Origin of the sequence: Stenotrophomonas sp. SMYL41 (assembly GCF_036319965.1) — a bacterium.
Taxonomy (GTDB): domain Bacteria; phylum Pseudomonadota; class Gammaproteobacteria; order Xanthomonadales; family Xanthomonadaceae; genus Stenotrophomonas; species Stenotrophomonas maltophilia_R.
The window spans coordinates 27651-83898 of record NZ_JAWIRX010000022.1 but is presented as its reverse complement, the minus strand read 5'-3'; the positions used below and the strand labels follow the sequence as shown (position 1 = coordinate 83898).

Annotated in this window: 48 protein-coding genes (1 of these 48 running past the window's edge); 21 read left to right on the top strand and 27 right to left on the bottom strand. The window is 66.0% G+C overall.

What is annotated here, in order from left to right:
• Positions 1–970 carry the 5' portion of a fatty acid desaturase gene (locus V3B30_RS20120; protein ID WP_100475077.1) on the bottom strand. The gene continues 233 nt to the left of window position 1, outside the view, so only the first 970 of its 1203 coding nucleotides appear in the window; it begins with the start codon at positions 968–970; its stop codon lies beyond the left edge, outside the window.
• Between the two features lie 151 nt (positions 971–1121).
• On the opposite strand from V3B30_RS20120, the gene V3B30_RS20115 reads away from it, so the two are divergent.
• Positions 1122–1943 carry an ATP-binding cassette domain-containing protein gene (locus V3B30_RS20115; protein WP_262084100.1) on the top strand — a complete coding sequence of 274 codons (822 nt, stop codon included), beginning with the start codon at positions 1122–1124 and terminating at the stop codon, positions 1941–1943.
• A 51-nt stretch (positions 1944–1994) separates the two neighbouring features.
• On the opposite strand, the gene V3B30_RS20110 is transcribed toward V3B30_RS20115, so the two are convergent.
• Both V3B30_RS20110 and V3B30_RS20105 read right to left on the bottom strand, forming a co-directional pair.
• Positions 1995–3197 carry a DUF4785 family protein gene (locus V3B30_RS20110; protein WP_262084101.1) on the bottom strand — a complete coding sequence of 401 codons (1203 nt, stop codon included), beginning with the start codon at positions 3195–3197 and terminating at the stop codon, positions 1995–1997.
• 11 nt (positions 3198–3208) lie between these two features.
• A complete protein-coding gene (locus tag V3B30_RS20105; RefSeq protein WP_262084102.1) occupies positions 3209–4087 on the bottom strand; it encodes a hypothetical protein in 879 nt (292 codons plus the stop codon).
• A gap of 259 nt (positions 4088–4346) precedes the next feature.
• Between V3B30_RS20105 and V3B30_RS20100 the strand changes: the two genes are divergently transcribed.
• The gene (locus V3B30_RS20100) at positions 4347–5186 is read left to right on the top strand and encodes a phosphatase PAP2 family protein (RefSeq protein ID WP_262084103.1); all 840 of its coding nucleotides are present in this window, start codon (positions 4347–4349) and stop codon (positions 5184–5186) included.
• A gap of 189 nt (positions 5187–5375) precedes the next feature.
• Here V3B30_RS20100 and V3B30_RS20095 read toward each other — a convergent pair whose 3' ends face one another.
• Entirely contained in the window at positions 5376–7646 is a 2271-nt protein-coding gene (locus tag V3B30_RS20095; protein WP_100475082.1) for a TonB-dependent receptor, read from the bottom strand.
• 159 nt (positions 7647–7805) lie between these two features.
• Here V3B30_RS20095 and V3B30_RS20090 point away from each other — a divergent pair, with 159 nt between their 5' ends.
• Positions 7806–8819 (top strand): TIGR00266 family protein, encoded by a 1014-nt coding sequence (locus tag V3B30_RS20090; protein WP_100475083.1) that lies wholly within the window; start codon positions 7806–7808, stop codon positions 8817–8819.
• A 279-nt stretch (positions 8820–9098) separates the two neighbouring features.
• Complete coding sequence (locus V3B30_RS20085; protein WP_262084104.1) at positions 9099–10091, top strand: patatin-like phospholipase family protein; 993 nt, start codon at positions 9099–9101, stop codon at positions 10089–10091.
• A gap of 39 nt (positions 10092–10130) precedes the next feature.
• Here V3B30_RS20085 and V3B30_RS20080 read toward each other — a convergent pair whose 3' ends face one another.
• Complete coding sequence (locus V3B30_RS20080) at positions 10131–10616, bottom strand: Lrp/AsnC family transcriptional regulator (RefSeq protein ID WP_053448379.1); 486 nt, start codon at positions 10614–10616, stop codon at positions 10131–10133.
• A gap of 125 nt (positions 10617–10741) precedes the next feature.
• Between V3B30_RS20080 and phhA the strand changes: the two genes are divergently transcribed.
• Positions 10742–11635: a phenylalanine 4-monooxygenase gene (gene phhA, locus V3B30_RS20075; protein ID WP_262084105.1), complete on the top strand. Its 894-nt coding sequence runs from the start codon at positions 10742–10744 to the stop codon at positions 11633–11635.
• A 106-nt stretch (positions 11636–11741) separates the two neighbouring features.
• Here the strand turns inward: phhA and V3B30_RS20070 are convergent, their stop codons facing one another.
• Positions 11742–12797, bottom strand: a complete 1056-nt coding sequence (locus V3B30_RS20070; RefSeq protein WP_262084106.1) for a LacI family DNA-binding transcriptional regulator — start codon at positions 12795–12797, stop codon at positions 11742–11744.
• A 240-nt stretch (positions 12798–13037) separates the two neighbouring features.
• Between V3B30_RS20070 and V3B30_RS20065 the strand changes: the two genes are divergently transcribed.
• From V3B30_RS20065 to V3B30_RS20050, 4 genes are all read left to right on the top strand, one after another.
• Positions 13038–13628 carry a cysteine dioxygenase family protein gene (locus tag V3B30_RS20065; protein WP_262084107.1) on the top strand — a complete coding sequence of 197 codons (591 nt, stop codon included), beginning with the start codon at positions 13038–13040 and terminating at the stop codon, positions 13626–13628.
• A gap of 120 nt (positions 13629–13748) precedes the next feature.
• The gene (gene eda / locus V3B30_RS20060; RefSeq protein WP_262084108.1) at positions 13749–14387 is read left to right on the top strand and encodes a bifunctional 4-hydroxy-2-oxoglutarate aldolase/2-dehydro-3-deoxy-phosphogluconate aldolase; all 639 of its coding nucleotides are present in this window, start codon (positions 13749–13751) and stop codon (positions 14385–14387) included.
• Between the two features lie 96 nt (positions 14388–14483).
• Positions 14484–15512, top strand: a complete 1029-nt coding sequence (adhP, locus tag V3B30_RS20055) for an alcohol dehydrogenase AdhP (protein WP_262084109.1) — start codon at positions 14484–14486, stop codon at positions 15510–15512.
• Between the two features lie 127 nt (positions 15513–15639).
• A complete protein-coding gene (locus V3B30_RS20050) occupies positions 15640–16032 on the top strand; it encodes a hypothetical protein (protein ID WP_049422362.1) in 393 nt (130 codons plus the stop codon).
• 33 nt (positions 16033–16065) lie between these two features.
• On the opposite strand, the gene ligD is transcribed toward V3B30_RS20050, so the two are convergent.
• The 3 genes from ligD to V3B30_RS20035 all read right to left on the bottom strand — a co-directional run bounded on the left by ligD (position 16066) and on the right by V3B30_RS20035 (position 20001).
• Complete coding sequence (gene ligD, locus V3B30_RS20045) at positions 16066–18552, bottom strand: DNA ligase D (RefSeq protein ID WP_262084110.1); 2487 nt, start codon at positions 18550–18552, stop codon at positions 16066–16068.
• Positions 18553–18555: 3 nt separating this feature from the next.
• Positions 18556–19461 (bottom strand): Ku protein, encoded by a 906-nt coding sequence (locus tag V3B30_RS20040; protein WP_262084111.1) that lies wholly within the window; start codon positions 19459–19461, stop codon positions 18556–18558.
• 141 nt (positions 19462–19602) lie between these two features.
• Positions 19603–20001 carry a hypothetical protein gene (locus V3B30_RS20035; protein WP_100475093.1) on the bottom strand — a complete coding sequence of 133 codons (399 nt, stop codon included), beginning with the start codon at positions 19999–20001 and terminating at the stop codon, positions 19603–19605.
• 147 nt (positions 20002–20148) lie between these two features.
• Here V3B30_RS20035 and V3B30_RS20030 point away from each other — a divergent pair, with 147 nt between their 5' ends.
• Positions 20149–20493 (top strand): hypothetical protein, encoded by a 345-nt coding sequence (locus tag V3B30_RS20030; protein WP_100475094.1) that lies wholly within the window; start codon positions 20149–20151, stop codon positions 20491–20493.
• A gap of 42 nt (positions 20494–20535) precedes the next feature.
• On the opposite strand, the gene V3B30_RS20025 is transcribed toward V3B30_RS20030, so the two are convergent.
• A complete protein-coding gene (locus tag V3B30_RS20025; protein ID WP_262084112.1) occupies positions 20536–22626 on the bottom strand; it encodes a TonB-dependent receptor in 2091 nt (696 codons plus the stop codon).
• A 171-nt stretch (positions 22627–22797) separates the two neighbouring features.
• Here V3B30_RS20025 and V3B30_RS20020 point away from each other — a divergent pair, with 171 nt between their 5' ends.
• The 3 genes from V3B30_RS20020 (at position 22798) to V3B30_RS20010 (ending at position 26263) form a co-directional block, all read left to right on the top strand.
• Positions 22798–24000 (top strand): amino acid aminotransferase, encoded by a 1203-nt coding sequence (locus tag V3B30_RS20020; RefSeq protein WP_100475096.1) that lies wholly within the window; start codon positions 22798–22800, stop codon positions 23998–24000.
• A 430-nt stretch (positions 24001–24430) separates the two neighbouring features.
• Entirely contained in the window at positions 24431–25447 is a 1017-nt protein-coding gene (locus tag V3B30_RS20015) for a class 1 fructose-bisphosphatase (RefSeq protein ID WP_100475097.1), read from the top strand.
• A 108-nt stretch (positions 25448–25555) separates the two neighbouring features.
• Positions 25556–26263: a 2OG-Fe(II) oxygenase gene (locus tag V3B30_RS20010; protein ID WP_100475098.1), complete on the top strand. Its 708-nt coding sequence runs from the start codon at positions 25556–25558 to the stop codon at positions 26261–26263.
• Between the two features lie 54 nt (positions 26264–26317).
• Here the strand turns inward: V3B30_RS20010 and V3B30_RS20005 are convergent, their stop codons facing one another.
• The 15 genes from V3B30_RS20005 to dnaA all read right to left on the bottom strand — a co-directional run bounded on the left by V3B30_RS20005 (position 26318) and on the right by dnaA (position 43248).
• Positions 26318–27409 (bottom strand): PA0069 family radical SAM protein, encoded by a 1092-nt coding sequence (locus V3B30_RS20005; RefSeq protein ID WP_262084113.1) that lies wholly within the window; start codon positions 27407–27409, stop codon positions 26318–26320.
• Between the two features lie 101 nt (positions 27410–27510).
• A complete protein-coding gene (locus V3B30_RS20000) occupies positions 27511–28254 on the bottom strand; it encodes a pyridoxine 5'-phosphate synthase (protein ID WP_262084114.1) in 744 nt (247 codons plus the stop codon).
• Between the two features lie 9 nt (positions 28255–28263).
• On the bottom strand, positions 28264–28533 hold the full coding sequence (locus V3B30_RS19995; RefSeq protein WP_100475101.1) for a hypothetical protein: 270 nt from the start codon (positions 28531–28533) through the stop codon (positions 28264–28266).
• 40 nt (positions 28534–28573) lie between these two features.
• On the bottom strand, positions 28574–30034 hold the full coding sequence (cls, locus tag V3B30_RS19990; RefSeq protein ID WP_100475102.1) for a cardiolipin synthase: 1461 nt from the start codon (positions 30032–30034) through the stop codon (positions 28574–28576).
• A 158-nt stretch (positions 30035–30192) separates the two neighbouring features.
• Positions 30193–30606, bottom strand: a complete 414-nt coding sequence (locus V3B30_RS19985) for a biopolymer transporter ExbD (RefSeq protein ID WP_005411740.1) — start codon at positions 30604–30606, stop codon at positions 30193–30195.
• Between the two features lie 3 nt (positions 30607–30609).
• On the bottom strand, positions 30610–31035 hold the full coding sequence (locus V3B30_RS19980) for a biopolymer transporter ExbD (protein ID WP_005411739.1): 426 nt from the start codon (positions 31033–31035) through the stop codon (positions 30610–30612).
• A 61-nt stretch (positions 31036–31096) separates the two neighbouring features.
• Positions 31097–31858, bottom strand: a complete 762-nt coding sequence (exbB, locus tag V3B30_RS19975) for a TonB-system energizer ExbB (RefSeq protein ID WP_100475103.1) — start codon at positions 31856–31858, stop codon at positions 31097–31099.
• A 93-nt stretch (positions 31859–31951) separates the two neighbouring features.
• Positions 31952–32509: an energy transducer TonB gene (locus tag V3B30_RS19970; RefSeq protein ID WP_202908166.1), complete on the bottom strand. Its 558-nt coding sequence runs from the start codon at positions 32507–32509 to the stop codon at positions 31952–31954.
• Positions 32510–32763: 254 nt separating this feature from the next.
• The gene (locus V3B30_RS19965; protein ID WP_087921034.1) at positions 32764–33957 is read right to left on the bottom strand and encodes a tetratricopeptide repeat protein; all 1194 of its coding nucleotides are present in this window, start codon (positions 33955–33957) and stop codon (positions 32764–32766) included.
• A 132-nt stretch (positions 33958–34089) separates the two neighbouring features.
• A complete protein-coding gene (locus V3B30_RS19960) occupies positions 34090–34896 on the bottom strand; it encodes a M48 family metallopeptidase (protein WP_100475106.1) in 807 nt (268 codons plus the stop codon).
• A gap of 71 nt (positions 34897–34967) precedes the next feature.
• The gene (locus V3B30_RS19955; protein WP_262084115.1) at positions 34968–35813 is read right to left on the bottom strand and encodes a CPBP family intramembrane glutamic endopeptidase; all 846 of its coding nucleotides are present in this window, start codon (positions 35811–35813) and stop codon (positions 34968–34970) included.
• Between the two features lie 67 nt (positions 35814–35880).
• Positions 35881–38340 (bottom strand): DNA topoisomerase (ATP-hydrolyzing) subunit B, encoded by a 2460-nt coding sequence (gene gyrB, locus V3B30_RS19950; RefSeq protein ID WP_100475108.1) that lies wholly within the window; start codon positions 38338–38340, stop codon positions 35881–35883.
• Positions 38341–38452: 112 nt separating this feature from the next.
• Positions 38453–39547: a DNA replication/repair protein RecF gene (recF, locus tag V3B30_RS19945; protein WP_262084116.1), complete on the bottom strand. Its 1095-nt coding sequence runs from the start codon at positions 39545–39547 to the stop codon at positions 38453–38455.
• Positions 39548–40539: 992 nt separating this feature from the next.
• Positions 40540–41640 (bottom strand): DNA polymerase III subunit beta, encoded by a 1101-nt coding sequence (gene dnaN, locus V3B30_RS19940; RefSeq protein WP_005411731.1) that lies wholly within the window; start codon positions 41638–41640, stop codon positions 40540–40542.
• Positions 41641–41916: 276 nt separating this feature from the next.
• A complete protein-coding gene (gene dnaA, locus V3B30_RS19935) occupies positions 41917–43248 on the bottom strand; it encodes a chromosomal replication initiator protein DnaA (RefSeq protein WP_100475110.1) in 1332 nt (443 codons plus the stop codon).
• Positions 43249–43503: 255 nt separating this feature from the next.
• On the opposite strand from dnaA, the gene rpmH reads away from it, so the two are divergent.
• The 6 genes from rpmH to V3B30_RS19905 all read left to right on the top strand — a co-directional run bounded on the left by rpmH (position 43504) and on the right by V3B30_RS19905 (position 51217).
• Positions 43504–43644: a 50S ribosomal protein L34 gene (rpmH, locus tag V3B30_RS19930; RefSeq protein WP_005411729.1), complete on the top strand. Its 141-nt coding sequence runs from the start codon at positions 43504–43506 to the stop codon at positions 43642–43644.
• 5 nt (positions 43645–43649) lie between these two features.
• A complete protein-coding gene (rnpA, locus tag V3B30_RS19925) occupies positions 43650–44144 on the top strand; it encodes a ribonuclease P protein component (RefSeq protein WP_074725861.1) in 495 nt (164 codons plus the stop codon).
• Entirely contained in the window at positions 44144–45859 is a 1716-nt protein-coding gene (gene yidC, locus V3B30_RS19920) for a membrane protein insertase YidC (RefSeq protein ID WP_262084117.1), read from the top strand. Before rnpA ends, yidC begins: the two co-directional genes overlap by 1 nt.
• 115 nt (positions 45860–45974) lie before the next feature.
• Positions 45975–48647, top strand: a complete 2673-nt coding sequence (locus V3B30_RS19915) for a polysaccharide deacetylase family protein (protein WP_262084118.1) — start codon at positions 45975–45977, stop codon at positions 48645–48647.
• A gap of 3 nt (positions 48648–48650) precedes the next feature.
• Positions 48651–50000 (top strand): tRNA uridine-5-carboxymethylaminomethyl(34) synthesis GTPase MnmE, encoded by a 1350-nt coding sequence (gene mnmE / locus V3B30_RS19910; RefSeq protein WP_262084119.1) that lies wholly within the window; start codon positions 48651–48653, stop codon positions 49998–50000.
• 101 nt (positions 50001–50101) lie between these two features.
• Positions 50102–51217: a glycerophosphodiester phosphodiesterase gene (locus tag V3B30_RS19905; protein ID WP_262084120.1), complete on the top strand. Its 1116-nt coding sequence runs from the start codon at positions 50102–50104 to the stop codon at positions 51215–51217.
• 91 nt (positions 51218–51308) lie between these two features.
• Here V3B30_RS19905 and V3B30_RS19900 read toward each other — a convergent pair whose 3' ends face one another.
• Together V3B30_RS19900 and V3B30_RS19895 are read right to left on the bottom strand one after the other, a co-directional pair.
• Positions 51309–52079 (bottom strand): rhomboid family intramembrane serine protease, encoded by a 771-nt coding sequence (locus tag V3B30_RS19900; RefSeq protein WP_100475115.1) that lies wholly within the window; start codon positions 52077–52079, stop codon positions 51309–51311.
• A gap of 107 nt (positions 52080–52186) precedes the next feature.
• Positions 52187–53149, bottom strand: coding sequence for a TerC family protein (locus V3B30_RS19895; protein WP_005421228.1), 963 nt, complete (start codon positions 53147–53149; stop codon positions 52187–52189).
• A 384-nt stretch (positions 53150–53533) separates the two neighbouring features.
• Between V3B30_RS19895 and V3B30_RS19890 the strand changes: the two genes are divergently transcribed.
• Together V3B30_RS19890 and V3B30_RS19885 are read left to right on the top strand one after the other, a co-directional pair.
• Positions 53534–54703, top strand: coding sequence for a class I SAM-dependent rRNA methyltransferase (locus V3B30_RS19890; RefSeq protein WP_100475116.1), 1170 nt, complete (start codon positions 53534–53536; stop codon positions 54701–54703).
• A gap of 218 nt (positions 54704–54921) precedes the next feature.
• A complete protein-coding gene (locus tag V3B30_RS19885; protein ID WP_262084121.1) occupies positions 54922–56163 on the top strand; it encodes a dipeptidase in 1242 nt (413 codons plus the stop codon).
• Positions 56164–56248: the final 85 nt, after the last annotated feature.

Here is a 56248-nt window from a genome sequence, read left to right as displayed (position 1 = left end):
GCCAGCGGCCATCGTTGACCAGGCCACGGCGCAGCCGGCGCGGCAGCAGGCGGCGCAGCTTGGCCCCGGCCTGTACGGCTTCCTCGCGCAGGGCCGGCATGAACACATTGCGCTGGTAGTCGGTCATCGCCTGGAAGCGGTGCGACAGCAGCGCCTTCAGGGTTTCAGCATCGGGCACGGCGATGTTCGGGCGCACGTCCATGGCCGGCGCCACCCGCAGCACCTTGGCCAGGCGCAGCGCCTGCAGCAGGCGGATCGCACTCCAGCCGATGTCGAATTCCCAGCGCCGCATCGCAAAGCGCGCCGAGCTGGGGAAGGCATGGTGGTTGTTGTGCAGCTCCTCGCCACCGATCCAGACCCCCCACGGCGTGAGGTTGGTGGAAGTATCGGCCGACTCGTAGTTGCGGTAGCCCCACCAGTGGCCCAGGCCGTTGACCACGCCCGCGGCCCAGAACGGAATCCACGCCATCTGGATCGCCCACAGGGCCACGCCGGGCAGGCCGAACAGCACGCTGTTGATCGCCAGCAGCAACACCGGGCCCAGCGTGGCGTGCGGGGTATACAGGTGGCGCTCGATCGCATCGTCCGGGGTACCGCGGCCGTACTGCTCGATGTCCGCGCGCATGCCGCGCGCTTCCCGGTACAGCTCCACGCCATGCCAGAACACCTTGCCGATGCCGCGGGTGACCGGGCTGTGCGGATCGTCCTCGGTCTCCACCTTGGCGTGGTGCTTGCGGTGGATGGCCACCCACTCGCGGGTGATCATCGAGGTGGTCAGCCACAGCCAGAAACGGAACACGTGGGCCAGCGCCGGGTGGAAATCGACCCCGCGATGGGCCTGGCTGCGATGCAGGTACAGGGTCACCGAGAAGATGGTGATCTGGGTGAAGACCAGCAGTACCCCCAGCATGGCCCACCAGCCCAGGCCAAGCACACCACCGGTCAACAGGGACATCAGGGCATCAGGCATGGCAGCTCTCCGGATCGCCGCGGGGATGGCAGACATCATGGGCGCTTGCGTTGCAAACTGCACCCCTGCGGCGGCGTATCACATCGCCATCCGTGGCACCGTTCACAGTTGGGGACCTGAGTTGTCGAGCCTTGATCCACGCACCAGCGCCATGATCGCCGCCCCGCCCGATGCGGAGCTGCCCCCGTTGATCGAACTGGAGCGCGCCACCGTGGTGCGCGGCCAGGTGAAGGTGCTGCACGGGCTCAGCCTGCGCATCGCGCAGGGCCAGCACACCGCCCTGCTCGGCCCGAACGGCTGCGGCAAGTCCACCTTCATCAAGCTGATCACCCGCGAACTGTACCCGCTGGCCCAGGGCGACGGCACGGTGGCGGTGAAGGTGCTGGGCCAGAACCGCTGGCAGGTGGACCGGCTGCGCTCGCAGCTGGGCATCGTCACCGGCGACCTCAGCAGCAACCTGGCCGACATGCCCGGGCTGACCGTGGAGCAGGCGGTGCTGTCCGGCTTCTTCGCCAGCTACGTGGTGCCGGCCTTCCGCGAAGTGACCGCCGACATGCGCGTGCGCGTCGGCGAGACACTGGCGATGACCGGCGCGCTGTCCCTGCGCGAACGCGCCTATGCCGAGCTGTCGGCCGGCGAGACTCGCCGCGTGCTGATCGCCCGCGCACTGGTCAACCGGCCGCAGGCACTGCTGCTGGACGAACCCTCCACCGGGCTGGACCTGGTCGCCCGCGAGCAGCTGATAGCGACCATGCGGGTTCTGGCGCAGCAGGGCATCACCCTGGTGCTGGTAACCCACCACATCGAAGAGATCATTCCCGAGATCGAGCGGGTGGTACTGCTGCGCGATGGGCACGTACTGGCCGACGGCACCCGTGCCGAGCTGCTGCGCAGCGAGCCGCTGTCGGCGGTGTTCGGCGGCGCGATCACCGTATGCGAGCAGGAAGGCCGGCTGACCGCCTACGCGGGGTAATCGAAATGCGCGATGCAGCGGGCCGGATCTTCCGGCCCGCCACCGCTGTCCTCAGAACCTCAACGCCAGCGCGCGCGACTCGATCGGTGCCATGCGGCTCTGGTCCTGCAATTGCAGGTCGCGCAATTCGTACGGCGCACCGAAACCCGCCGGCAACGCGGCCTGGTCGAACGGCAGCACCAGCTGGCCCGCGCCCGGGCCATCGAACCACGCGGCCGCGTGTGCCTGCGCGACCGGCTTCAGCTGGCCATCGCGGGCAGTGGCATACAGCGTGCCCCGCGCCTCATAGCGGCCGGCGGCGGCGACCTGCAGCGGCAGTGCCACCTGGCGGCTGGACGGGTCCGGCGCCGCCTGGCCACTGAAGCGCGCGGTCGGCCGTGCCACTGCGAAGGCCACCTTGCCATCGCGCAGTACGCCATCGGCCTGGGCGAACACCTGAAGCTCCCACAGCCCCTGCACGCTGCCGACATCGGCCGGGATCCGCACCTGCGCGCGCAGGCTGCCATCGGTGGTGCGCAGCAGGCGCTGCGGCCAGCTGCGGCCATCCGGTGCGACCAGCAGGGCTTCACCGCCCAGGCCACCACGACGCGATGCAAGCTGCGCAGAGGTGGCGCCGTCTTCCAGCAGGCGTGCCTGCAGCTGCACATTGCCACCGGCCAGCACCTGCGCCTGGTTGGCCTGCACTTCCAGCCGCAGCGGGCTGTTCGGCTCCAGCACCTGTACCACATAGCGGCCCTGCGCCTGTGCGCCCTGCAGCGTATATGCACCTGCCACACTGGTCGCGCCGGTGCGCAGCATGCTGCTGCCATCACCCACCGGCATGCCGGCATCCTGCAAGGCGCGCGCATCGACACTGCGGGCAACGCTGCTGCGGCCAGCCGGGTCGCGCACCTGCAGGGTGTTGGCCGGCAGTGCGCGGGCACCATCGGCCGGGCTCAGCTGGATCACCGCATCCGGCGCTGTCAGCGGCAGGTCCAGGCCGCGCTGCAGCTGCGTGCCATCGACCTGCTGCCAGTAGCTGCGGCTGACCGAGGCATACGGCGTGGTCGCCTGCAGCGGTTGCATCGGGTCCAGCGCCCAGGCAAAGGCCAGTGGCGCGTGTTCGCTTTCATCCGCGGGCAGCGGCGCGGCCACCAATGCGGCGGGCACCTGATCGCCTGCGCGGGCGGCCTGCAGCGGCTGCGCGGCCTGCGCGGCGGAAAGGGACAGCACGGCAAGCACCGCACTGGCCAGCAGGGTGGAATGGATCGTCATGGTCGTCTCCCTCACTGGGTCAGGTCGTTGCGCAGGATCGTGCCGAGGCCGAAGCACTCGCGGCGGCTCTGGTTGTGGCTCAGCGGTTCTGCACCCTGGGTACGCGCCTTGTCGGTGAACCAGGTGGTGCCGGCGGCCTTCTGGCTGCTGCACTCCAGGAAGCCATCGGAGCAGGACGACAGCCAGTTCTGGGTGAACTCCAGGCCGACATTGGCGGCATAGCCACCGCAGTAGCTGTTGCTGTCCCACACCGCCGATTCCACGTCGCTGCCGACCACCGCACGGAATGGTTTGGGCAGCGCCGGGCGACCGGCGGTGCCGTACAGGTTCTGCGCGTTGTAGGTGGCCATGCTCGCCACCTGCTGCTGGCGCACCGCGTCATTCTTGTAGCCCAGCAGCCAGCCCAGCGAGGTTTCGAAGGTATTGCCGTTTAGCACCGCATCGGCCAGCGGCGTGCCCGCCGAAGACGGTGCCAGTGCGTTGACCTTGCGCACCGTGCGGATGATCTTCGGATAGCGGCTGTCGTAGGTCGGGTTGGACAGGATCCAGCGCATCACGTTTCCACCGTTGGAGTGGGTGATCACCACCAGCTGGGTGATGCCACGGCTGTCGATGAAGCTGGTCAACTGGTTGGCCAGGCAGCCGGCGGCTTCCGGCTTCCACATGTACTGGGTGAAGTCGCAGTTGATGACGACGTAGTTGCTGCTGTTCGGCAGGCCTTGGCGCACGGTGTCGATGATCGCCGGCTGCCAGTAGTCCTGGGTGGCATTGGTCTGCGCGCCGGTGCCATGCACGAAGGCCACGCCAACCACGTCGGCGGCCTGCGCCGGTGCGGATGCCAGCCCGAGGAGCAGGGCCAGGACGGTACTTCCTGTTGCGGTGCTGCGCATCGCTTCTCTCCCTCTGTCAGCGGATCCCCCCGACCCGGCTGGAACTGGACGGCCTCTCGATCACCGTTGTGCCGATGCTCATGGCGCAGCCGCGTGAAAGTCCGTGCGCTGCGACCGGATTCAGCAGACTGGCAACAATCGATGACGTTTTTCATCTCGTGTGGTGACCATGCCGGGTCTGGCCGTATGACCGATGGCCACTGCGGTGTCGTATGGGGGCTGCGATCATGGCGCGATGTTTTCTGCCCGGAGCCTGTCCATGTCGTTGATTTCCCGCCCTGCCCGCCCGCTGCTCGGCCTTGCCGTCATTGCGGTCCTGGCCGGTTGTGCCGCCACCGCCGCCAAGCCGACCGCCGTCGAAGCCAACATCACCACCAAAGCGGTGGGCTATCTGGACAAGAGCGTGGTTCCGGCCAGCCTCGACCTGGTGCCGGCGCCACCTGTCGCCGGTTCGGCCGCCCTCGCCCTGGACGAACAGGTCAGCCGTGAATCCCGCGCGCTGCGTGGCAGCCCGCGCTTCGCCCAGGCCGGCGTCGATGCGGAACTCGGTTTCCCCGAAGGCGCCAATCACTTCTCCTGTGCCGCCGACATCGACGTCGATGCGGTGAGAACCCCGGCGCTGTACCGCCTGCTGGAGCGCAGCAGGATCGACGCCAGCGCCGCCACCAAGGCGGCCAAGAACCACTACCAGCGCCCGCGCCCGTTCATGGTCAACGGTGAGCCGACCTGCTCGCCGAAGGACGAGGAAGGCCTGCGCAAGAATGGTTCCTACCCGTCCGGCCACACCTCGATCGGCTGGGCCTGGGCACTTATCCTGTCCGAGATCGCGCCGGACCGTGCCGATGCGATCCAGGCCCGTGGCCGCAACTACGGCGAGAGCCGCCTGGTCTGCAACGTGCACTGGCAGAGCGACATCCTCGAAGGCCGCTTCATGGGCGCCGCCGCCGTGGCCCGCCTGCACGACAACGCTGCCTTCAACAAGGACCTGCTGGCCGCACGCAAGGAGATCGCCGCCGCACGCAAGGCCGGCCTGCACTCCAGCCGCGACTGCGCCACCGAGAATGCGGTGCTGAAGGTACGCCCGCAGAGCGCGCTGTAAGCGGCGATCCGGGGTCAGAGCCCTTCCCTTCGGAAAGGGATCTGACCCCAGCGCGGAATGCCGATGCCATCGGGGTCGGATCCCTTTCCGCTGGAAAGGGCTCTGACCCCATTCGGCAACCGATGGACGTAAAGCAGAAGGGCCGGCATTGCGCCGGCCCTTCTTCTTTGCATTGCCGCAGCCACCGCATCAGAACTTCGCGGTGAACTCCACGCCCCAGGTACGCGGCTCGTTGAGGAAGCCGGTCAGGTTGTTGAAGTCGATCGCGCCGACCACGCGGGTCTGGTTGGTCAGGTTGCGGCCGAACACCGCCACATCGTACTGGCCGTAATCCCAGTTGTAGCCCAGGCGCAGGCCGCCTTCCAGCGAACTACGGCCGCGGAATTCCGGCGACTCGTAGATGAAGAAGTTCACCGCGCTGCGGTAGGCCCAATCGGTGTAGGCATACAGCTCGCTGCCATCGCTGAGCGGGAAGCCGACGCGCAGGGTCGCGTTGTGGATCCACTTCGGCGCCTGCGGCAGCGGGTTGCCGTTGACCAGCGCATAGGTGCCACCGTTGATGACGGTGGTCGGGTCGTTGATGGTGCAGCCACCGCCGCAGATCGCCACCGCCAGGTCCTTGTCCTTGATCTCGGTGTCGTTGTAGCTGCTGCCGAAGGTCAGCAGCACGTTGTCGGCCAGGTAGGCTTCCAGGTCCAGCTCCACGCCCTGCCCGATGGTCTTGTCGGCGTTGAGCAGGGTGGCGGTGTTGTTGGTGCCACCCACCGCGATCAACTGCTGGCCATCCACGTCGTAGCGGAACACGCTCAGGCCCAGGCGTGCGCGGCGTTCGAACAGGTCAGCCTTGATGCCCGCTTCGTACGAGATCACCTTCTCCGAATCGGCCTGCGACAGGCCCGGCGCGAAGGCCAGCCGTCCCTGGATCGACGGTGCGCGGAAACCCTTGGCTACGCGGGCGTAGGCGTTGATGTCGTCGGTCAGCTTGTAGACGCCGCTGAGATCCCAGCTGACGTCGTTGACGTCGGTATTGGCCAGGTACGGGCCGCTGACCGGGGTACCAAACGGAACAGCCTGCAGCACGCTGGCACTGAAGTCCTTCTTGTCCTGCGTGTAGCGCACGCCGGCACGCAGCTTGAAGCGGTCGGTGACATCGAAGTCACCCGAGGCGAACACCGCCCAGGCCTTGTTGCGCTGGTTCTGCACCACGTGGCCGGTCTGCGGGTTCCCCGGAGCCAGCGAGTCGTAGTTGAAGTTGTTGATGGTCACGTCCTCATCGAAATAGAAGACGCCGGCCTGCCAGTCGAAGCGGCCCCATTCGTTGGACTCGATGCGGACTTCCTGCGTCCACTGGCGGTGGTGCGGCAGGCCATCGGCCGACTCGGACGAGAACGGAATCAGGCCCGGGCCCGAATTGCCCGCACCCAGGAACGCGGCGCCGTAGCCACCGTCGATGTCGCCGCGGTTGAGCGATTCAGCGGTTTCATAGCCGGTGATCGAGTGCAGGGTCACCGAGCCGAGATTCCACTGCAGGCGTGCGCTGCCACCCCAGGTCTCCAGATCGGAGAAGTTGACGCCATCGTTGGCCACCTTGTCGCGGTCGAAGTTCTCGACCAGCGAATTGCCACCCTTCTGGATGATGTTGGCGCGGAACAGGCGGGCGGTCCCGTTGAGCTTGCGCTTGTGCAGATTGAACAGCGCTTCGAAATCATCGCCTTCGTACAGGAACTGCACGCGGCCGGCGGCCTCGTCGTAGCCTTCGAAGCCGCTGTTGGGAGCGCCGACACGAGTGTTGTCGACCCAGTCATCGCGGCGCTGGTAGATCGCCGAGACGCGTGCCGACCAACGGTCGGTCAGCGGGCCGCCGTAGGCACCCTGCACGTTCCAGCTGTTGTAGCTGCCATAGCCCACGCGCACGTAGCCGTCGGCATCCTGCGACGGACGCGCCGAATCGAACTTGACCACACCGGCCGGTGTGTTGCGGCCGAACAGCGTGCCCTGCGGGCCACGCAGCACTTCCACGTTGGCCAGGTCGAACAGCGGGAAGCCCTTCAGCAGCGGGCTTTCCTGCACCACGTCGTCGTACACCAGCGACACCGGTTGCGATGCGTTGAGATCGAAGTCGGTGTTGCCCAGGCCGCGGATGTAGAAGCGCGGGAAGGCACGACCGTAGGACGACTCGATGTTGAGGCTGGGCACGCGTGCGGCCAGGAAACGGATGTCATCGCCGGCCGAGCCGAGCACATCCAGCTTCTCGCCCTGGATCGCGCTGACCGCGACCGGTACGTCCTTGGCGTTCTCGACGCGGCGCTGCGCGGTCACCTGCAGGGTGTCGAGGGCAACCGGATCCTTGGCAGCGGGAGTTTCCTGGGCGGCTGCTACCAGCGGCAACAGGGCGGAAAGGGCGGCAACGAGGGGGCGCGCGACCGGAAGGCGGCCACGGGAAGTGCGGGTCGGGGACATGGCGGTAGGCTGTGTTTGGAGGGGTGGTAAAACGGCGCTACCAGATAATTGTTGCAATACAGCACCTGCCCCGCAAATGCCGGCCGTTCATGGCCCCGTCGCCCCGGCCCCCACGCGCTCGCTAGACTCGGGGTTTTCCAGCCCTGTGGAGCCGCCGCAATGACCCAGTGGTACTTCCATGCCTCCCCCCAGGCCGAGCGTATCGGCCCGCTTGATGACGAGGCCGCGCGCCGCTACGCGCAGGCCAATCCACGCGCCCTGGCCTGGTGCCAGGGCATGAGCGGGTGGACGTCGATTGCCGAGGTGCCCGAACTTCAGTCCGCGGCCCCGGGCATGCCCAACACCCCGCCGCCGGTCCCCGCCGCCAGCGGCCGCGCCGACGACATCGAATTCCGCATCGTCGGCCATGAGATGCAGTTCGTCGAGATCGAGCTCGACCCCGGTGAGAGCGCCATTGCCGAGGCCGGCGCACTGATGTTCAAGGACGCCACCGTGCAGATGGATACGGTGTTCGGCGCCGCCAACGGCGACCAGGGCGGCGGCTTGATGGGCAAGGTGATGGCCGCCGGCAAGCGGGTGCTGACCGGCGAGAGCCTGTTCGCCACCGTCTACACCCAGAGCGGCCACGGCAAGGGCAAGGTCGCCTTCGCCGCGCCCTACCCCGGCACCGTACTGGCAATGAAGCTGGACCAGCATGGCGGCCGACTGATCTGCCAGAAGGACAGTTTCCTGGCCGGCGCGCGCGGCGTGCAGATCGGCGTCCAGTTCCAGCGCAAGATCATGACCGGGCTGTTCGGTGGCGAAGGCTTCATCATGCAGAAGCTGGAGGGCGACGGCTGGGTGTTCATCCACGCCGGTGGCTGCGTGGTCGAGCGCGAGCTGGCTGCGGGTGAGCGCCTGGACGTGGATACCGGCTGCGTGGTGGCCTACCACCCCAGCGTGGACATGGACGTGCGCCGGGTCGCCGGCATCAAGAGCATGCTGTTCGGCGGCGAAGGCGTTTTCCTGGCTACGCTGACCGGTCCGGGAAAGGTCTGGCTGCAGTCGCTGCCGTTCTCGCGCCTGGCCGGCCGCATGTGGATGGCCGCACCGCAGGGCGGTGCCCAGAACCGTGGCGAAGGCTCGGTGCTGGGCGGCCTGGGCCGGATGCTGGACGGCGACAACCGGTTCTGACCACAGGATCCCGGTGGGTGCCGACCTTGGTCGGCACCTACCGGGGTTCCTTTTTGCTGAATAGGGAGGTTCTCGGCGGCCGCCTGGACCTGCCGTTGGTGGGTGCCAACCTTGGTTGGCACATTCCTTCAGCGCGCGACCAGGCATTTGCGCGGACCGAGGTCCGCACCCACCAGAAGCGATTCACAGCTATCAGAGGCTCCCCCACCCTGCCCGCCCCGTCGAGGCTTCGGTATGCTGGCGCCCTTTCCTGAATCCGGCGCCGCGAGCGCACTGCCGATGAGCCTGTTCCGCCCCCGCCTGCTGCTGTCCGTCGCCCTGATCGGCCTGCTGGCCGGCTGCGGTGGCGACCCGGTCCGCCCCTCCCCGCCGCCGGCGCCGACCGTGGTGCCGCAGGCCAAGCCGATCAAGATCGGCATCGCCCTTGGCGGCGGCGCGGCCAAGGGCTTCGCCCACATCGGCGTGATCAAGATGCTGGAAGCCAACGGCTTCGAGCCGGCCGTGGTTTCCGGCACCAGCGCCGGCAGCGTGGTCGGTGCGCTGTATGCCAGCGGCATGGACGCCTTCCAGATGCAGAGCAAGGCGGTCGCGCTGGACGAAGCCAGCATCCGCGACGTGCGCCTGTTCTCCGGTGGCCTGGTGCAGGGCCAGAAACTGCAGGACTACGTCAACGAGCAGGTCGCCAACCGTCCCGCCGAGCGCCTGAAGAAGCCGTTCGCAGCTGTCGCCACCCAGCTGGAAACCGGCGAGCGCGCGATCTTCGTGCGCGGCAACGTCGGCCAGGCGGTGCGCGCGTCAAGCAGCATCCCCGGCGTGTTCGAACCGGTGAAGATCGGTGGCCGCAACTACATCGACGGTGGCGTGGTCAGTCCGGTGCCGGTGGACGCTGCGCGCCAGCTCGGCGCCGACTTCGTGATTGCCGTCGACATCTCCAGCAAGGCCAGCGGCAAGGCGCCGACGGACATGCTGGGCATCGTCAACCAGTCCATCTCGATCATGGGCCAGCGCCTGGGCGAGCAGGAACTGGCGCGCGCCGACATCGTCATCCGCCCGAAGGTGCTGGACATCGGCGCTGCCGATTTCAGCCAGCGCGGCACCGCGATCCTGGAAGGCGAAAAGGCCGCGATGGCGGCCATGCCGCAGATCCGCGCGAAGATCCAGCAGCTGCAGCGTGCACGCGCCGCCGCAGCAGCACCGGCGCCGGTGGCCGCACCCAAGTGCGAAGAACCCTCGCGCCTGGGCAAGCTGATGGGCCGCAAGGACAAGTGCTGATCCGTTGATGCCTGGCCACCGGGCACGCCCGGTGGTCGCTCAGGACTCCAGCTGCGACAGTGGCAACGCCTGGAAGCCCTTCACCGTGCGCAGCACGAAGCTGGAATTGGCGTCGGCCACGCCACCGGCGTTGAGCAGCCGGTCCAGCAGGAAGTGCGAAAAGTGCTCCAGGTCGCGCACGTAGACGTGCAGCAGGTAGTCCATGTCGCCGGTCAGTGCATGGCAGGCCACCACTTCATCCCAGCCCTGCACGCTGTCCACGAAGTGGCCGATGGCGGCCTGATCGTGCTTTTCCAGCTGCACGCGCACGAAGGCCTGCAGGCCCAGCCGGAGCTGCCGTGGCTCCAGCCGCGCGCCGTAGCCGACGATCACGCCCTCGCTTTCCAGCCGCTGCAGGCGGCGCAGGCAGGCCGAGGGTGAGAGATTCACCCGCGTCGCCAGCTCGGCGTTGGTGGCGCGCCCATCCCGCTGGATTTCAGCCAGCAGGCGTATATCCGTGCGATCGAACTGGACTTCTCCGGCCATTGTTGCCCCGCAACATGGTGAGTACGCAAGGATATTGCGCCAACAATGCCAATCGACGCAACTTTTGCAACCCTGTTGCGCGCGCCCTGCCCTAGCATCGTGGGTATCCCATCCAGGAGTGCCCCATGGACCTCGCCCAGCCCCGCCGCGTCGAACACCAGCAGACCGACAAGGGCTACGTGCCGGTGTACACCACCGCGCTCGTCGAGCAGCCGTGGGACACCTACAGCGCCGACGACCACGCCACCTGGAGCACGCTGTACCAGCGCCAGCGCGAACTGCTGGTCGGCCGCGCCTGCCAGGAGTTCCTGGATGCACAGGACGAGATGGGCATGAGCGCGCACATGATTCCGCGCTTCGACCAGCTCAACGAAGTACTGGGCGCGGCCACCGGCTGGACCCTGGTCGGCGTCGAAGGCCTGCTGCCGGAACTGGATTTCTTCGACCACCTGGCCAACCGCCGTTTCCCGGTGACCTGGTGGATCCGCCGCCCGGACCAGATCGATTACATCGCCGAACCGGACCTGTTCCACGATCTGTTCGGCCACGTGCCGCTGCTGATGAACCCGGTGTTCGCCGACTACATGGAGGCGTACGGACGTGGCGGCGTCAAAGCCCACGCGATCGGCCCGGATGCGCTGCAGAACCTGACCCGCCTGTACTGGTACACGGTGGAGTTCGGCCTGATCGATACGCCCGAAGGCCTGCGCATCTACGGTGCCGGCATCGTGTCGTCGAAGGGCGAATCGCTGTACTCGCTGGAATCGGCCGCGCCCAACCGCATCGGTTTCGACCTGCAGCGGATCATGCGCACCAAGTACCGCATCGACACGTTCCAGAAGACCTACTTCGTCATCGACAGCTTCGAACAGCTGATGCAGGCGACGTCACCGGACTTCACCCCGATCTACGCAGCACTGGCTGATCAGGCGCATCTGCCGGCGGGCGATGTGCAGGGCGATGACCGCGTGTTCCAGGCCGGCACCGGCGAAGGCTGGGCTGACGGCGGCGACGTGTAAGCGCTCAGCGCACACGGTTTCGTACTGAAAACGGCGCGCCTTGGTGCGCCGTTTTCAGTGCTGCCTGCACCATCCTGTCGCAACGGTGCAGGCAAGGGCAGGGCAGTCAACCGTCAATGGCCCTGCAGGAACCGCGCACCATCAGTTGCGGATGCACGCTGGCCGCGGTCGGTGCATCCGGCACATCGGTCTGCACCAGCATCGCGGCAGCCATCCGGCCAATGTCGGAGACGTGGCGGCGTACCGACGTCAGCGGCGGCCACAGCCGCGATGCCAGCGGGCTGTCGTCGTAACTGACGATCGACAACTGCTGCGGCACTGCGATGCCTGCGCGCAATGCCACCTGGTACACGCCTGCGGCCATTTCATCGTTGCCGGCGAAGATCGCACTGGGGCGTTGGTCGCCCATCAGCAGGCGTTCGGCGGCATGCACGCCGGACTCGAACGTGTCGCCCGCCTCCAGCACGCGTTCTCCCGGCAGGGTCAAGCCGACCTGGGCCAGCCTATCAAGGAAGCCATGGGTCCGCTCGCGGGCAGTACGCCGGTCACCGGGGCCGGCAATCACTGCGATATCGCGATGGCCCAGCGAGAGCAGGTAGCCCGCAGCCGCGGCGGCACCATCGCGATCGTGGGTGACCACTGCCTGTGCTTCGTCGTCCGAGGCATGCGCGCTGATGCGGATGTAGCGGCAGTCGATCGCGTCCAGCATCTGCGACAGCGCCACCGACTCGGAGGCGCGCGGGCCGAGGATCACGCCATGCAGCTTCTGCTGCTGCACGAAGCGGCGCACGCCGTCGGCGCAGTCCGGATCCTCGCTGTCGCACGGGTGCACCACCAGTTCATAACCAGTGCCGCGAAGCGCTTCCAGCGCGCCGTGCTGCAGGTCGACAATGCATTGGGCGCCCGGGTCGTCATACACCAGGCCGATCAGGAAGGAGCGGCGGAACGCGAGTCCGCGCGCCAGCGGGTCGGGCACGTAACCGACCTCGCGCATCAACGCCTCGACCTTGTCGCGGGTGTCTTTACGCACCAGCGGCGAGTTGTTGATGATTCTTGAAACCGTTTTCTTGGAAACTCCCGACAGTCGTGCGATGTCGTTGATCGTGGCAGCCTTGCCCTTCGATGCCGGCAACGCGGCATCGCTGATATTTCGCACTGACATGTATAGAACCAGGTAAGTCGGAGAATTCTAGCCTTGCGCCCGTCGGGCGCGAAGTTGCGGAATGTCGCAGCGGATCTCAATCGTGTCGTGTTCGACCCGTTTTGTTGCGCGAGGTTCCATTGTGATCGCTCTACTGCCTCTGCATCTGAACCATTCTTCCGCGCATGTTCACCCTGAATGCAGACGCGACGCGCGCGAACGCCAACATTCCCTTAACCATGCTCCGCTACAGTCAGGTGCATGGACCTGCAGACTTCTCCGTATCCGCCGTTCCGTGGCCGCGACCGGTTGATCGCCGCGGTCGACGCGGCGGTAACCTCCGGTGATACCGGTCGGATCACCGCCGACCTGCAGCTGGCGCTGCAGGAAGCCATAACCGACAGCCGCATCGAGTTGCCCGAATGCGTGCATCGGCCGGTCAGCGATCATTACGCGCGGCGCCCGCTGTACCACAGCCGCGAACACGGCTACAGCGTGATTGCCATGAGCTGGGGCCCAGGGCAGGGCACGCCGCTGCACGACCACGATGCCATGTGGTGTGTGGAGGGAGTGTGGTTGGGCGAGCTGGAGATCACCCGTTACGAGCTGCTGGAGCGCGCCGGCGAGCGCTGGCGTTTCCACCGCCACGCCGCGCTGCGCGGGGGCTGCGGCAGTGCTGGCAGCCTGATCCCGCCGCACGAATACCACACCCTGCGCAACGCCAGCGATGACGCACTGGCGATCTCGGTGCACGTGTACGAGGCGCAGATGGAACGGTCGGCGGTGTTCGATCCGCTCGGCGGTGGCTGGTATCAGCGTCGCATCCAGGCATTGCAGGCCGACCCGGCCTGAGCCGAGGGCCTGCGGGGCAGGGCTCCGCCAGCACCTTCCGGAGCCACGTGGCATCATGCGCCGCTGCGCTGCCGGACCCGGCGGCGATCCGCGATGCCCCGTCGGGCAAGGAGCAAGACCATGTCCAGCGCTGATCCGCGCCTGCGCGCGCTGTTGAAGCTGGCACCGGTGATCCCGGTGTACACCCCCGAAGATGTGAATGAAGCGGTCGAAGTGGCCCAGGCGCTGTTCCGCGGTGGCCTGCCGGTGATCGAGGTGACGCTGCGCACGCCGCAGGCGCTGGATGCGATCAAGGCGATGGTCGAGGCTGTGCCGGATGCGGTGATCGGTGCCGGCACCGTACTCGACGCCGCGCAGATGCAGGCGGCGAAGCAGGCCGGTGCGCGTTTCGCGGTGTCCCCCGGTGCCACGCCGGCGCTGTATGCCGCTGCACGCGACGCCGACCTGCCGTACCTGCCCGGTGCCGCCACCGCCTCGGACCTGATCCAGGGCCTCGAGCACGGCTTGGATACCTTCAAGTTCTTCCCGGCGGTGCAGGCCGGTGGCGCTGCGCTGCTGGCGGCCTTGCACGGTCCGTTCGCCGATGTGCGCTTCTGCCCGACCGGCGGCATCAGCGCGCAGACCGCGCCGCAGTTCCTGCACCTGCCCAACGTGCTGTGCGTGGGCGGTTCGTGGCTGACCACGCCGGCGCTGCTGCAGACCCGCGACTGGGATGCGATCGAGCGCCTGGCCCGCGAAGCGTCCGTGCTGGCCAGCTGAACCCGCTCCGCGAATCTTCAAAGGTTTGATCGTGATCAAAGCGCCGGCCTCGAGCCGGCGTCATTCTGTGGGCAAGCGCACTACGGAGATCCGAACATGCATTCGACCATGAAGGCCGCTGTCGTGCGCGAGTTCGGCAAGCCACTGGTGATCGAGGAAGTCTCGGTACCGCGCCCGGGGGCGGGCGAGGTACTGGTCAAGATCGAGGCCTGTGGCGTCTGCCACACCGACCTGCACGCCGCCGAGGGCGACTGGCCGGTGAAACCGAACCCGCCGTTCATCCCCGGCCACGAGGGCGTGGGGCACGTCGTGGCCGTGGGAGGCGGGGTAGGGCACGTCAAGGAAGGCGACAGGGTCGGCATCCCCTGGTTGTACTCGGCGTGTGGCCATTGCGAACACTGCCTGGGTGGCTGGGAAACGCTGTGCGAAACGCAGCGCAATACCGGCTACTCGGTCAACGGCGGCTTCGCCGAGTACGCACTGGCCGATGCCAACTATGTCGGCCTGCTTCCGAAGGACGTGGGCTTCGTCGAGATCGCGCCGGTGCTGTGCGCCGGCGTGACCGTCTACAAGGGTCTGAAGGTTACCGACACCAAGCCGGGGGACTGGGTGGCGATTTCCGGCATCGGTGGCCTGGGCCACATGGCGGTGCAGTACGCCCGTGCGATGGGCCTGAACGTGGCTGCGGTGGACGTGGACGACAACAAGCTGGCATTGGCCCGGCAGCTCGGCGCGCAGGTTACCGTGAACGCGCGCACCACCGACCCCGCCGCCTTCCTGAAGAAGGACATCGGCGGCGCACACGGTGCGCTGGTCACTGCGGTGTCGCCCAAGGCGTTCGAGCAGGCGCTGGGCATGGTCCGCCGTGGCGGCACCGTCTCGCTCAATGGCCTGCCACCCGGCAATTTCCCGCTGGACATCTTCGGCATGGTGCTCAACGGCATCACCGTGCGCGGCTCGATCGTCGGCACCCGGCTGGACCTGCAGGAGTCGCTGCAGTTCGCTGCCGAAGGCAAGGTTGCCGCCACGGTCAGCACCGATCGCCTGGAAAACATCAACGAGGTGTTCGCACGCATGCACGCGGGCACCATCGAAGGCCGCGTGGTGCTCGACTTCGCCGCCTGACCGCCTGTGCATGGCCGTCGTCGCTCCGTCCCCCTCTCCCACGGACGCGGCGGCCATGCCGATTCATCGGCAGTGCTGGCCGCTGGCCGGCAACCCGGGCACTCCGCAGCAACCGTACAATGCGCGCATGCCCGGCCTGCTCAAGACCCTGTTCCTGTCCCTCGTTGCCCTGATCGGCGGCGTGCTGTCGCTTGCGCTGGTCAGCAGCGTCGCCAGCTGGCTGCCCCCGTTGCTGGGCCTGTCGCCGAGCGGCAACAGCGTGCAGCTGGGGTGGGATCTCACCTTCAGCGTGCTCGGTGGCATCGCCGGCATTTCCTTCGCCACCTATTACGCGCCCTGCTGGCCGCGTTCGCACGGCTTCTCGATCTGGTCGCTGATCGCGCTGGGCTGTGGCTACGCAATGTGGACGGCCGGTGCGGATTTCCCGTTCTGGTTCGTCATTTCGCTGCTGGCGTCACTGCCGCTGCAGCTGCTGGCGGGCTGGTGGTTCGGCCGTCGCGCCTCGCGCGATCCGCGCTGAGCGCATACAGGTAGTGCCCGCCAGCGGCCGGCACTACCGCTTCAGCGACGGCAGCACCTGCTTCAACCGCTCGATACCCTGCCAAGGGTCACCCTTCAGCCGCTTCACCCTGGCCAGCGCCTTGGCCATCGGAAACGCGTCGGCCGCGCTCACCCGGGCCAGTTCTTCCCAGCGCAGCGGCACTGCCACACCGGCGGAATCGCGCGCACGCAGCGACCACGAACACACGCTGGTAGCCCCTCGGGTATTGCGCAGCCAGTCGATGAAGATCACCCCATCACGCTTGGCCTTGCTCATCGTCGCCACGTAGCGATCAGGCTGCTCCAGCGCCATTGCCTGCGCAAAAGCCTCGCAGAACGCCTTGGCCTGTTCCCAGTCGGCCTTGGGTTGCAGCGGCACCACCACGTGCACGCCCTTGCCACCGGACAAGCGCACGAAGCTCTCCAGGCCTACCTGCTGCAGGCGGTCACGCACATCACGTGCAGCTGATTTCACCTGTGCCCAGCTGACGCCTTCGCCGGGGTCGAGATCGAACACCAGGCGATCCGGATGCTCGGGGTCGGCCACGGTCGCGCCCCAGGGATGCAGCTCCAGCGTGTTCATCTGCACCAGCTGCAGCAGGCCCCGCGCATCGTCGATATAGACGTAGTCCTCGCGGCCGCTCTTCTGCTGCAGCGGCACCGCATGCACCGCATCACCCAGGCCCGGGCCATGGTGCTTCTGGAAGAAACAGGCCTTGCCCACGCCATCAGGGCAACGCAGCAGCGACAGCGGCCGTCCAGCAATTTCGGGCAGGATCCAGCGCGCCATCTGCCGGTAGTAGTCGGCCACATCGCCTTTGCTGAGCTTCTGCCTTGGAAACACCACACGTTCCGGATGAGTGATCTGGACCTCGCCCCCGGTTCCAACACTCGATGTGGCCACTTCCAGATCCTCCTTCTGCTTGTCGCTTCGCAGCCGCTTGAAACTGGCCTGGCGCAGCAGGCCTTCCTTGCCCCAGCCACGGAATGCCACTTCCGCCACCGTCACCGGCTTCACCCAGCGCACGCTGGCGGCGCGGAACGGCACATGCGCCGGAAGCTGCAGCACGGGCGTCTTTACTGCCAGTGGCTGCAATGCCTTGAGCAGCGCGCGCAGGTTCTCGTCGTCGAAGCCGGTACCGACGCGGCCCACATAGCGCAGGCCCTCCTTGTCCGGCGTTGCCAGCAACAATGATCCGAAACCCACCCGTGAGCCCTTGGGGGCCGTGTAGCCGACAATCACGAACTCGTCGGTGTCTTCGTGCTTCACCTTCACCCAGCTGCGTGCGCGGGTGTTCACATACGGTGCATCCACCTGCTTGCTGACGATCCCTTCGAATCCCGCCTCGCCACTGGCGTCGAACACCTGCGGGCCATGGCCGATCACATGTTCGCTGAAGGCCAGGGTACCGGGCACGGGCCCGATGAGATCCTTCAGCAGTGCTTTGCGTTCCAGCAATGGCGCACGACTGATGTCCGCGTTGGCCACGCCCGGAAGATCGAACACGATGTAGCGCAGCGGTTGCTTCGAGCTTCCATCGATCACGCGCTGCAGCGCTGCGAAATTGCTGCGTCCTTCCGGGTCCAGCACCACCAGCTCACCGTCCAGGCGCGCATCACGCACCGGCAGCGCCCGCACGGCCTGTACCACCTCGGGAAAATCATCGGTCCAATCCAGGCCATTGCGGGAGCGCAGCTTCACCTCGCCGTCGTGCAGATCGGCCAGCAGGCGATAGCCGTCCCACTTGATCTCGTGCAGCCAACGTTCGCCGTCCGGCGCGTCGTCGCGATGATCGGTCAGCTGTGGCTTGAAGTCACGCGGGTAGGGCGTGTCACGTGCGCCGTCCAGTTTCAGCGCGCGCGCATGCCAGCGTGCATCGGCCTTGCGGGTAGCGGCGCGTGCAGCCGGTGCGGCGGGTACCCTCTTCTTCGCACTACGCTTCTTCACTGCGGATGAGCGTTCCGGCACGGGTGCTTCCAGCAGATCGTCTGCTTCGGCGTCGCGCGCCTGCTCGTCATCGCGTTTGATCAACAGCCACTGCACCTGACGTCCTTTCATTGCCGTGCGCACCAGCTTCCAGCCACCGGCCAGGCGTTGCCCGTGCAGCACGAAGTCGAGCTTTCCAGCGGCCAGCGCCTGCAATGGATCGCCTTCGCAGGCCCAGATGCCGTGATCAAAGACATCCACGTGGCCAGCACCATAGTGGCCTTCAGGAATGTCGCCTTCGAAACCGGCGTAGGACAGCGGATGGTCCTCCACCTCCACGGCCAGTCGCTTCTCGCCGACGCGCAGCGAAGGCCCCTTCGGCACCGCCCAGCTCTTCAGTACACCGTCCATCTCCAAACGGAAATCGTAGTGACGCGAGCTTGCGTGATGCAGCTGGATGACAAAGATCGGCCGCCGCTGCGGATCACCGCGTGCGGGCGTGTCGTCAGGCTCCGGCGTCTGCCCGGCGCCCCCGCCAAGCTGGCGCTTGCGCCGGTACTGATGCAGCGACATGGTTCAACCTGCCTTGCGCCGGGTGGTCTTTTTCACCGCCTTCTTGGCCGTCTTCTTCGCAGCCTTCTTCGCCGGTGCCTTGCGCGTCGCCGTCTTCTTCGCCGGCGTACGCTTGTTCGCATCCAGGCTCTTCTGCAGCAGCGCCATGAAGTCGACCACGTTGGTGCTGGCATCCTCACGCGGCGCCGGCTCATCCTCCACCCTTGTGGTGCCGCCCTTGGACTTGATGCGCTTGTTCAACACCTGCTGCAGCCGCTCGCGGAATTCATCGTGGTACTGCGACGGATCCCAGTCGCCGGCCATCGACTCGATCAACTGTTCGGCCATCGCCGTCTCCTTGCTGGTGATGCGGTAGTCGGACAGTTTGCCGGTGGGCAGCTTGTAGTCCTCAGGATCCACCAGTTCCTGCGGATAGCGCAGGATCATCAGCACCAGTGCGTCCTGCTGTGGCATCACCGCGCACAGGTACTCGCGCGTGCGCACCACCACCCGTGCGATACCCACCCTGCCGGTGCTGCGCAGCGTTTCGCGCAACAGCACATAGCCTTTTTCGGCTTTCTTGCCGGGCACCAGAAGATACGGTTTCTCGTAGTAGCGGGGGTCGATCTGCGCCGCATCCACGAATGATTCCACCTCCACCGTTTCGTGGCTTTCCGGCGCGGCCGAGCGGATATCGCCTTCCTCCAGCACGACATAGCTGCCCTTGTCGTACTCATAGGCTTTGACGATGTCCTTCCAGGGCACTTCCTCACCGGTGTCGGCGTTCACCCGTTCGAAACGGATCGGCTTGCGGTCGCGGGAGTCGAGCATGCGGAACTGCAGATCCACCTTGCGTTCGCCTGACATCAGCGACACCGGCACATTGAGCAGGCCGAAGGAGAGCGTGCCGGTCCAGATCGGGCGGGCCATGGGCGCACCTCTTGCGCGGGGCAGGGTGCCCAGCTTGGGATTGGCGGTGTAAACCACTCGTGTCCGTGCCGTGCACGCCAGGTGGCGCCGCCGCTTTGCTGTAGAGCCGAACCCACGCTCGGCTGCTTCAGGTGCCCGGTGTTATTGCAGCAGCGGCCTCACTGCCGCCGCCGGAATATGATCCAGCGCCCGCCAGGCGTCTTCCACTACCGGCCGTGCCTGCGACCAGCCCAGCCGCGACTGCCCGCGCATCTGTTCCCAGTGCTCGGCCAGTTCCTCGCAGGTATCGGCGGCATCACCGCGCGGCCAGTCCGCAGCGTGGGTAGTCAGCGCGAAGGCATAGACCGGGCACAGATCGCGCCAGTTGCGGTGGCTCTGGTCACGCCTCTCCTCGTAGTCACTGAGCATGTACTGCAGGTAGTCCTGCGCCACCGCCTGCGGATCCTCATGGCGACGCGTGCGGCGCTGCGCGGTGCGCTGGCCGAGCGGATCGAGCAGGGCGTTGAACACGGACGGTGCGGGTCGTTCAAGACGGGGCATGGCCGGCTCCTGCAGCGGGGGCGGGTGGGCAGGAATACGCGCGGTGCCGTTACCGGGGGGTGAGCGAGATGTTCATGACGCCAGGTTCGCGGCGGCTTTACCTTGCTGGCGGTGTAGTGGGGCTCCCAGAGCGAAGGTAATCAGACCATGAGCCGAGAGACCTCCCGCGACCCGCTGCGCGCGAACCATCCGCCTATTCCCGGCGAGCAACGTGGCAAGCGCGATGCCGACAATGCCGACTACCGCGGCACCGGCGCGCCGTTCTTCGATGCCGAGCACGGTGGTGACCATCTACCCGTGAAACACGAGGCTGAACAGGCGGCGCAGGACCGCAAGGATGGCGGAGACCGCCATCGCGGCGGCCAGGAAAGCCCGCTCAAGCGCCGCGAGCGCAAGCAGCGCGCCAGTGACAACCAGGACGAGGCGCTGGAGGAAACCTTCCCCGCCAGCGATCCGACTTCGCCCTTTGTGCCGGCCAAGGCCCCCGATTGACGGTAGCGCCGGGCCATGCCCGGCGGGCGCAGCGGTCCCATGCTAGCGCCACGACCACTGCACACCGACGTTGGCCCGCCGTCCTGGTCCCGGCTCGTAGAAGCGCCCATTGCCATCGTTGACGATCACCGAGCCGATGTAGGCCTGGTCCAGCACGTTCTCCAGCCGGGCGAAGGCGCGCAGCTCACCACCCGGCACGGTCCAGCGACGTCCTGCTTCCAGATGCAGCAGGGCGAAGCCGGGCGCGCGTTCGGTCGCCACGTCGTTGACCACCGTATCGCTGCTGGCGGAGGCCTCCAGCGCCCACTGCCACTGGCCGGGTGACCATTGCAGCCGAGCGAAGGCCTGTTGGCGCGGTACCCCGGGTAGGCGGCTGCCTGCAGCGACCAAAGCGTTCGAAGTCAGGTACGGCGAGCGCACCTGCGCCTGCAGCCAGGTCCAGGCCAGCTGCAGTTCCAGCTGCTCGGCCAGCGGCTGCCGGTACTGCAGTTCCACGCCCTGGCGGCGGGTGTGGCCGATGTTGCGATAGGTGCTGCGCCCGCCGCTGTTGCTGGCAACTGCCAGCTCATCGTCGGTATCTGCACGGAAAAGGCTGATATCGAGCTGGGTTCCGTCCTGCGCGTGCCACTTGCTGCCAATCTCCAGATTGCGGCTGCGAGCGGCCGCCAGGTCCAGTGCCAATCCCGCCTGACCGTCGGCGCGATAGCCCAGTTCGTTGAAGGTGGGGGTCTCGAAACCACGCCCTACGGCCGCGTGCAGTCGCCACTGCGGGCTGGCCTCGAAGCTGATCCCGGCCACCGGCGTAGTCGCCTGGTAGCGGCGGCGACCACTGTCATCTGGGTTGGCGCCGACGATGTAGCGGTCATCGGACGCGAAGCGCACCGTGCTGTGGCGCAGCCCGGCCAGCAGCGACCAGCGCTGGCTCCATTGCCACCAGGCCTGGGCGAACTGGTCCACATTCTGCACGACGTCGATCTGGTCACGGCGCAGGCGCCCGCGCACGCCCAGCGTGCTGCCGATGAAGTTCTCGTAGCCGGTGCGATGCTGGCGCTGGCGGTCGGCGCTGAGCCCGGCCACCAGATCCAGCGGTCGGCCGGCGAGGTCGCCGTGCCAGCCCCAGCGCGCGTCCAGGCCGCCGTAGCCGCCATCCAGATCGATCACCCCGCCGGCATGCAGCGGATTCACCTGGGCAGTCGGCGGAATCGGCAGGTATTGGGTCACCGCGCGCTGGCCGGCATAGCCCATCAGCTGCCAGCGCTGCGCCCCGGTCTCCCGGGTCCAGCGCAGCCCGGCCTGCTGCTGGCGCACCGATTTGCGGGTGTTGTACTGGTGCGCCACGGCGGTGGCCTGGCGCGGATCGGCCGCCCCCTGGGCACGGGTCAGGCCCAGCGGGTCCTGCGCATCGGGCGCATCCAGCACGTTGAGCAGCAACTCCAGCCGCCCACCGCCCAGCTCACCACCGATGCGCGCGTTGAGCGACTCGCGGCGCGCACGGCTGTGATCGCGCCAGCCATCGGTGCTGAAGTGGTTGGCGGCGATGTTGTAATCCAGAACACGGCCGGCACCCTTCAGCTGTGCGCCGACACTGAGCGTGTTGTCGGCGCCGGCGTTCACGCGCAACCGCCACGGGTCGCCGGCCTGGCCCTGCGCGCTCCAGACCTGCAGCACGCCGCCGGAGGAATTGCCGTACAGCGCCGAGAACGGCCCGCGCAGCACCTCGATGCGTTCGGCGCCCAACAGGCTGGCGTGCGACAGCTGGCCCTGGCCGTCCGGCATGGTCGCCGGTACCCCGTCGATCAACACCCGCACCCCGCGCACACCGAAGGTCGAGCGCGCACCAAAGCCACGGATCGACAGCTGGGTGTCCTGCGCGAAGTTCTGCCGGTCGCGGGCGACCAGGCCCGGGACCCCGGCCAACGCCTCGGACAGCTGTGCGCCGGCGCCAGCGCGGCCGGCGTCGATCCAGACCGTATCCTGGCTGGCCGGCAGCGCGAACGGGTCGATGCCCGGCACCCGCGCGGCCTGCACCTGCACGCTGGGCAGGGCGGTCAGTGCGGGCTCGGCCGCCGCCGCCCAGGGCGACAGCAGCAGGGCGGACAGGGGCAGGCAATGGCGTCGTGCGGCAGGATTCATGATTCAGGTTGATGGATCGGGCGGCAACGCACGCCATGGTACGGGGCGGCGGATGACGATGGCGGCGGCCAGCCCCGGCAGGCTTTGTTACGATGGGCTGTTTCCGGCCGAAAAGCCGCAGACCGCGCAGCGCACTTCCTCCCCCTTTCCGTCTACCGAACGAGTACCGCCGTGTCCTTCTTTGCAAACGTGGAACTGGTCCCAGGCGACCCGATCCTGGGCCTGACCGAGGCGTACAACGCCGACAGCCGCCCGACCAAGGTCAACCTGGGTGTGGGCATCTACTACGACGAGAGCGGCCGCATTCCGCTGCTGCGCGCCGTCAAGCAGATCGAGCAGCAGCTCGCCGCTGAAGCCAAACCACGCGGCTACCTGCCGATCGATGGCCTGCCGGCATACACGCAGGCGACGCGTGAGCTGGTGTTCGGCAAGGACTCGCCGCTGCTGGCCGCCGGCCGCGTCACCACCGCACAGACCGTCGGTGGCAGCGGTGCGCTGCGCGTCGGCGCCGACGTGCTGAAGAAGCTGCTGCCGCACGCCACCGTTGCGCTGAGCAACCCGAGCTGGGAAAACCACCGCGCCGTGTTCAGCGCGGCCGGCTTCGAGGTGGTGGAGTATTCCTACTTCGACCCGGCCACCCATGGGGTCAACTTCGACGCCCTGCTGGCCGACCTGGGCAAGCTGGACGCCGGCACCGTGGTGCTGCTGCACGCCTGCTGCCACAACCCCACCGGTGCCGACCTCACGGTCACCCAGTGGAAGCAGGTCGCACAGCTGCTGAAGGACCGCCAGCTGTTCCCCTTCATCGACATGGCCTACCAGGGCTTCGACAAGGGCATCGAGCAGGACGGCGCCGCCGTGCGCATCATCGCCGAAGCCGGCATCGACAGCTTCATCGTCGCCAACTCGTACTCCAAGTCGTTCTCGCTGTATGGCGAGCGCGTGGGTGCGCTGTCGATGGTGGCACCGACCGCCGCGGACGCCAAGGCCGTGCAGTCGCAGGTCAAGCGCGTGATCCGCACGATCTACTCCAGCCCGTCCACCCATGGTGCTGCGCTGGTGGCCGGCGTGCTGACCAACCCGGAACTGCGCGCGATGTGGGAGCAGGAGCTGACCGAGATGCGCGAGCGCATCCACGCCCTGCGCCAGGGCCTGGTCGAGAAGCTGGCCGCTGCAGGTGCGCCGCAGTTCGGTTTCATCAACGAGCAGGCCGGCATGTTCTCCTACTCCGGCCTGAGCCGCGAGCAGGTCGAGCGCCTGCGCGACGAGTTCGGCATCTACGCCGTCGGCACCGGCCGCATCTGCGTGGCCGCGCTGAACCAGAACAACCTGGAATACGTCGCCAAGGCCGTGGCCACCGTCGCCAAGGGCTGAAGCAACGCTCCAGTAGCTTGAAGACAAGGCGCCGAAAGGCGCCTTTGTTTTTGTTTTTGCTTCTGCTTTGCCTCTGCCTTTGCCACACCCTCCGCGCTCGCGGCGAACCCTGAAGCGCAGGGCGAGGTACACCGTGGACAGGACCGTGAGGCGCATGGATGCGCCGACCGAGCCCCCATGGGTGAGGGCGCTTTGCCTGCGAAGCACTGCTTCGCAAGCGCCCGAACGCCCTGCCGTCAGCGGCTGGGCCGGACCCCGGAGGGGGGTTTACGGCGTGTCCTGGCCACGGTGTACCTCGCCCTGTGCCTCCATGAAGGAAGGCGCCACGAGCGCAACGCATCTGGAAACGATTACGCCTTCCCGCGCTCACGCACGCCTCGGCCAGACGGGCGACAATAGGCGTTTTCCCGCTGCCGAGACCTGCCCGACCATGTCCCGTACTTCGTTGACCCGCTTCCTGATCCAGGAACAGCACGCCGGCCGCATCAATGCCGACCTGCGCCAGCTGATCGCCGTGGTCGCCCGCGCCTGCACCAGCATCTCCATCGCCGTCAGCAAGGGCGCCCTTGGTGGCGTGCTCGGCGACGCCGGTACCGGCAACGTGCAGGGTGAAGCGCAGAAGAAGCTGGACGTCATCAGCAACGAGATCCTGCTCGAAGCCAATGCCTGGGGTGGCCACCTGGCCGCCTGCGCCTCGGAGGAAATGGACCACAGCCAGCCGGTGCCGGATATCTACCCGCGCGGCGATTTCCTGCTGCTGTTCGATCCCCTCGATGGCAGCTCCAACATCGACGTCAACGTCTCCGTCGGCACCATCTTCTCGGTGCTGCGCTGCCCGACCAACGTCGAACTGCCGGGCGATGACGCGTTCCTGCAGCCGGGCAGCAAGCAGATCGCCGCCGGTTATTGCATCTACGGGCCCAGCACCCAGCTGGTGCTGACCGTTGGCCATGGCACCCACGCCTTCACCCTGGACCGCGAGAAGGGCGAATTCGTGCTGACCACCGAGAACATGCAGATTCCGGCGGCCACCCAGGAATTCGCCATCAACATGTCCAATCAGCGCCACTGGGAAGCACCGATGCAGGCGTACGTCGGCGACCTGCTGGCGGGCAAGGAAGGCGCGCGCGGCAAGAACTTCAACATGCGCTGGATCGCCAGCATGGTGGCCGACGTGCATCGCATCCTGACCCGCGGCGGCATCTTCATCTACCCGTGGGACAAGAAGGATCCGTCCAAGGCCGGCAAGCTGCGCCTGATGTACGAAGCCAACCCGATGGGCCTGCTGGTCGAGCAGGCCGGTGGCGCCGCCTGGACCGGCCGCGAGCGCATCCTCGACATCCAGCCCGACCAGCTGCACCAGCGCGTGCCGGTGTTCCTGGGTTCGCGCGAGGAAGTGGCTGAAGCCGTGCGCTACCACCACGCGCACGACGACGCGAAGGTCTGATTGGCGGTTGCCTGACGGCGGTCATGGCAGATCGATGACATGACCGTGGGGTGACACCGAGGGCGGCAAACGGCACCATCAAGCCGTTGCCGCCTAAGGAATGCACGCATGCACGAGCAGGGCCCGGTCGATTTCATCGAAGTCATCCACAACGCCGTCCCCAGCGAGGTCTGCGCGGCCATCGTCGAGCGCATGCGTGCCACGCGTGGCCTGCTGCCCGGTGCGGTAGGCAGTGGTGTGTTCCCCGAACTCAAGCACAGCAAGGATCTGCGCATCAGTGGACTGGACGGCTGGCAGGATGTCGACCAGCAGCTGCAGATTGCGGTGTTCAACGGCCTGCTGAGTTATCTACGCCGTTATCCACAGGCGTTGATCGCTCCGCTGATGTTGCAGATCCAGGACAGCAACGGCCAACCGCGACGCCTGTCTGCCGAGGACTTCCCCGATATGCCGCAGCAGCAGCTGGCCGACCTGGCCCGCACCTGCCTGCGTCCGGGTGCGATCAACCTGCAATGGTATGCGGCAGGCGAGGGCGGCTACCCGTACTGGCACTGCGAGCTGTACCCGAAGGATGCGCAGGCCGAGACCCTGCACCGGCACGTACTGTGGACGCTGTACCTCAACGATGACTTCGACGAAGGCGAGACCGAATTCCTGTTCCAGGGGCGGAAGATCGCGCCGCGCACCGGCAGCCTGCTGATCGCCCCGACGGCATTCACCCACACCCATCGTGGCAACCGGCCACAGGGTGGCGACAAGTTCATCGCGACCAGCTGGATCCTGTTCCAGAGTGCGCAGAAGTTGTTTGGGGGGTAGCGTCGAGCTTGCTCGACTGCTTTTCCGTCGCCAGTCGAGCAAGCTCGACTTTTCTCAGAACAAGGAGCCCTGCGGCGTATCCTTCTTCGGCGGCAGCGGCTTCTGGAACCGGCTGCAATCCAGCTTCGGCCAGTGGCTGTTCTGTGCGTTGAACCCGAGGCGCTTGCGCGCCAGCTTGAAGCGATTGTTCAACAGATCGGCATATACGCCCTGGCCGCGCATGCGCGTGCCGAACCGGCTGTCGTAGTCCTTGCCGCCGCGCAGCTGCTGGATGGTGCTCATCACATGCGCGGCGCGATCGGGAAGGTGCGTATCCAGCCAGTCGCGGAACAGCGGTGCCACTTCCAGTGGCAGGCGTAGCAGCACGTAGCCGGCGGTGCTGGCACCGGCATCGTGTGCGGCCTCCAGCACGGCTTCCAGCTCGCTGTCGTTGATCCACGGAATCACCGGCGCCACCATCACACCAACCGGAATGCCGGCGTCATGCAGCCGCTTCATCGCACGCAGCCGTGCATGGGGTGCTGATGCACGCGGTTCCAGCTTTGCGGAGAGATGCGGGTCCAGGGAGGTCACCGAGAAGTGCACGCTGACCAGGTTTTCCGAGGCCAGCGGCGCAAGGAGATCGATATCGCGCTCGACCAGTGCGTTCTTGGTGATCAGCGAGAACGGATGCTTGGTTTCCAGCATCACTTCGATCAGCTGGCGGGTCAGCTTGAACTTGCGCTCGATCGGCTGGTACGCATCGGTGTTGATGCCCAGCGCGATCGGCTGCGGCACGTAACCCGGCTTCGACAATTCCTTGCGCAGCAGCTGCGGCGCATTGGTCTTGGCGAACAGCTTGGTCTCGAAATCCAGGCCCGGCGACAGATTCAGATAGGCATGCGAGGGGCGCGCGAAGCAGTAGGAGCAGCCATGCTCGCAGCCGCGATACGGATTCACCGACTGGCTGAAGCCGACGTCCGGCGAAGTGTTGCGGGTGATGATGCTGCGCGCGGTTTCCGCACGTACCTCGGTGCGCAGGCGCGGGGCGAGGAACTCCTCGCTCTCGTCGACCGCCCAGCCGTCGTCCACCGCCTCGCTGACGGTGCTTTCAAAGCGCCCGGCAAGGTGGGACGTGGAACCTCGGCCCTTGATCGCAATACCCATGACGGCAGAGTACGTCGCGACCGTCTCAATGGCTGCGACGGCCGTCTGAAGGGTTCAGGGCGGTGCTGAGTCGAGCACGGCTCGACTCTACCGGGGAGGTGTCAGAGCAGCGCCAGGTACCCGCGCACGGTGGCATCCAGCCCGTCATACAACGCCTCGCCGATCAATGCGTGGCCGATCGAGACCTCCAGCACCTCCGGCACGTGGGCCAGGAAGTCGCGCAGGTTGTCCTGCGACAGGTCATGACCGGCATTCACGCCCAGGCCGACGGCCTGCGCGCGGCGGGCGGCAGTGGCGAACAGCGCCAGCATCGCGTCGGCATCGCCAGCCGCATGCGCCTCTGCGTAAGGGCCGGTGTACAGCTCGATGCGGTCGGCACCGACCTCGGCCGCCTGCTCCAGCAGCGGGTTGCCGGCATCGACGAACAGGCTGACCCGGCAGCCCATCGTCTTCAGTTCGGCGATCAGCGGGCGCAGCCGCTCTGCGTCACGCGCGAAGTCGAAGCCATGGTCGGAGGTGATCTGGCCATCACCATCGGGGACCAGGGTGGCCTGCGCCGGACGGGTCTGTTCGCACAGCGGCAGCAGCCCCGGGTAGCCCTCGCGCGGCGGCGCGAACGGATTGCCTTCGATGTTGAATTCAACGCCACGCGCGCGGGTCAGGGTGGACAGGGCCAGCACGTCCTCGGCGGTGATGTGACGGCGGTCCGGCCGCGGATGCACGGTGATGCCGTGGGCGCCGGCATCCAGGCAGGCCTGGGCGGCGCGCACCACGTCCGGTTCGGCGCCGCCGCGCGAATTGCGCAGGACGGCGATCTTGTTGACGTTGACGCTGAGCTGGGTCATGGAACGGGACTACTTGGAAAGAGGAGACGGGTCGTGGTCGTTGTGGTCGTCGTTGCGGCGGGCCTGGGCCTGTTCGCGCAGGCGTCGCAGTTCTTCGGCGTCAATGAGGGTGGCCGGGTCGCGCTGCAGGTCGCCGAAACGGGCCACGTAGCGGCCGCGTACCCAGGCCAGCAGGAAGGCGAGGGCAGCCAGCAGGCACAGGGTCATCAACCCCGCGCTCGGGGTCTTCAGCGCGAAGGCAAAGCAGCCCAGCGCCAGCAGCAGGTACAACCAGTACATAGTCGGGCTCCCCGGATGATCGCCGCAGTGTAGCGCTGCGTCAGAGCAGCGGCGAGGCCAGCCGGGCGAAGGCCTCGGGCAGGCGGTGCAGCCACAGCGAGCGGCCGGCCTGGTCATGCACCCGCGTGGCGCGGTCGAATTCGCCCTGCAGCAGCTCGGCCAGGGCCGCCACACGGTCGCGGTCGCTGATCATCATCGACAGCTCGAAGTTCAGCCGGAAGCTGCGGTGGTCGAAGTTGGCACTGCCGACAATACAGACATCGTCATCGGCGATGAACGCCTTGGTATGCAGCATCCGCGGGCCGTATTCGTAGATCTTCACGCCCGCATGCAACAGCTCATCGAAGTAGGAGCGTGCGGCCTGGGTGACGAACCAGGAATCGCTCATCTTCGGTACCAGCAGGCGCACATCCAGGCCGCCCAGTGCAGCGGAGGTCAACGCCATCCGCGCCGCTTCACCCGGCACGAAATAGGGGGTGACCAGCCACACCCGCTCGTGTGCTTCCTGGATGGCGGCGACGTGGAGGCGGTGGATGGTCTCCCAGCCCGAATCCGGACCCGACACCAATACCTGCGCGTTGATCGCGCCATCACCGCGCAGCGGCATGTCGGCCGGCCATAGACGGGCGATGTCCATCCGCGAGGGATCCTGTCCACTGGCGTACAGCCAGTCTTCGGCGAACACCAGCTGCAGGCTGCGCACGACATGGCCGCGGATACGCATGTGCAGGTCGCGGTAGGCGTCGGGTCTGCGGCTCTCGTCTTCCTCGTCGGTGATGTTGATGCCGCCGGTAAAGGCAAGGCGGCCATCGATGATCACCAGCTTGCGATGCGTGCGCAGGTTCAACCACGGGCGCTTGAACGGCTTCAGCAGCTGCCGCGGATGGAACCAGATTGCTTCGCCGCCGGCATCCAGCAGGGGCTGCAGGAAGCGGCGGGGCAGGGCGGACGAGCCAACCGCATCCAGCAGCAGGCGCACCTGCACCCCCGCACGGGCGCGCTCGACCAGGGCATCACGCAGGGCAGTGCCAGCGTGGTCCGGATTGAAGATGTAGTACTCCAGGTGCACGTGGTCGCGCGCCTGTGCGATCGCATCGAGCAGTGCGGCGTAGGTGGCCGCGCCGTCGACCAGCCAGGTCACCTCGGTGGCACTGCTTGGCGCCAGCCCGGTGGTGGCCTGGGCAACCTTGGCCAGCTCTGTGCAGTCCGAATCGGGTGGGCAGACATCACTGTAGTGCTCCATCCCCGAGCGGGCGCGACCACGGCGCAGCCGCTGCCGCTTCACCTTCTGCGGACCCAGCAGGTAGTAGATGAAGAGCCCCAGGTAGGGGAGCAGCGCCAACGACAGGATCCAGCTCAACGTGGCCACCGGCTCGCGCTTCTGCAGCATGATCCAGCCCGCCAGCGCGAACAGGTACAGCAGGTAGGCCACCGCCAGGATGGTGCCGAGGTGGGCGATGCCGTCGAGCCAATGGCGCAGGGAGTCGAAGAGGGCGAGCATTCGCCGATCATAGCGGGCGCGTGCTCCCTGATGGGGTCAGATCCCTTTCCTGAGGGAAAGGGATCTGACCCCGACGGGCCCCGCAGGCACAAAAAAAACGCCCCTGTTTCCAGGGGCGTCTGCAGTCGCGTCATGACTGTTGTGTTGCGGTGTCGCGTTTACTGCTGCACAAAACCGATCTTCTTCATCTGAGCGTTCTTCGCGGCGGCCAGAACCTTGGCCATCACGTCGTACTCCGAATCCGGGCTGGCGTCGATGCGCAGTTCCGGCTGGTTGGTCGGGTCACGCTGGACCTCCTGCTCCATCCGCTGCTGCAGCTCGCTGGTATTGATCGGGCTGTTGTTCCACGAGACCTGGTTGCTGGCGTCGATCTTCAGTTCGATCGGCGGCGGCGGTTCGACCAGCTGCGGCGGTGGGTTGAGCACGCGCTGCGGCAGGTCCACGGCGATCGGGTACGTCATGATCGGCGCGGTCACGATGAAGATGATCAGCAGAACCAGCATCACGTCCACGAGGGGCGTGACGTTGATGTCTGCCATGGGGCCCTTGCCACCACCACTACTGAATGCCATGGCTTATTGCCCCTTTTCTTTGGTCGCGACGAAGCCGACGTCCAGCATGCCCTGCTCCTGCGCGACCTTGGTCAGGTCGTTGATGACGCGCATCTTGGTGGTGCGGTCACCACGCAGGTTCAGCGGCGGCTGCGGGGTCTGCTGGGCGGCGGTCGCCAAGCGCGACTCGAGAGTCTGCTTGTTGATTTCTTCGTCGTTCCAGTAGATCGAGCCGTCTTCCTTGACTGCCAGGGTGATCGGTCCGGAACGCTTTTCAGCATCTTCCGGCTTCTGGATCAGGTTGGCTTCCGGCAGATCCACCTTGACCTTGTGGGACATCAGGGGCGCCGTGATGATGAAGATGATCAGCAGCACCAGCATCACGTCCACGAGGGGCGTAACGTTGATGTCGGCCATGGGGCCGCCGCTGTTACCACTACTGAAAGCCATAACGGGCTCCGTCTAGATCTTGGTGACTACTTACTTCGTCGCTGGGTGACGCGCGCCGCAATTAGCGGACGCGCGAACCGGTGGCGAAGAAGTCGTGCAGGTCGTGCGCGAAGGTATCGAACTTGCTGATGGTCGCGCTGTTGATCTTGCTGAAGAAGTTGAAGGCGAACACGGCCGGGATCGCGACGAACAGACCGATCGCGGTCATGATCAGCGCTTCACCCACCGGGCCGGCAACGGCGTCGATCGAAGCGGAGCCGGTGGCACCGATCTTGATCAGCGCGCCGTAGATGCCCCACACGGTACCCAGCAGACCGACGAACGGAGCGGTTGCGCCGACGGTTGCCAGCAGGGTCATGCCCGACTGCAGCTTGTTGCTTTCGCGGGTGACGGCCTGGCGCAGAGCGCGGTCGACGAACTCCGAACGGCTCAGGTTCTCACCCAGGCCACCGGTAGCGCCGCCTTCAGCGCGCTGGTGGTGGGCAGCCGCCTGGGCAGCGTCCAGGGCGATCTTCGAGAACGGCTCCGAAGCCGGCTGTTCTTCCATCGCACGGATGGCGTCCTGCGCGTTCGGGGTGTCCCAGAACAGGCTGACGACGCGATCAGCGGCGCTCTTCAGGCGGGTGGCACGGAAGATGTTGATGACGGTCCAGTACCAGGACATGGCCGACATGGCGATCAGGGTCAGCAGCACGACCCAGGAAACCGCGAAATCACCCGGCTTGGTGGTCATTTCGTGGATCAGGTGCTCGAAGCCCATCTGCGACAGGGCATTGGACGGATTGCCCCCGGCAGCAGCGGCGATGAAAATTTCCTGCAGCATGACGCTTACCTTTGTTGTGTGTGGTGATAAAGGGTGTAGCTAAGCAAACAATCGAACTGGGAACCGGGGCGGCCAGGCGGCCACCCGGGCGCATCAGTTCAGCGCAAAGTTGACCGGGACGCGAACGCGACCTGCCGTCTTCTTACCGCCAGATTCAGCGGCGTTGAAGCGCCACTTGCGAGCCGCTTCCATCGCAGCACGGTCCAGGTCGCGGTTACGGCTGGACTTTTCCACCGTGACATTGGTGACGTTGCCGTTGGCATCGACATCAATGATCAGGATCACTTCGCCCTGGATACCCGCGCGGAAGGCTGCCGGCGGATAGCGCGGCGGATTCATGGCCTTCGACGAGATGTCCACGCTGGCCTCGATCGAGGTCGGCGGTGCCGGCGGCGCCGGAGGTGACGGCGGGGTGACGATATCGTTCGGGCGCGGCTCCGGCACATCGACGACCGGCGCCTGCGGCGGCGGCGGTACGGGCGACGGCTTCGGCGGCGACAGATTCTTCACCGGCGGTGGCGGAGTATCCTGCGGCGGCGGCGGCGGCGGCGGCGGTGGGGGCGGCGGCGGCGCGTCGACGATGGTCACCATGACGTTGCGCTCCTTCTCCGCGACGGCCTTGGGAGCCACGGCGGGAATCAGGAGCATCATGAAGGCGGCCAGATGCAGGGCAATTACAAACGCGATGCCGACGATGCGAGGCCAGCTCAGCCCCTTGTCATCGGGTTGTTCGTACCGGTGAACGACTAGTTGTTCCGTCATGCGCCAAGAGCTCAATAGTGGGGCCGGAATCCCGGGGGCGGGATCCCTGATCAGCGGTGCATGACACCGCAGGAACCTCCAAGCTTATACCAATCCTGAGCGCCTGCGCATCAACTGAGCAGGCATTCAGGCGTTATTCCTACTTACTTCAGGTTGATGATTTTTTTGGCATCAGCCTGGTTCTTCACGCCCTTCGCCAGCGCCTGCTGGGCGGCCTGCTTGGCCTCGGGGACGCGACCTTCGGCATGCAGGACGCGTGCCAGGTTCAGGTAGGTCTCACCGTCCTTGGAGAGCGGGGCGGCCTTCTGCCACGCATCGATCGCCTGCGGCACCTGGTCGGAGTAGTAGTAGGACTGGGCCAGCGCCAGGTAAACCTGGTAATCCGGCTTCAGGATGCCCTTCTGCAACCCTTCATTGATGACCGCGATGACGTCCTTTTCCTTGTTCTCGGTGTTGGCATAGATCGAGTACAGCTGCTTGTACTCGCGCTCTTCGGTGAGCTGGCCGCTGCTGCGCAGCTTGTCCATCACCGCGGCGGCCTTCGGCATCTGGTCAGCCTGCATGTACATGTTGGCCAGATTCAGCTGGGCCTTCTTGTCCGTCGGGTTCTTGGCCGCCAGCGCCTCTGCGGCCTGCACGGCCTCACCGGTCTGGCCGGCTTCGGACAGTGCCGCCATCAGCAGCTGGTTCCAGTTGTCCTTCGGCTCGGCAGCGCCGGCGATGGCCTGCTTCAGCACCGGGATCGCTTCCTGGTAGCGCTCCAGCTGGTACAGCGCCTGGCCCTTGGCGATCAGCTCTTCCGGCTTGGTCGACTTGCTCTCGGCAAAGTACTTGTCCAGGGTGGCCAGGCCTTCAGCGGTCTGGTCTTCCTGCAGCTGCAGCTGGCCCAGCATCAGCATCGACTGGAAGTGGCCGTTGTTGTCCAGGCCGTTGAACTGGATCACCTGCTTCAGGTAGGCGATGGCGGCCGGGGTGTCGTCGGTCTGGTAGGCAGCCTGCGAGGCCAGCTGCGCGGCCAGCGACTTGTCGTACTCGTTCGAGGCGCTGTCAGCCAGGATCGCGTCAGCCTGCGTGCGCGTCTCCGGGAACTTTTCCTTGTTGTAGCTGTCGATCATTTTCTGCAGCTTGCTGCCCATCTTGGCCGAGGCCTTGGCGGTCGGCTCCTGCCGGGTCGCATTCGGGTACAGCGGTTCGGCCTTGGCCTGCTTGCTGCTGCCGCCGCGGCTGCCACGGTCGGAGGAGCGCGAGGACTGCGCGAAGGCATCGGTGACCACGGCGCCGGTCAGGGCGGTCGCGACGAGGACGGAAAGCACAGCTTTGTGGTTACGGAAAATCATCGTTCACCTCGATCGAACCGCCGGATAGCGGCAAAGTCGGACTGTCAGAAAAATCTGAGCCGCCAAACGTATCAGAAACAGATGGCGTGAGAAATCGTTTTATGTGCTGCAATACAGCATAGAACTGCGCACTCATCCGCACTTTGGCCGCAGCCCGGCCGCCTGCGCCTGCTGATAAACCGGCGTCAGGCCCGGTGCATCACGTCGCAGTTCCTGGATGCGGTTGGCTGGATCGGGGTGGGTGGACAGCCATTGCGGGCTGCGACCGCCGCTGGCGGCCATCATGTTCTGCCACAGATCCACGGCCTGGGCCGGGTTGAATCCGGCCTGCGCCATCAGTCGCTGGCCGATGACATCGGCCTCGCTTTCCTGGGTCCGCGAACCCGGGAGCAGGAAGGCCGTCTGCGCACCCATCCCGCCCAGCTGGTTGACCGTGCTGGCGGCACCATCGCCGTAGGCGGCACCGGCCAGCGCGCCCAGCACGGCCAAGCCGGTCTGCGCGCCCATCTGCCGGGTGATGCGTTCTTCGTGATGACGCGCGATGACATGCCCGATCTCATGGCCGATCACGGCAGCCAACTGGTCCTGGTTCCTGGCGACGGTGAAGATGCCGGTATTCACACCCACTTTGCCGCCGGGCAGGGCAAACGCGTTCGGTTCCTTGTCGACGAATACAGCCGTCTCCCACCGTACGCCACGGTACTGAGGTGGCAACTGCGCAACCAGCGCATTGACCACGCATTGCACGTAGCCGTTCTGGCGGCCATCCGTGCTGATCTTCTCTTTCTGCTTGGTCTCGGCGAACGCCTGCGCACCCAGCTGGTCCAGCTGTGCCTGCGACACGCCGCCCACCATCTGCCGTCGTCCGGTTGGCGACGTAGTGGTCGCGCAGGCGCTGACCAGGGTGGTGATGACAAGGGCCAGCAGCAGTTGTTTCATGGGTCCACCCCCGTGTTCATGTGCGCAGTGTGTAGCGTACCTGCTTAATCTTTCGTCAAGCGGGCACGGCGTTACGTTGATCCCAGGAACACCATCGCGGCCAGCGCAACCGCATTGTTCAGCGCATGCGCGGTGATCGCCGCCCACAGCGTGCCGGTGCGGCGGTACAGCCAGCAGAAGGCGGCCCCCATGCCGCCGTAGACCAGCCACAGCTGCGCCATGCCCAGCAGCGAATTCTTGCTGACACCGGGCACTTCATGGACCAGGGCGAACGCCAGGCTGCTGAGGATGAGGCCCAGCCAGGGCCGGCCGGCCTGCCACAGGCGCCCGAACAGGACGCGGCGGAACAGCAGCTCTTCATAGGCGGGGGCGAGGACGACCGCGAACAGCACCAGGAACAACGGGAAGCGAGCGATCGCGCTCTGCATCAGTTCCACGTTGGTGGGTACCGGCTCGATGCCGAACTGCTTGGAAAGGAAGGCGATGCCGTTGCTGCCCAGCACGATCAGCGTGGCCACCAGCAGGGTCCAGCCCCAGGTGGAAGGCCGCAGCAGCGCCTGCCGCGAGGCCTGGCGCTCGCCGGCGTTTGCCGGACGGCGCCAGAAGTACAGCAGCAGTGCGGCGCCACCGGTGGCGATCAGGGCCATCAGGATCTGCGCCAGGGCCCCGGGCTGGCCCACCACCGCGCTGACGGTGTCAGGGGTCAGTGCGCCGCCATTGGCCTCGGCATTGGCGCGGCTGACCACGATCGCACGGTAGAAGCCCCAGAACAGACCGGTGACCATGCTCAGGCCGACCAGGGCGACGGCAGCGATGCCCAGGTCGATGAAGAAACCTGCCAACGGTGCAACGGCGCGCGGAGGGGCGGATGCCGGCGGAACCGGAGGCGGGGCGGAAACCGGGGCGGATGCGGACATCAGGTACCTGCGTTCAAGGGACGACGGCCGGTGCAGCTCCCCGCGCACCGGCCAGGTCCCGATTGTGTCAGATATCCAGATTCGCGACCTTCAACGCATTGTCTTCGATGAAGTCGCGACGCGGTTCGACCACATCGCCCATCAGGGTACTGAAAATCTGGTCGGCAGCGACCGCGTCTTCAATGCGCACCTGCAGCAGGCGACGGGTCTCCGGGTTCACCGTGGTATCCCACAACTGTTCCGGATTCATTTCGCCCAGCCCCTTGAATCGCTGGATCTGACGGCCGCGCTTGGCCTCCTCGAGCAGCCAGTTCTGCGCCTTGGCAAAACTGTCCACTTCAATCGACTTGGCGCCGCGGGAAATCGTCGCGCCTTCGCGCACCAGGCCGTGCAACAGCTTGGAGGCCTGGTGGATCGCACGCAGTTCGCCACTCTCGAACGCCGACATCGGCAGCACCTGGATGTGCTCCTCGCCCATGTGGCGGCGGGTCACCAGCACAGCGGCCGGGCGCTCGTCGTTCGGTTCCTGCAGTTCCAGGCTGAAGCGCGGGCTGCCCAGGCTGCCCTGGTTGAGGCGCTTGGCCAGCGCATCCAGGCCTTCGCCTTCGCCGGCATTGCGCAGGCTGTCCAGGTCCATCGGCACGAAATCGACCAGCGCTTCGAGCAGGTTGCGGTCATAGCGATGCGCGTTGCGCTCGATCGAGTCCAGCGCGGCGGCATAGGCCAGCAGCAGCTTTTCCAGCGCCAGGCCTTCGATGCCCGGTTCGCCGGTGGCCGGCACCAGCGCGGCGTTTTCCACCGCACTGCTGGCCAGGTAGCTGTCCAGCGCGGGGTCGTCCTTCAGGTACAGCTCCTGCTTGCCCTGCTTGATCTTGTACAGCGGCGGCAGGCCGATGTAGACGTAACCGCGCTCGATCAGCTCCGGCATCTGACGGTAGAAGAACGTCAGCAGCAGGGTGCGGATGTGGGCGCCGTCGACGTCGGCGTCGGTCATGATGATGATCTTGTGGTAACGCAGCTTGTCCGGGTTGTACTCGTCACGGCCGATGCCGGTACCCAGCGCGGTGATCAGCGTACCGACCTGGTCGGACGACAGCATGCGGTCAAAGCGCGCGCGTTCCACGTTGAGGATCTTGCCGCGCAGCGGCAGCACCGCCTGGTTCTTGCGGTTGCGACCCTGCTTGGCCGAACCACCTGCCGAGTCACCCTCGACGATGAACAGTTCGGACAGCGCCGGGTCCTTTTCCTGGCAGTCGGCCAGCTTGCCCGGCAGGCCGGCGATGTCCAGCGCGCCCTTGCGGCGGGTCAGGTCGCGGGCCTTGCGCGCGGCTTCTCGTGCTCGCGCGGCGTCGACGATCTTGCCGGCGATCGCCTTGGCTTCGTTCGGGTTTTCCTGCAGGAACTCTTCCAGGCGCGCACCAAAGGCGTTTTCCACTGCCGGACGTACGTCGGAGCTGACCAGCTTTTCCTTGGTCTGGCTGGAGAAGCTCGGGTCCGGCACCTTCACCGACAGCACCGCGATCATGCCTTCGCGCATGTCGTCGCCGGTCAGGTTGATCTTGGCCTGCTTGGCGATGCCGTTCTGTTCGATGTAGTTGTTGAGCACACGGGTCAGCGCGCCACGGAAACCGGCGAGGTGGGTACCGCCGTCCTTCTGCGGAATGTTGTTGGTGAAGCAGTACATCGTCTCCTGGTAGGAGTCGGTCCACTGCAGCGCCACATCCACGACGATGCCGTTGTGCTCGCCGGTGACGGAGATGACGTTCGGGTGCAGCGGGGTCTTCAGCTGCGCCAGATGCTCCACGAAGCTGCGGATGCCGCCTTCGTAGTGGAAATCATCGCGACGGCCATCGCCACGCTCATCGGCAAGGACGATCTTGACGCCGGAGTTCAGGAACGACAGCTCGCGCAGGCGGCGGGCCAGGATGTCGTAGTGGAATTCCACGTTGTCGTGGAAGGCAACGGTCGACGGCCAGAAGCGCACGGTGGTACCGCGCTTGGTGGTGGTTTCCAGCTTGGCCAGTGCGGTCACGGCGGCACCGTCGCTGAATTCCTGCTGGTAATGGAAGCCGTTCTGGAACACGTCCACCAGCAGCTTCTGCGACAGCGCGTTGACCACGCTGACGCCGACGCCGTGCAGGCCGCCGGAAACCTTGTAGCTGTTGTCGTCGAACTTGCCGCCCGCGTGCAGGACAGTCATGACCACTTCGGCGGCAGACACTTCGCGACCGAGCTTGGCGCTCATCTGCTCGTGCTTGCCGGTCGGGATACCGCGGCCGTTGTCGGATACCGAAACCGAGCCGTCGGCGTGGATCGTCACTGCAACGTGATCGGCGTGGCCGGCCAGCGCTTCGTCGATCGAGTTGTCAACGACCTCGAACACCATGTGGTGCAGTCCGGTGCCGTCATGCACGTCACCGATGTACATGCCGGGACGCTTGCGGACAGCCTCCAGGCCTTCCAGGGCGGTAATGCTGTTGGCGTCGTAATTGCCGTTGTTTGCCGGGGTGTTCTGTTCGTCGCTCATTGCGCTTGCCGTAGGCTCCGCAGGTCGGCCACCGCTTGGAGCGATGCGCCGAGAATGAAAGGATTCCAACCCGAATTATACCAGCCGGGGTCGAGCGGCCCTGGTGTGCCCACTATGGCACAGCCACGATCTGTGCATGTTCCACGTGGAACCGGGCGATGTGGGTCAGTTCTTCCAATGCTGCCGGTGTTTCGGTGGCGGTGACGAAGATCTGTGCCGGTCCGTTGAGCAGGCGCTCCAGAACCCGCGCCTGATGGGTGCGATCCAGCTCGGAGGACAGATCGTCCAACGCGATCACCGGCCATTCGCCGCGCTGTTCTGCGTAGTCCTCGGCCTGTGCCAGCAGACAGGCCAATGCCGTCAGCTTGGCTTGGCCGCGGGACAGCGCATCGCGCCCAGGAATACTTTGGAAATCCACGCTCCAGTCCGCCCGGTGCGGGCCGACCGAGGTATACCCGGCCTGCCGATCACGCTCCCGGGCTAGAAGCAGGGCATCGGCCAGGGGAAGCTCGTGCCGACGCCAACCTGGGCTGAGTTCCAGTGCCTGGATCCCAAGTTGCGGGGCCAAGCTGCCAGCCAGGGAGACGGTACGCTGCTGCAGGCGCTCCAGGTAGTGCTGGCGACGGCTGGTCAGGGGTTCTCCAGCCTCGGCCAGTTCGTGATCCCAGGTATCCAGCATCCGCGACGAGCCACCTTGCTTGAGCAGGGCATTTCGCTGTTTCAGTGCACGCGAGTAGCGGCGCCAGAGCGACAGAAAGTCCGGTTCCACGTGGAACAAGCCCCAATCGAGGAAGCGGCGGCGGGGTTCACCACCACCACTGACCAACGCATGGCTGCCGGGTTCGAACGTTACTACCGCCAGCGCTGCGCACAGATTGCCGAGCTGAGCCACGTCTTCGCCGTCCAATCGACCCTTCCAGTCCTGGCCGCTGTGGCGCAAGCCGGCCTTTCGGCGGTGCGGCGGGTGATTGGCACGCTGTTCCTCCCATTCCACGAAGATTTCCAGAGCTTCCTGGCCCTGTCGCACCAACCCATCGCGAACCCGACCACGGAAGCTGCGCCCATAGGCCATCAGATGCAGGGCCTCGAGCACACTGGTTTTGCCGGCACCGTTGTCGCCGGTCAGCAGGTTCAATCCCGGCTGGGGCAACAGATCCACCGCACTGAAGCGACGCAGTTGATGCAAGGCGAGGCGGCGGATAAGCATGGGGCGCGAAAGACCATCCGCACAAGGCGGTAGAGGGGCAGGGAATCCATCAGCTTACTGCATCGGTCAAGCCAGCCGTGCCGCGCCAGACATCGCCACTGTGCTGAAGCCTCCGCCTAGCAACACTACGCGTGTTCCACGTGGTGGCGCTCCCTCACCTGGGATCTCCTGGCTCTGGATACGCCCGGGAATCCTTGAATTCTGAGCGGCGGCGCAGGGTACTGGCCCTCAGACTTCAGCGATTTCAGCCTCATTCCGCGAGCATCGCCAGGTGCCCGACGGGTGGTTTGCGCGAACACCGCGCAGATTTCTTGAAATCTACGATGCGATGCCCTGGAGGGTTCCACAGATTTCAAAGAATTCGAGCCCGCCGTTTCACGCTGTCCACAGCAGGTCTGTATGACTTATACACAAGGTATGGGCAAACTGTGGATAAAAAAGCCCTTTTGCCCGACCTGCGAATCTATCCACAGGTTCCACCCCAGCCTGAGGGGCCTCTATACAGGGGGTTTCAGGTGCATAAATCTCTGAAAAATCAATCAGATAATGCATTTCTCCACGAAATCTGTGCCTACCATCACCACCATGCTTTAGATTTATACCCAGATTTAGAAGCTAGGCTGACCCCGATCCGGCCCCAACCAGGCCTGTGGACAGTGATGTCCGCAGATGAAGCAATCACCGCGATGCGCACGTGATCCGCTTCATCCATCGGACCAGATCAGGGCACATGCGATCAGCCTGAAAATCCCGGGAACTGCATTCTCGATCCAAGGCGGCTGGACAGCGGCCAGGCCAGGAACGGGGTTCCAGTCGCTCAGTACCAATTACATCGGAAGGGCAGCCAGGATCAATTGGCAACCAGCGATCTCAAGGAAGGCATTCACCCATACCTGGAGATCCGGCCATCGCGATGCTCCACGTGGAACCTGCAAAAAAAACGCCCGGGAAATCCCGGGCGTCGTTCGGTTCCACGTGGAACAGCACCGCGGTCAGAGACGCAGCGGCATCACCACATGGCGCGACTTTTCGCTGCTGGATTCACGCACCAGCGCAGAGGAGTTGGAGTCGCGCAGCTGGATGATGACTTCCTCATCGCGCAGGGCGGAGAGAGCATCCAGCAGGTAGTTCACGTTGAAGCCGATGGCGAGATCGCTGACCGTGGTATCGGCTTCGATCTCTTCCTGGGCTTCTTCCTGTTCCGGGTTGTGTGCGCTGATCTTCAGGTTGCCCGGCGAGACTTCCACGCGGATACCCCGGTACTTCTCGTTGGACAGGATCGCGGCGCGTTGCAGCGAGGCACGCAGTGCTTCGCGGTCAACCTTCACTTCGCGGTCGGCGCCGATCGGAATCACTGCTTCATAGTCGGGGAAGCGGCCATCGATCAGCTTCGAGGTGAAGGTGACATCGTCGCGCTTGACGCGCACATGGCTACGGCCGACTTCCAGCTCGATCTCGCGATCGCCGCTTTCCAGCAGGCGCTGCAGTTCGGTCACGCCCTTGCGCGGCACGATGATCTGGCGCTTGGAACCGCTGGGCTTGGCCAGGTCGGTTTCACACAGCGCCAGGCGGTGGCCGTCGGTGGCGACGGTCCGCAGGGCATCACCGCGCAGATCGAACAGCAGGCCGTTGAGGTAGTAGCGCACGTCCTGCTGGGCCATCGCGAACGCGGTGCGCTCGATCAGCTCCTTCAGGGTTGCTTCGCCGATGGCTACACGCTCGGTAGCTTCCACTTCGTCCACCGACGGGAAGTCGTTGGAGGGCAGCGTCGCCAGGGTGAAGCGGCTGCGGCCGGCCTGCACGGTGATCTTGTCACCGGTCTGCGAGACGGTGATCCGGCTGCCGTCGGGCAGGGCGCGGATGATCTCGAACAGCTTGCGGGCGGGAATGGTGGTTTCGCCGTCCTGGGCATCTTCAACCGCGATCCGCGACACCATCTCCACTTCCAGGTCGGTGCCGGTCAGCGACAGCTGGCCGTTCTGCACCTGGACCAGGAAATTGGCCAGAACCGGAAGGGTCTGGCGGCGTTCGACCACGTTGACGACCTGTGCCAACGGCTTGAGAAAGGCTTCGCGCTGCAGTGTGAAACGCATGTGGTTCCGTGCCCCTATGCTTTAAAAAAATGTGGAATAAATCAAAAGCTTGGTGGTGCTGGTAGAGACAGAATCGCTGGAAAACAACGCTAAGTCTTTGTAAATAAAAGAGTTTCATCCATCGAAACCCTCTGTATTACCGACCCCCAGGGGGTGGGGAAAGCTGTGGATAAATTCTGCGCGATTTCAAACGCCATTTTTATCCACAACGTGTCCCGCGCTTGCTACCGGATTCTGCACCGTTTTGTGCGATGACGCCTCATCGGCATCCGTGCATCATTCGCTCAGCTTCCGGATCAGCTTGTCCCAGTCCTCGCGGAGCTTGCCGTCGGTTTCCATCAGGGTCCGGATCTGGCGGCAGGCATGCAGCACCGTGGTGTGATCGCGACCGGCAAAGGCATCGCCGATCTCGGGCAGGCTGTGCTCGGTCAGTTCCTTGGTCAGGGCCATGGCGACCTGGCGCGGGCGAGCCAGCGAGCGGGTCCGACGCTTCGACAGCAGATCCTTGATCTGCAGGCCGTAGTAGTCGGCAACGGTTTTCTGGATGTTGGGAATGCTGATCGCCTGCTGCTGGGCGCGCAGCAGGTCGCGCAGGGTTTCCTGGGCGAATTCAGTGGTGATCGCGCGGCCGGTGAAATTGGCGCGGGCGGTCAGGGTATTGAGCGCACCTTCGAGGTCGCGCACGTTGGAGCGCATCTTCTTGGCGATCAGGAACGCAACATCATCGGGAATCTCGGCACCGCGTTCGCGTGCCTTGGCCAGCACGATCGCGGCGCGGGTCTCGAAGTCCGGCGGTTCGATCGCGACCGACAGGCCCCAGGCAAGCCGCGATTTCAGGCGCGCTTCGAGCCCCTCGACTTCGCGCGGATAGCGGTCGCAGGTCAGGATGATCTGCTGCTTCCCATCGAACAACGCGTTGAAGGTGTGGAAAAACTCTTCCTGGGTGCGGTCCTTGCCGGCGAAGAACTGGATGTCATCGATCAGCAGCGCATCCACCTGCTGGAACTGGCGCTTGAACTGATCCATGGTCTTTTCCTGCAGGGCCCGGATCATCGCGCTGAAGAACTGTTCCGAACGCAGGTACAACACCTTCGCGCCTGGATTGGCCTGGCGCATGGCGTTGCCGGCGGCGAACATCAGGTGGGTCTTGCCCAGGCCGGTGCCTCCGTACAGCAACAGCGGGTTGTGCGCGCGGTCGCCCGGCTTCTGTGCTGCCTGGAAGGCGGCGGCCAGGCCCAGCTGGTTGCTGCGGCCTTCGACGAAGTTGGCGAACGTGTAGTGATTGTCCAGATTGCCGGCGAAGGGCACCTGCGGTTCGCTGGAAGCCTGCGCCGACGGCGTGGAAACCGGCGCGTTCTGCGCCTCCACGGGGCGCGGGCGCGAGCCGATTTCAAGAAAAACGTCGCTGAAACCAGCGAAATGCGCCAGCAGTTCGCGGATCCGGGCCAGGTACAGTTCGCGTACCTGATCGACGATGAAGGCATTCGGTGCATACAGCACCAGGCTGTCCACGCGCAGATCGGCCTGCAGCGGCTTCAACCAGGTATGAACGTCTTCCGGCGGGAACTCCGCTTCGAGGCGCTCGAGACTACGGGACCAGGCATCCATCAGCAATAATCGTCCGGTGGCCGGGGCATGGACGCGACAAGGCGCCCAAACACAGGCCGGAAAGGGGGGAAATGGATGGCTCAGACTACCACCGAGCGCCCGCCTTCGGAATGCTTGTCCCCTACTTATTCACAAAAACATCCACAGCTATTGCACAGCCCAGTGAATTCGCGTAGCTGCCAGGGGTTGACGCGGGGTAGGGTACCTCTCTAGAATTTCCGGTTCTTTCCGTCCCATTCATACGAGAGGCCCCCAATGGCCACGAAGCGCACCTACCAGCCCAGCAACCTCAAGCGTAAGCGCGACCACGGCTTCCGTGCCCGTATGAAGACCGCTGACGGCCGCAAGATCCTGTCGCGTCGCCGCGCCAAGGGCCGCAAAGTCCTGAGCGCCTGATTGCCATGCCGCACCTCGCGGCAGACGCAATCCCTTCGACAGTGAATACTGCAGACCCGCGCAAGCGATTTCCTCGCTCTGCGCGGGTTCGCACGCGTGCCGAATACTCAACGGTCTTCAACGGCGCCCGCCGTGTGTCCGATCCGCTGATGACCCTGCACTGGCTGCCGGCTGACCGGCCGGCCAGGCTGGGTCTGGCTGTTTCCCGCAAGGTTGACCCGAACGCCGTTGGGCGTAACCGGATCAAGCGCGTCCTGCGCGACATCCTGCGTCAGACACGTACCGAAATCCAGCCAGGCGACTTCGTCGTCGTGGCCCGTAGTGCTGCGCGTTCCGCCAGCAACGACGAGATCCGCCAGGCCTTCCTGCGCCTGCTGCGTCGCCTGCGTGCATTGCCCGCGCCGGGCGTGGACGGCACAATGCCGCCGCCTGATGGCATCGCAACTCCTTCTTTGACCGAGCCGGCATCGCGTCCCGGCCCCGCCGAGCCTGTCCGCTGATGAACCAGACCCGCGTATTCCTCATTTTTGCCTGGCTGATGGTGGCCGTGCTGCTGTGGATGGAGTGGAGCCGTGAAAAGGCTGCTCCGACCCCGGCACCGACGACCACGTCGGCCCCGGCTGCTGCACAGAGTGTTCCGGGCGCTGCCCCGGGCAGCATCCCCAGCGCCCAGGTGCCGGGTGCCCCGGGCCAGGCCACGGGGCAGGCCCAGGCCAGCGCCACTCCGGCCAGCCAGCGCGTGACCGTCACCACCGACGTGCTGCGCCTGGTACTGGACGGCGGCCGCGTGCTCGATGCCGAGCTGCTGCAGTTCCCGCAGACCAAGGACGAAGGCAGCCCGCCGGTCCGCCTGCTGACCGAAGACCCCGCGCATCCGTACAGCGCGATCAGTGGCTGGGCCAGTGAGGACAAGAACACCCCGGTGCCCGGCGCTGACGGCTTCAAGCTGGTCGGTGACACCCGCGACTTCGTGCTGGCCAAGGGCCAGAACGAACTGCAGATCCCGTTCGTATGGACCGCCGACAACGGCGTGACCATCAAGCGCACCCTGACCGTCTCGCGCAACGAGTACGCCGTGCGCTTCAAGGATGAAGTCAGCAACACCGGCACCGCGCCGTGGAACGGCTACGTCTACCGCACCCTGGACCGCACCCCGACCATCCTGTCGCGGAGCATGACCAACCCGGATTCCTTCAGCTTCAACGGTGCCACCTGGTACGACAACGACAAGAAGTACCAGCGTCGTGCGTTCAAGGACTACCTGGAAGATGGCACGCTGAACCAGAACATCACCGGTGGCTGGCTGGCGATGCTGCAGCACCACTTCTTCACCGCCTGGATTCCGCAGAAGGACCAGACCGCGCACTACGTGCTGTCGCAGGTGGCCGGTCGTGACCTGATCGAAGCGCGTGGCCCGGCCTTCACCGTGGCCCCAGGCCAGTCCACCAGCACCGAGGCCCGCCTGTGGGTCGGCCCGAAGCTGGTCAACCTGATTGCCAAGGAAGACGTGCCGGGCCTGGACCGCGTGGTCGACTACAGCCGCTTCTCGATGATGGCGGTGATCGGCCAGGGCCTGTTCTGGGTGCTGAACCAGGTGCACAAGCTGGTCGGCAACTGGGGCTGGGCGATCGTCGGCCTGGTGGTACTGCTGAAGCTGGTGCTGTACCCGCTGTCGGCGACCCAGTACAAGAGCGGCGCCAAGATGCGTCGCTTCCAGCCGCGCATCGCGCAGCTGAAGGAGCGCTATGGCGATGACCGCCAGAAGTTCCAGACCGCGATGATGGAGTTGTACAAGAAGGAAAAGATCAATCCGATGGGCGGCTGCCTGCCGATCCTCATCCAGATGCCGATCTTCTTCGCCCTGTACTGGGTGCTCGTGGAATCGGTCGAACTGCGCCAGGCGCCCTGGTTCGGCTGGATTCAGGACCTGACCGCCCGTGACCCGTACTTCATCCTGCCGGTGATCAACGTGGCGGTGATGTGGTTCACCCAGAAGCTGACCCCGGCACCGGGCATGGACCCGATGCAGCAGAAGATGATGCAGTTCATGCCGCTGGTGTTCGGCGTCATGATGGCCTTCATGCCGTCCGGCCTGGTCCTGTACTGGGTGGTCAACGGCGGCCTGGGCCTGCTGCAGCAGTGGTGGATGACCAAGCGCCACGGTGGCGAACCGGTCCCGGCCACCAGCGCGCCGGCCCCGGTCAAAAAGAAGTAATCGGCAGAGCCGGCCGCTGGCCGGCTGACCTCAGCGAAAGCCCGCCGCAAGGCGGGCTTTTCGCATGCGGCGTTAGAATCGCCGGCACACCGATCCTCCCATCTTCGAGTCCGCCATGCCGCGTGCGCCGTCGTTCCGCCTGTTCCTGCCCTCGCTGTTGTTGACCCTGGTCGCTGCCGGGTGTGGCGACAAGGATGCGAAGGCGCCGGCGACCACCGTCACCCAACCGAGCGCGCAGGCTGCGGCGGCCGCCGATCCGGCCGCTGCACCGATGCTGGCCGCGCTGCAGAAGCAGCTCGACGGCTACCGCCGGATCATCGTGCTGCTGGCCGACGAGGAACAGCAGTCTGCGGCCGACCGCGGCACCTCAACGCGTGTGGGCCAGCAGCTGTTCCATGATGGCCTGGAACAGCGCACAGCGATCGCCGTACAGTTCGACACCCTGCTGCGCGGTTCCAGTCCGGAGCGCTTCGCCACCCTCGGCACCGTGCTGGACTACATCGAGTCCGCGCCGGAACTGTTCGATGCCGATCGCCTGGCCTTCCGCGAAGTGCTGCGTGATCTGCATGAGCGGGTCGGCACCGATTCATCGCTGCCGGCCGTGAAGCTGCACCAGCGCATCGGTGAGGACCTGGAGGCGCTCGACGAGATCGAGCGCAACTACAACCAGGAACTGACCCGCATCTTCAGCCGCTTCGAGCGCACCCGTGCCATCGAACTGAAGCGCGAGAAGTGGGACGACTACATCGCCCACCTGCACAAGGACTACAGCCGCGAAGCGATCCTGCGCGACTATGGCGTGATCGAGCCGTACCCGATGTCGATGAAGGACAGCGACCGCGAGATCTTCGGCCGCGACCTGCCGGCCAAGACCGTGGTGCTGACCTTCGACGATGGCCCGCACAAGGCCTACACCGATGAAGTGGTGGCCATCCTCAAGCGCTACGACGTGCCGGGCGTGTTCTTCGAAGTGGGCCGCAACCTGGGCAAGGTCGAGGCCGATGGCAAGGTCAACCTTGGCCCGATGGCCAAGATCAGCCGCAACCTGATGGAAGAGGGCTATGCGGTGGGCAACCACAGCCTGACCCATGCCCAGTTGTCGCGCACCACCGGTGACGCGCTGCGCCAGCAGGTGCTGGACACCGACATGCTGCTGAAGGACGTCGACAGCAAGCGTGCGCCGCTGTTCCGCTTCCCGTATGGCGCGCGCAATGCCGAAGGCCTGCAGCTGCTCAACGAAGCCGGACTGAAGTCGATCATGTGGAACATCGACTCGATGGACTGGGCCGACCCGGTGCCGGAATCGATCGTGCAGCGCGTGCTCGACCAGGTGAACAAGGAACAGCGCGGCATCATCCTGTTCCACGACATCCACGACCGTGCGGTGAAGGCGCTGCCGCAGATCCTCGATCGCCTGATCGCTGATGGCTACCAGTTCGCCGGCTGGAACGGTCGCGACTTCACCGTCGCCCGTGCGCGCAAGGGCGATACCGGTGCCGCCACCGTTACCACCGGCTACGAGAAGTCCTGGGCGATCGTGGTCGGCATCGACAACTACGCCAAGTGGCCGAAGCTGGAGTACGCCAGCCACGACGCGCAGGCGGTGGCCGATACCCTGACCGGGCAGTTCGGCTTCCCGTCCTCGCAGGTGATCGTGCTGAAGAACGAGCAGGCCACCCGCAACAACATCCTGGCCGCCTTCCACGACCGCCTGGCCGATGACCGTACCGGCAAGAACGACCGCGTGTTCGTGTTCTTCGCCGGCCATGGCGCGACCCGCCAGCTCGCCTCCGGGCGCGACCTCGGCTACATCATTCCCGTCGATTCGGATCCGAAGGAATTCGCCACCGACGCGATCGCGATGACCGACATCCAGAACATCGCCGAGAGCATGCAGGCCAAGCACGTGATGTTCGTGATGGACGCCTGCTACAGCGGACTGGGCCTGACCCGTGGTGGCCCGTCTTCGTCCTCGTTCCTGCGCGAGAACGCGCGTCGCAGCGCGCGGCAGATGCTGACCGCCGGTGGTGCCGACCAGCAGGTGGCTGATGCCGGCCCGAACGGCCACTCGGTGTTCACCTGGGTGCTGCTGCAGGCGCTGGCCGGCAAGGGTGACCTCAACGGCGACGGCCTGATCACCGGTACCGAGCTGGCCGCCTACGTGGCGCCGGCGGTGTCGGCGGTCTCGCACCAGACCCCGGCCTTCGGCAGCCTGCCGGGTTCGCAGGGCGGCGAGTTCGTGTTCCAGGTGCCGGACAGCCAGGAATTCCTCAACGCCGATACGCGCCAGCTGACCGCCGATGCGATCGCGCTGAACAACAAGGTGGATGCGGCCAGCGAGGCCAAGGGCAGCCAGGCACCGGTGACCGTGGCCGACCTGCAGGGTGGCAAGGCCAAGCTGGTGGTGCCCACCGCCGGCCCGGCATCCGACCGCCAGCGCGCGCAGCAGGCCAACGACCGTGGCCTGCAGCTGTACCGCGAGAAGCAGTACGACGAGGCGGCCGCGCAGTTCACCGAGGCGTTGAAGCTGCGCCCGGACTTCGCCCAGGCCGCGAACAACCTCGGTTTCGTCTACTACCGCCAGCAGCGCTATGCCGAAGCCGCGCGCTGGCTGGAGAACACGTTGAAAATCGATCCGTCGCGTGCGGTGGCCTATCTCAACCTGGGCGATGCCTACTTCAACGCCGGCGACAAGGCCAAGGCGAAGCAGGCCTATACCACCTACCTGGCGCTGCAGCCGCAGGGCAGCGGTGCCGCGCAGGCACGCGTGCAGCTGGAGAAACTCTGAGCCATGAACGATGCGATCCGCACCGACACCATCGTGGCCATCGCCAGTGCCCCCGGCGCCGGGGGTGTTGGTCTGCTGCGCCTGTCCGGCCCGCGTGCTGCGGCGATCGCCAATGCGCTGGGCGCGCCCGCGCTGCGGCCGCGCCATGCGCACTATGCGCGGCTGCGTGATGCCGATGGCGAGGTCATCGACGATGGCATCGTGCTGTGGTTCCCGGCACCGAACAGCTTCACCGGCGAGGAAGTGGTGGAACTGCAGGGCCACGGCAGCCCGGTGCTGCTGCAGCAACTGGTGGCACGCTGCATCGCGCTCGGTGCGCGCCAGGCGCGGCCGGGGGAGTTCAGCGAACGCGCGTTCCTCAACGGCAAGCTGGACCTGGCCCAGGCCGAGGCCATCGCCGACCTGATCGCCGCGGGCGACAACCGTGCCGCGCGCGCTGCACGCCGTTCGCTGGATGGCGTGTTCTCGCGCCGCATCGACGCTGTGGTCGAGCAGCTGGTGCTGCTGCGGATCCATGTGGAAGCGGCCATCGACTTCGCCGACGAACCGCTGGATACCCTCGGTGGCGCGCAGGTGCGGCGTGGCCTGGAACAGGCGCGCAGCGACTTGGGCCTGCTGCGCCGCGACGCCGAACGCGGCCGTCGCCTGCGCGATGGCCTGCACGCGGTGCTGATCGGCCCGCCGAATGCCGGCAAGAGCTCATTGCTCAATGCACTGGCCGGCAGCGAACGCGCCATCGTTACCGACATCGCCGGCACCACCCGCGACACGCTGCGCGAGACCATCCGCCTGGATGGCCTGGAGCTGACCCTGGTCGACACCGCCGGCCTGCGCGACGGCGGCGACGCCATCGAACGCGAAGGCATGCGCCGCGCCCATGTGGAGATCGAGCGTACCGACCTGGCGCTGATCGTGCTGGATGCGCGCGATCCGGCTGCGGGTGAAGCCGCACTGGGCGATGCCGTGGCGGCGGTGCCGCACAAGGTCTACATCCACAACAAGTCGGACCTGCTGGATGCGTTGCCGGCGCTGGACGATCCGGACCGCGTGTTCGTTTCGGCCGCCACCGGCGCCGGGCTCGAAGATCTGCACGCGCGCCTGCGTTCGATCGCATCGGCCGGGGCAGGGGAGCAGGTGGACGGCGAGTTCTCCGCGCGCACACGGCATGTGGACGCAATCGAGCGGGCGCAGGAACACGCGCAACGCGCCGATGCCGAACTGGCACACGAACACCTGGAACTGGCTGCCGAGGAACTGCGGCTGGCGCACGATGCGCTGGGTGAGATCACCGGACAGATGAGTGCCGATGACTTGCTGGGAAGGATCTTCTCCAGCTTCTGCATCGGGAAGTAAGCCGGGGTCGGAGCCCCTGCGGGGATCCGACCCCAGGTCCCCCACCTGTCACATTGCCGCCTCATACTGACGCCCATCACATACCGCTTGGGGAAGTCGCAGTGAAGTCGTGGGGTTGTGCGTTGCTGTTGTCGCTGGCCGTGGCACCATCGGTGGCCATGAGTGCTGAATCCTCCACCCCGGCCGCGCACAAGGTGTCGGTCTACGGCCATCGCGGGGCAAGCGCACTGCTGCCCGAGCACACCCTGGCCTCGTATGCGCAGGCCATCGCCGATGGCGCCGACTATATCGAGCCGGACCTGGTGATGACCAAGGACGGGGTGATGGTGGCCCGCCACGAGAACGAGATCGGCGGCACCACCGACGTTGCCTCGCATCCGGAGTTCGCCAGCCGCCGCACCAGCAAGGTCATCGATGGACAGAAGATCGATGGCTGGTTCACCGAAGACTTCACCCTGGCCGAGCTGAAGACCCTGTATGCGCGCGAGCGCCTGCCGGAGCTGCGCAGCACCGCCTATGACGGGCAGTTCCGCATCGCCAGCCTGGACGAGATCCTGGTCTTCCTGGTGCAGCAGGCCGGGCGCGCCAACCGCGGCATCGGCCTGGTGCCGGAAATCAAGCACCCGACCTACTTCCAGTCCATCGGCCTGCCGATGGAGGACAAGCTGCTGGCCGCGCTGCGCGGCAACGCCTATACCAACGTCGGCCCGGTCACCATCCAGTCGTTCGAGACCGCCAACCTGCGCTACCTGCGCGGCAAGCTTGGGCGGGGCAGCAACATCCGCCTGCTGCAGCTGCTGTGGAAGGGCGATACACAGCCGGCCGACATCGCCAAGTCCGGTGGCACGCTGACCTATGCGCAGATGATGACCCCGGCCGGGTTGAAGGACATCGCCGGCTACGCCGATGGCATCGGCCCCGAGCTGCGCTCGATCATTCCGCTGGATGCCAAGGGCGCGCTGGGCACGCCGACCTCGCTGGTACGCGATGCGCACGCCGCCGGCCTGATGGTGATTCCGTACACCTTCCGCCCGGAGAACCACTTCCAGCCCAGCAACCTGCGCAATGGCGCTGACAACACGCGCAATGCCGAAGGCTCGATTGCCGAGATACGCGCCTACCTTGCAACGGGCATCGATGCCTTCTTCACCGATGATCCTGCGCTCGGCCGGCAGGCGGTGGACGGGATGGGCACGGCGGGGAACGCGGCGAACTGACCTCGTTCGGTCGCCGAATGCCGTGCGGTAGTGGCCAACCTTGGTTGGCCCCATGGGAACAGCGCCGACCAAGGTCGGCATCTACCACGCCTCAGCCGCGCGGCTCGTCCGGGCGGCGGAACGGGATCACTACGTAGTCCTGGCCCTCGCGCGGCTGCCACAGCACCGGCACGCGCTGCGGTGACGGCGGCTCCAGCTCGTCGTCGGCCAGCGGCTCGGCCTCGTCTTCTTCGTCTTCCCAGCTGTAGCGCTGGCGCGGCGGCAGAGGATCGGCGTTGCGGAACAGCAGCGCGGCGATGATGCCGGCGAAGGCGCCGCCCATGTGCGACTGCCAGGACACGCCATCGGCGTGCGGCAGGATGGTCATCAGCATGCCGCCGTAGAACAGCATGCCGATCAGGCCGGTGGCGATCGCCGCGCGGTCGCGGCGCAGCAGGCCGAGGCTGGCCAGCAGGAACATCAGGCCATGGGTCACGCCACTGGCGCCCAGGTGCACGCTGCCCGGATTGCCCAGCATCCATGCGCCGAGGCCTGAACCCAGCCACAGCAGGGGCAGGGCGCGCACGGTAGCTTTCGGATACACGCTGCCGGCGAGGGTGCCAAGGATCAGGATGGCGATGCTGTTGGCGGCGATGTGCTCGACCGAGGCATGCAGCATCGGGCCGCCGACCAGGCCGAGCAGGCCCTTCGCTTCCAGCGGCGCGACCGCCCACGGTCGCCAGTCGAACGTGCCCTGCAGGGCGAACACGGCCACCAGCACCAGCACGGCGGCCAGGCTGGCATTGAACGCCCGCAGGATGCGCGAGCGGTCATTGCGGGGGGCCGGCACATCGCCGGCGGGCAGGGGCGCGTTGTTGTCCATACCTCAGCAATGGCGGTGGCTGGCGCGAAACCAAGGCCATCGCGGCGGGAGAGTGCAGTGCGGCCGGCGGGACAATCCCACCGGCCGCGCCATACAGCCGGTCAGGCTCAAGCCTGGCCTTCGCCTTCCTTCGGCGGGTACTTCAGGCTCAGCACCACGGTGGCGGCGATGATCACCGCGACCACGCCCAGCGAGACCGGGGTCGGGATCTTGAACAGGTCGATGATCATCATCTTGATGCCGATGAAGGCCAGCACCAGCGCCAGGCCGTACGGCAGCAGGTGGAAGCGGTCGGCCATGCCGGCCAGCAGGAAGAACATCGCACGCAGGCCCAGCACCGCGAACACGTTGGAGGTGAGCACGATGAACGGGTCGGTGGTGATAGCGAAGATTGCCGGGATGCTGTCCACGGCAAAGATCACGTCGGTGACCGCGATCAGGATCAGCACTGCGAACAGCGGGGTGAACCAGCGCACGCCATCGCGCTTCACGCTCAGCGCGTTGCCGGCGTAGTCCGGCAGCAGGCGCAGGTGCTTGCGCATCCAGCGCAGGGCCGGGTTGGTCTCCAGGTCCGGTTCCTGGCCGGCGGCGAACCACATCTTCCAGCCGGTGAACAGCAGGAAGGCACCGAACACGTAGAGCAGCCAATGGAACTGGCTGATCAGCACGCTGCCGGCGAAGATCATGATCGTACGCAGCACGATCGCGCCCAGGATGCCGATGATCAGCACCTTCTGGCGCTGCTCCTCCGGCACCGCGAAGTAGCTCATGATCATCAGGAAGACAAAGATGTTGTCGACCGCCAGCGCCTTCTCGACCAGGTAGCCGGTCAGGAACTCGAGGCCGACCTTGTTGGCCACGACCTGGCCGGCAGTCTCATTCAGGTAGTACCAGAGGCCGGCGTTGAACAGCAGGGCCAGCGCCACCCAGCCGATCGACCACCACAGGGCCTCCTTGAAGGTGACCTTGTGCGGCCCACCATGGCGCATCAACACGAGGTCGACCAGCAGGGCGATGACCACCACCGCTGCGAAGCCGCCCCACAACCACACGTTACCGATCGTCTGCATTGGGAATGTCCGTTGGAAAGATGAATGCCAGGCCGGACGGCGAGGATCTGCAACGGAGGATCGGGAGGGGATCCAGGGACAGAGCTTCGCCGGTACGGCGAAGGTCTCGCTCGCAGTTCCAGTCGGCTGGAACTGCCGTTGCACCGGAGCCTGCGGGCTCGAAATGACGGCGACAACGTCTGGGAGCTACTCCCCTTCTGGCGCAGATTCTGCGGCCTGGCCGGGCTGCCGTCAAATGGCAGGTGGCCGGGGCCGGATCCCCTGCGGGGCTCCGCGCGCCCTCCCGCGCTGCCGCTCTGGTAGATGCCAACCTTGGTTGGCATACCGGCCGGGGTCAGAGCCCCTGCGGGGATCTGATCCCGGCGCCCGGTTTACAATAGGTGGATGAATACCCCCCTTCCCATTGTCCGCCTCAAGAATGCGTGGCGCTCCAGCCACCCGTGGATCTTCCAGAAACTGGTCGAGAAGCCGACCGTCCGGCCCAAGCCCGGTTCCATCGTCGACGTGGTCGGCATCGATGGCGAGTTCATTGGCCGCGGGTTCTATAACGGGCATTCGCGCATTGCCGTGCGCATCCTTGAGACTGACCAGAACGTGCCGGTGGACGCCGGCTGGTTCTCGCGCAAGATCGCCCAGGCGGTGTCGCTGCGCCGTGAGGTGCTGAAGCTCGATGCGGTGTCCGACGCCTGGCGCGTGGTGCACAGCGAAGGCGATGGCCTGTCCGGCCTGGTGGTCGACCGCTACGGCGACCTGGTGGTGGTCGAGTTCTTCGCCGCCGGCATGTTCCGCCACCGCGAGTGGATCTACGACGCCCTGCGCGAGCAGTTCCCGGGCTGCCGCTTCCACAGCTTCGCCGACGAGCACGTGCAGAAGCAGGAAAGCTTCGACTTCCACGGCAACACCACCACTGAAGCGTCGGTGATCACCGAGTACGGCATCAAGTTCCGTGCCGACCCGGCCGGTGCGCACAAGACCGGCTTCTTCGCCGACCAGCGCGAGAACCGCCAGTGGTTGAGCCAGCAGGTGGAAGGCAAGAGCGTGCTGGACCTGTGCTGCAACACCGGCGGTTTCGCCGTGTATGCGGCGGCGCGTGGCGCCTCGGAAGTGGTCGGCATCGACATCGATGAAGACGTCATCCAGATTGCCAAGGGCAATTCGCGCCTGAACAACGTGCGCCCGAAGTTCGTCCAGTCCGACATCTTCCCGTGGCTGCGCGATGCGGCCAACCGTGGCGAGCAGTACGACGTGGTGATCCTGGACCCGGCGAAGATGACCCGCGACCGCGACCAGGTGATCACTGCGCTGAAGAAGTACCTGGACATGAACAAGCTGGCGCTGGGCGTGGTGAAGCCGGGCGGCCTGTTCGCCACGTTCTCCTGCACCGGCCTGGTGGCCGAGGACCAGTTCCTCGACATGCTGCGTCGTGCGGCGTACTTCTCCGGCCGGACGATCCAGATCCTGAAGGTAGCCGGCGCCGGCCCGGACCATCCGTTCATGGCCCACGTGCAGGAATCGCGTTACCTGAAGGCCGTGTTCTGCCGCGTGGTCGACTGACCCTGTAGCTCTAAAGCCGAGCCGCGCCACCTGATCAATGGGGCGCCATTCTTACGGGCGCATCGCAATGCGCGGGAAGCTGGGCACCGGGCAGTGAACATGATTCACGCCCGGCGGATCTGCGTGGAAGCCTCGCGATTCGCCGGGCGCGGCCCGGCGCTACCCAATGCGTGGCCGCAGCGCTATGGTCGGGCTCTTCCCAATGCCGGTGAGAGCCCATGCCTTCGTTGCGTCGCCTGTCCGTCGTGCTTGCCCTGGCGCTGTGCGCGCCGCTGTCCGCCCACGCCATCGAGTTCAGCGCGCAGGAGCTGGCCCGTGCCAAGGCGCTGCAGCAGCGCCTGGTCACCCTCGACAGCCATCTGGATACACCGGCCAACTTCGGTCGCAGCGGTTTCGACATCGAACAGCGCCACGACCGCAATGCGCTTTCGCAGGTGGACTACCCACGCATGGTCGAAGGCGCGCTGGACGGTGGCTTCTGGGCGATCTACACCGACCAGGGCGACCGCAGCGCAGCGGCCCACCAGGCCGAGCGTGACCACGGCCTGCAGCGATTGATGGAAATCCGCGAGATGCTGGCGGCCAATCCCGAGCGCTTCGCGCTGGCGCTGACCGCCGACGATGCGGCGCGGATCAAGGCTGCCGGCAAGCGCGTGGTCTACATCAGCATGGAAAACGCCAGCCCGCTGGTAGCCGATCCCAGCCTGCTGTCGTTCTATCACCGCGCCGGCCTGCGCCTGCTCAGCACCGTGCACTTCGCCAACAACGAGTTTGCCGATTCGGCCACCGATCCCAAGGGCGCCGAGTGGAAGGGGCTGAGCCCGGCGGGCAAGGAACTGGTGCGGCAGGCGGTGAAGCTGGGCATCGTGATCGACCAGTCGCATGCATCGGACGCGGTGTTCGACGATCTGCTGGCGATGATGCCGGTGCCGTTCGTGTTGTCGCACAGCTCGGCCAAAGCGGTCTACGACCACCCTCGCAATCTCGACGATGCGCGCCTGCGCACGCTGGCCAAGGCCGGTGGCGTGATCCAGGTGAACGCCTATGGCGGCTACCTGATCGACACCGCGAAGACGCCCGAGCGCAAACAGGCGGAGGAAGCGCTGAGCAAGCAGCTGGGTGGCTGGGAGGGCATGGGCATCGAACAGGGCGTTGCCCTGCTGAAGGCCGAGCAGGCGCTGGACCACGAGCATCCGGTGCGGCATGCCAGCCTGGACGACTTCTTCGCCCACTTCGAGCACATCCTCAAGGTGGTCGGCCCCGAACACGTGGGCATCGGCCTGGACTGGGATGGTGGTGGTGGCTTGACTGACCTGCCCGATGTCAGCCAGCTGCCGAAGATTACCGCCTGGCTGCTGCGCAAGGGCTATACCGAGAAGCAGATTGCCGCCATCTGGGGCGGCAACCTGCTGCGGGTGATGCGCCAGGCGCAGGATTACGCAGCAAAACAGGGCGGGTGAAACGCCTTGCGGTAGTGGGGGGGGGCGGGGGGGGGGGCCGGGGGGGGGCCTGGTATGCGGACGAAGAGGGGGGGCGGGGGGGGAG

What these genes read in the sequence shown, in the direction of transcription:
- V3B30_RS20115 (WP_262084100.1), top strand. Translation starts at nt 1,122, where the DNA reads ATGATCGCCGCCCCGCCCGATGCGGAGCTGCCCCCGTTGATCGAACTG.
- V3B30_RS20110 (WP_262084101.1), bottom strand. Translation starts at nt 3,197, where the DNA reads ATGACGATCCATTCCACCCTGCTGGCCAGTGCGGTGCTTGCCGTGCTG.
- V3B30_RS20105 (WP_262084102.1), bottom strand. Translation starts at nt 4,087, where the DNA reads ATGCGCAGCACCGCAACAGGAAGTACCGTCCTGGCCCTGCTCCTCGGG.
- V3B30_RS20100 (WP_262084103.1), top strand. Translation starts at nt 4,347, where the DNA reads ATGTCGTTGATTTCCCGCCCTGCCCGCCCGCTGCTCGGCCTTGCCGTC.
- V3B30_RS20095 (WP_100475082.1), bottom strand. Translation starts at nt 7,646, where the DNA reads ATGTCCCCGACCCGCACTTCCCGTGGCCGCCTTCCGGTCGCGCGCCCC.
- V3B30_RS20090 (WP_100475083.1), top strand. Translation starts at nt 7,806, where the DNA reads ATGACCCAGTGGTACTTCCATGCCTCCCCCCAGGCCGAGCGTATCGGC.
- V3B30_RS20085 (WP_262084104.1), top strand. Translation starts at nt 9,099, where the DNA reads ATGAGCCTGTTCCGCCCCCGCCTGCTGCTGTCCGTCGCCCTGATCGGC.
- V3B30_RS20080 (WP_053448379.1), bottom strand. Translation starts at nt 10,616, where the DNA reads ATGGCCGGAGAAGTCCAGTTCGATCGCACGGATATACGCCTGCTGGCT.
- phhA (WP_262084105.1), top strand. Translation starts at nt 10,742, where the DNA reads ATGGACCTCGCCCAGCCCCGCCGCGTCGAACACCAGCAGACCGACAAG.
- V3B30_RS20070 (WP_262084106.1), bottom strand. Translation starts at nt 12,797, where the DNA reads ATGTCAGTGCGAAATATCAGCGATGCCGCGTTGCCGGCATCGAAGGGC.
- V3B30_RS20065 (WP_262084107.1), top strand. Translation starts at nt 13,038, where the DNA reads ATGGACCTGCAGACTTCTCCGTATCCGCCGTTCCGTGGCCGCGACCGG.
- eda (WP_262084108.1), top strand. Translation starts at nt 13,749, where the DNA reads ATGTCCAGCGCTGATCCGCGCCTGCGCGCGCTGTTGAAGCTGGCACCG.
- adhP (WP_262084109.1), top strand. Translation starts at nt 14,484, where the DNA reads ATGCATTCGACCATGAAGGCCGCTGTCGTGCGCGAGTTCGGCAAGCCA.
- V3B30_RS20050 (WP_049422362.1), top strand. Translation starts at nt 15,640, where the DNA reads ATGCCCGGCCTGCTCAAGACCCTGTTCCTGTCCCTCGTTGCCCTGATC.
- ligD (WP_262084110.1), bottom strand. Translation starts at nt 18,552, where the DNA reads ATGTCGCTGCATCAGTACCGGCGCAAGCGCCAGCTTGGCGGGGGCGCC.
- V3B30_RS20040 (WP_262084111.1), bottom strand. Translation starts at nt 19,461, where the DNA reads ATGGCCCGCCCGATCTGGACCGGCACGCTCTCCTTCGGCCTGCTCAAT.
- V3B30_RS20035 (WP_100475093.1), bottom strand. Translation starts at nt 20,001, where the DNA reads ATGCCCCGTCTTGAACGACCCGCACCGTCCGTGTTCAACGCCCTGCTC.
- V3B30_RS20030 (WP_100475094.1), top strand. Translation starts at nt 20,149, where the DNA reads ATGAGCCGAGAGACCTCCCGCGACCCGCTGCGCGCGAACCATCCGCCT.
- V3B30_RS20025 (WP_262084112.1), bottom strand. Translation starts at nt 22,626, where the DNA reads ATGAATCCTGCCGCACGACGCCATTGCCTGCCCCTGTCCGCCCTGCTG.
- V3B30_RS20015 (WP_100475097.1), top strand. Translation starts at nt 24,431, where the DNA reads ATGTCCCGTACTTCGTTGACCCGCTTCCTGATCCAGGAACAGCACGCC.
- V3B30_RS20010 (WP_100475098.1), top strand. Translation starts at nt 25,556, where the DNA reads ATGCACGAGCAGGGCCCGGTCGATTTCATCGAAGTCATCCACAACGCC.
- V3B30_RS20005 (WP_262084113.1), bottom strand. Translation starts at nt 27,409, where the DNA reads ATGGGTATTGCGATCAAGGGCCGAGGTTCCACGTCCCACCTTGCCGGG.
- V3B30_RS20000 (WP_262084114.1), bottom strand. Translation starts at nt 28,254, where the DNA reads ATGACCCAGCTCAGCGTCAACGTCAACAAGATCGCCGTCCTGCGCAAT.
- V3B30_RS19995 (WP_100475101.1), bottom strand. Translation starts at nt 28,533, where the DNA reads ATGTACTGGTTGTACCTGCTGCTGGCGCTGGGCTGCTTTGCCTTCGCG.
- cls (WP_100475102.1), bottom strand. Translation starts at nt 30,034, where the DNA reads ATGCTCGCCCTCTTCGACTCCCTGCGCCATTGGCTCGACGGCATCGCC.
- V3B30_RS19985 (WP_005411740.1), bottom strand. Translation starts at nt 30,606, where the DNA reads ATGGCATTCAGTAGTGGTGGTGGCAAGGGCCCCATGGCAGACATCAAC.
- V3B30_RS19980 (WP_005411739.1), bottom strand. Translation starts at nt 31,035, where the DNA reads ATGGCTTTCAGTAGTGGTAACAGCGGCGGCCCCATGGCCGACATCAAC.
- exbB (WP_100475103.1), bottom strand. Translation starts at nt 31,858, where the DNA reads ATGCTGCAGGAAATTTTCATCGCCGCTGCTGCCGGGGGCAATCCGTCC.
- V3B30_RS19970 (WP_202908166.1), bottom strand. Translation starts at nt 32,509, where the DNA reads ATGATGCTCCTGATTCCCGCCGTGGCTCCCAAGGCCGTCGCGGAGAAG.
- V3B30_RS19965 (WP_087921034.1), bottom strand. Translation starts at nt 33,957, where the DNA reads ATGATTTTCCGTAACCACAAAGCTGTGCTTTCCGTCCTCGTCGCGACC.
- V3B30_RS19960 (WP_100475106.1), bottom strand. Translation starts at nt 34,896, where the DNA reads ATGAAACAACTGCTGCTGGCCCTTGTCATCACCACCCTGGTCAGCGCC.
- V3B30_RS19955 (WP_262084115.1), bottom strand. Translation starts at nt 35,813, where the DNA reads ATGTCCGCATCCGCCCCGGTTTCCGCCCCGCCTCCGGTTCCGCCGGCA.
- gyrB (WP_100475108.1), bottom strand. Translation starts at nt 38,340, where the DNA reads ATGAGCGACGAACAGAACACCCCGGCAAACAACGGCAATTACGACGCC.
- recF (WP_262084116.1), bottom strand. Translation starts at nt 39,547, where the DNA reads ATGCTTATCCGCCGCCTCGCCTTGCATCAACTGCGTCGCTTCAGTGCG.
- dnaN (WP_005411731.1), bottom strand. Translation starts at nt 41,640, where the DNA reads ATGCGTTTCACACTGCAGCGCGAAGCCTTTCTCAAGCCGTTGGCACAG.
- dnaA (WP_100475110.1), bottom strand. Translation starts at nt 43,248, where the DNA reads ATGGATGCCTGGTCCCGTAGTCTCGAGCGCCTCGAAGCGGAGTTCCCG.
- rpmH (WP_005411729.1), top strand. Translation starts at nt 43,504, where the DNA reads ATGGCCACGAAGCGCACCTACCAGCCCAGCAACCTCAAGCGTAAGCGC.
- rnpA (WP_074725861.1), top strand. Translation starts at nt 43,650, where the DNA reads ATGCCGCACCTCGCGGCAGACGCAATCCCTTCGACAGTGAATACTGCA.
- yidC (WP_262084117.1), top strand. Translation starts at nt 44,144, where the DNA reads ATGAACCAGACCCGCGTATTCCTCATTTTTGCCTGGCTGATGGTGGCC.
- V3B30_RS19915 (WP_262084118.1), top strand. Translation starts at nt 45,975, where the DNA reads ATGCCGCGTGCGCCGTCGTTCCGCCTGTTCCTGCCCTCGCTGTTGTTG.
- mnmE (WP_262084119.1), top strand. Translation starts at nt 48,651, where the DNA reads ATGAACGATGCGATCCGCACCGACACCATCGTGGCCATCGCCAGTGCC.
- V3B30_RS19900 (WP_100475115.1), bottom strand. Translation starts at nt 52,079, where the DNA reads ATGGACAACAACGCGCCCCTGCCCGCCGGCGATGTGCCGGCCCCCCGC.
- V3B30_RS19895 (WP_005421228.1), bottom strand. Translation starts at nt 53,149, where the DNA reads ATGCAGACGATCGGTAACGTGTGGTTGTGGGGCGGCTTCGCAGCGGTG.
- V3B30_RS19890 (WP_100475116.1), top strand. Translation starts at nt 53,534, where the DNA reads ATGAATACCCCCCTTCCCATTGTCCGCCTCAAGAATGCGTGGCGCTCC.
- V3B30_RS19885 (WP_262084121.1), top strand. Translation starts at nt 54,922, where the DNA reads ATGCCTTCGTTGCGTCGCCTGTCCGTCGTGCTTGCCCTGGCGCTGTGC.